Raw genomic sequence first — 53,802 nt, 5'->3', positions numbered from 1 at the left:
TGGTGGATGGCGATGACATGAATGACCCCATCGCCGATGCCGTGCGCGGGATCACCGATGGGCATATCGTGCTCGACCGCAAGATCGCCGAAAAGGGCCGCTACCCGGCGATTGACCTGCTGGCGAGCGTCTCTCGGACGTTGCCGGATTGCCACAGTGATGTGGAATATACGCTGCTCACCGCCGCCCATAAGGCGCTGGCGGCCCACGCGGATATGGAGGAATTGATTCGCATCGGGGCCTACCGCGCGGGCAGCAACCCCGAGCTTGACCGCGCCATCGCCTTTGCCGGACCTTGCGAGGCTTTCCTGAGCCAGCGCAAGGCCGAGCATACCCCGCCGCAATCCTCTTTTGCCGAGGTGGCAGGGATGCTCGACCGTGCCGGGATCAGCCCGGGCTAGGCCCGGTCACTGCAACCGGCGCAGCAACTCGACCGAAGGCTCACCCGTGGGGGGCAGGCCCACGCTGGCCTGATAGGCGCTGATCGCCTTGCGGCTGTTCGGCCCGATCACCCCATCCGCGCCATCGGTATCGAAGCCCCGCGCGGTCAGCCGTTGCTGCAACGCGATCCGGTCGTCCTTGGTCAGCCCATTGGCGTCGGGCGGGAACCTGCCGCGCAGCGGCCCGCCGCCCGCGATCCGATCCGCCAGATGGCCCACGCCAATCGCATAGCTGTCGGAGTTGTTGTAGCGTTTCAATGCGCGGAAGTTGCTGGTCACCACGAACTGGGGCCCGCCCGCCTGCGGCTGGACCACCGACCCCGCGCTGGCGGGGAGACTGCCCAACTCACCGCCCCATTTCAGCCCCCGCGTCCAGCCGTTGCGTGACAGATATGCGGCGGTGGAGGCCAGCGCATCGCTGGGGTCTTCCGACCAAATGTCGCGCCGCCCGTCGCCGGTGAAATCCACCGCGAAGGCTTGGTAAGAGGTGGGGATGAACTGCGTATGTCCCATGGCTCCGGCCCAAGACCCGGTCAGCCGGTCGGCAGTGATGTCACCATTTTGCAGGATCTTCAGCGCCGCGATCAACTGCTTTTCAAAAAACGCCCCGCGCCGCCCATCATAGGCCAATGTCGAGGTGGCCGAGACGACAGGCACATTGCCGCGCCGCTCTCCGAAATAGCTCTCCAGCCCCCAGACCGCCGCGACGATCTCTGCCGCCACACCGTAGCGGTTTTCGATCGCGCTTAGGGTGCTGCGGTGCCGTGCGAAGGCGGCGCGCCCCTTCGACACCCGCTCATCCGAGGCGGCGATTGACAGGTAATCTTCCAAGCTGCGGCTGAATTCCGTCTGATTGCGGTCGCGTTTCACCACGCCGGGCAGATAGCCCGCGCCGCGAAACCCTTGGGCCAATGTGCTGGCCGAAATCCCCTGCGCCGAGGCGCGGTTTTTGAAGGCCGCGACCCATGCGTCATAGCCCGCGTTCGGCACCGGGCGCAGGTCGTCGGGCACCCCCGCCGCCGCCGCGGGGCCCAGCGTGCCGCCCCCGGTCGAACAGGCCGAGGTCAGCCCCAATGCGGCGAGGCCGAATGCGAATGTTCTGCGTGAATGTCTCATAAAACCTGCCTGTCGCTGCGTTGTTGCCTTTTGCGCAGCATATCGCAGGCAGGTCGCCCGACAAGGCGGGATCGCCCCAATGGCAAGGCTTTGCCTAAGGGAACCTTGGCTTTCGGCTACTGACCAGGCTGGTAGAGGGGCACCGTCGACATCGATGTCTTGGCCGAGCCGTCTTGCACCCGCTGGCTGTGGCTGATGTAGATCAGCGTGTTGTTCGCTTCGTCGAAAATACGCTTCACCTTCAATGTCTTGAAGATGATCGAGCGGCGCTCGCTAAAGACGTTTTCGCCTTCGTCGCCACGGTCAATGTCACCGATCTCAATCGGGCCGGTCTGACGGCAGGAGATCGAAGAGTTCGACGGGTCTTCGAACCAATTGCCCTTTTGCAGCCGGTCGATCAGCCCGCGTTCGAAAAAGGCCAGATGGCAGGTCACGCCCTTCACCTTGGGGTCGGCCACGGCTTCGACGATGATGTCATTGCCCAGCCAATCCACATCCACCTTGCCGACCTCTTCGGCGCTGGCTGTGGTGGCCAAAATACTGGCGGAGAGGGCGGCGGCGCGGGCAAATGTCTTATTCATGGCAGGCAAACGCGCAGCGGGCGGCGCGGTTCCCGGAATTCTTCTCGGCGGCGTCACCGGGGATGTTCGGCCAGCGCACAGGCCGCCTCATGCTGGCTGAGAAAGACCTCCCCGGTCAGCTCTTCCAGAAAATGACTGCGCTTCAGCCGGTCCATCACCGGGCCTTTCACCTCGCTCAAGTGCAGGCGGATGTCGGCGTCCTTCAGCCGGGTGTTGATCGCCTCGAGCGACTCCAGCGCCGAGAGGTCAATCTCATTCACCGCCGGGAACATCAGCACCACATCCGTCAGGTCCGGCTTGTCGGCGGCATATTGGGCCAGTTGATCCTCCAAGAACCGCGCGTTGGGGAAATAGAGGCTCTCGTCCACCCGCAGGCTCAGCACATGGGGCTGGGTCTCGACCTCGTGGCGCAGCACGTTGCGGAAATGCTCGGTCCCCGGCACCCGGCCCACCACCGCCATATGCGGGCGCGAGGTCTTGTAGAGATGCACGAGGATCGAGGTCACGACGCCCGCGCTCACCCCGGCCTCGACGCCGAAGATCAGCGTCAGCAGGATCGTCACGCTGACGGCGGCGAAATCGGCGTGGCTGAAGGCCCATGCGCGTTTCAGGATGGAGAAGTCGACGAGGCTCAGCACCGCGACGATGATCGTGGCGGCCAGAGTGGCCTTGGGCAGGTAGTGGATGAGCGGTGTCAGGAACAGCGCCGCCAGCGCCAGCCCGGCAGCGGTGAAAGCCCCGGCGGCGGGGGTCTCGGCGCCCGCGTCGAAGTTCACCACCGAGCGCGAGAAGCCCCCGGTGACCGGAAAGCCGCCGGTAAAGGCCGCGCCAAGATTGGCGCTGCCGAGGCCGATTAGCTCCTGATCCGGGTCGATCCGCTGACGCTTCTTCGCGGCCAAGGTCTGCGCCACGCTGATGCTCTCGACAAAACCGATGACAGAGATCAGCAGCGCCGGGACGAAGAGTTGCGACAGCAGGTCGGGGGAGAAGGAGGGCAGGGTGAGCGGCGGCAGGCTCTGCGGCACCTCGCCCACGATCGCAACACCCCGCGCGCCCAGATCGAAGCCCCAGACCGCCAGCGTCGTCGCCACAATCGCCAGCACCGGCCCGGTTTTGGCCCCGATATCCGCCATCCGCGGCCCCAGCCCCATGCGCCGCAGCAGCGGTTTCAACCCGCCGCGCACCCAGAACAGGAAGGCCGTGGCGGCCAAGCCCAAGCCGAGGGTGATGACATTGACCTCCCCCAGATGCGCCCAGAGGCTCGACAGGATCTGCGGCAGCGTGTGCCCCTCGGCCTCGATCCCCAGAATATGCCGCAACTGGCTGGCGGCGATCAGGATGCCGGAGGCGGTGATGAACCCCGCGATCACCGGATGCGATAGGAAATTCGCCAAAAAGCCCAGCCGAAACAGCCCAAGCGCCAGCAGCATTGCGCCCGACAGAAAGGCCAGCGTCAGCGCCGCCGTGACATAGCCCGCCGTGCCGCTCTGCGCGATCTCGCCCACCGCCGCCGCCGTCATCAGCGAGACCACGGCCACCGGCCCCACCGCCAGCGCGCGGCTGGTGCCGAAGATGGCGTAGAGCACGATGGGCGCGATAGAGGCGTAGATGCCAGCCTCGGGCGGCATGCCCGCCAAGAGCGCATAGGCCAGCGATTGCGGGATCAGCATGATCGTGACGATCACCGCCGCGATCATATCCCCGGTGAACTGGCCGCGGTCATAGCGCCGCCCCCAGTCGAGGATCGGCAGATAATGCGAAAGCGAAGGGAGAGGCATGGGCGGCGATCCGTCAGATAGGGGCGGCCCCGAGGGGCCACCCGGTTGGCTCAGTCGAAACGGTTTACGGGCAGTTTCAGGTAGTGATGGCCATCATCCTCTGCCGGGGGCAGCCGCCCGCCGCGCAGGTTGATCTGCAATGCCGCGAGGATGCGGTTCGGCAGCGACAGGGTCGCGTCCCGCTTCTGACGGCGCTCGATATAATCTTCGCGCTTGGTGCCATCCTTGACGTGGATGTTATGGGCGCGGTGCTCGTCCACCGTGGCCTCCCACCGGGGCTCGTCACGGTTATCGGTGCCGTAGTCATGGCCGATGTAAAGCCGCGTATCGCCGGGCAGGGCGAGGATGTCTTGGATCGAGTCCCACAGCTCCTCAGTCGTGCCGCCGGGGAAATCCGACCGCGAGGTGCCCGCGTCGGGCTGCATCAGCGTGTCATGCACGAAGGCCGCATCGCCACAGACATAGGTGATCGACCCCAGCGTATGCCCGGGCGACAGCATCACCTTGGCGTCAAGCTCGCCAATCTTGAAGGTCTCGCCCTCCTGAAACAGGTGGTCAAAATCGCGGTCCGGGTCAAACGCATCGGGCATGTTGTAAAGATCGGCCCAAATCTTGGCGATCTCAGGCACCAGCGCGCCGATGGCATTGGGCGCGCCCGTGCGCTCTTTCAACTGGGCCGAGGCCATGACGTGATCTGCATGGGGGTGGGTATCCAACACCCATTCCACGGTAAGGCCGTTTTCCTTCACCAGATCAAGCACCTGGTCCATGCTTTCGGTGGTGAACTTGTAGTTCTTCGGGTCAAAGTTCCACACCACGTCGATCAGCGCGGCCTTCTTCGTTGCCGGATCGGCACAGATGTATTGGATCGAGCCTGTATCGGGCTCATAGATGCCCCAGACATCGGGGCTGCCTGCTCCGGTCGAAGGGGAGTGGCGCACGACGGGTGAATTGAGAGGGTCGCTCATCTGGCTGGTCCTTTCTTGGTTATAGAGGTCAAATCAGGGCTGTGCCGGGCGATCCACATGCCGCCCAGCATGAAGGGGACAAAGATCAAGGTGCCGCTGGCCGCGATGGGCAGGGCGGTCAATGCCGGGCCGGGGCAAAAGCCGCCCAAGCCCCAACCGATGCCGAAAATCGCGGCGCCGCTCAGCAGCTTCGGCTCAAGATCGTTGCGGGTGGGAAGGCGGAATTTATGATCGAAATAGGGGGTCTGACGGCTGCGGAACAGCCATGCGAACCCCGGTGCCGTCACCGCGATGGCGCCGCCCATGACAAAGGCAAGGCTGGGGTCCCATGTGCCGAAAACGTCGAGGAAGTTCAGCACTTTGGCCGGGTCGGCCATGCCGGAAACGATCAGGCCGATGCCGAACAAAAGGCCGGAGAGCAGGGCGAAGAACTGTTTCATGTCACCCTCCGATCACATGGCGCATGACAAAGACGGTGACGAATGCCGTCGCCATGAATGTCACTGTCGCCACGATCGACCGCGCCGAGCCTCGGCTGATCCCGCAGACCCCGTGGCCCGAGGTGCAGCCATTGCCATAGGTCGCGCCAAAGCCGACGAGCAGCCCGGCCACCGCCATCAGGACGGGGTTCGAAGGCACCCATTGCTGCGGCCATCCGCCCGAGACGAGCAACCAGAGCGGGGCAGCCAACAAAAGCCCCAATACGAAGAAAAACGACACGCCCCGCGCTTCGCCGTCGCTGTCGCGGGCGAAGAGCCGAAAGGTCAACCCGCTGATCCCCGCGATGCGCCCGTTCGTGGCCATCAGCAGCACCGCCGAGGCCCCGATCAGCGCGCCGCCGCCCAGTGACAGCCATGGTGTGAATTCGGTTTCCATCTCTCAACTCCTTACGGCCCGCCAAGCGGCTGGCTTGTGTCAGACTGTAAATCAGTATATATTACGTCCTCATAATATTCAATGATGCTAATATGAAAAACACGGACGACTTTCTGGATGGCGATATCGCCGGGGCTGCGGCGCTCATGACGATGCTTGCGTCAGAAGCGCGGTTGCAGATCCTGTGCCGTCTGATCGGTGGGGAACGCTCGGTCGGGGATTTGGCGCAGGCCTGCGGTCTGTCGCAATCCACCATGTCGCAGCAGTTGAAAAAGTTGAAAGACGCCGGTCTGGTCGACAGCCGCCGGGCGGGGCAGACGATCTTTTACCGCGTCAAGGGGCAGGAAGCCGTGGCCGTTCTGGAAACGCTGCATGGCCTCTACTGCGCGCAAAAATAAAACGCCCGGCAAAACCGGGCGCTTCTCTCACGCTTTGCTATCTGCGTAGGATTTAACCAACTGACCGATCTTCTCTTCGGTCAGGTCGATGCCGCGGGCCTTGCCCTCCTGCAGGGCCGTGTCACCGTCCCAACCCTTATCCGCCGCAAGCGCCATCAGGGTCATCGCCCCCGCACGTTTGCCCGAAGCGCAGTGCAGAAACACCGGCTGGGGCAGGTCGTCCAGTGACTTGCGGAATTCATCCACCGTCTCGGGGCCAAGGGTGTCTGGCGTCACCGGATGGTGCAGGTAGTTCAACCCCAGCTTCTCGGCCACCAGCCGCTCTGCATCGGGGGAAAGGCCACCTTTCTCATCCGAGGCACGGAAGTTCACCACCGTTTTCATCCCGGCTGAGGCCGCTTGCTCCAGCGCCTTGGCGTCCGGCATGAACAGGGCCACGTTATGGGTAGGGTCGATGGTCGCGATCTTTTGGCTGTCGTCGGTCATTCTGGCCTCCTTCTCTGCGCGGATGCGGTCGCCCGCGCGTGGTGGTTTCAGCGGCCCAACCCCAACCCGGCGCAACTGTTCCCCGCTTGGCAGAACGGGCCGCGCTGCGCAGATATAATCCGAGTATTAAAGTCAGGATTGTCACCGCCGCCCGGTTTTGCTAGGCAGCAGGCAGAAATTCCGCTTGGCGCGAAAGGTGCTGCGACGATTCTGCCCCGCTGTGGCAGGCGCCCCAGACCTGCGCCGTGATCAAAGACAAACCCATCGGGAGCCACCCCCATGCCGCATTTTCGTTCCGCGTTCCTCGCGGCCCTGTCCCTGACCATCGCCCAAGGCGCCGCCGCCGAGACGCCCGTTGCAACCCCGGCCAGCGCCTCGCCCGCGCTCAAGGTCGAGCTGAACGCCGCCGACACCACGGAAGCCAATTGCAAGCTGACCTTCCTCATCACCAACGAGCTTTCAGCCCCGCTCGACAAGGCGGTCTATGAAACCGTGCTGTTCGACCGTGAAGGTACCGTGAACCGGCTGACGCTTTTCGATTTCGGCGAACTGCCCGTTGGCCGCCCGCGCGTGCGTCAGTTCGTGGTGCCGCAAACCACCTGCGAAAACCTTGGCCGCATCCTCTTTAACGGGGCGCAAAGCTGTGACGGCGCGGGGATCGAGGCGGGCACCTGCGAAAGCGCGCTGGCCCCGGCGACCCGGACCGAGATTGAGGTACTGGGCTGATGGATCAACTTGACGCGTTGCTGACCCCACTGCGGGGCATTGCCGAAACCGGTGGCCCGGTGGTGGTGATCCTGATGGCCGTGGCCGTGCTGACCCTCGCGGTCGCGCTTTATAAAACATGGCAGTTCCGCGCCGCCGCCGTGGGCCGCCATCGGGCGCTGTCCGAAGCGGTCAATGCATGGGAGCGTGGCGATGCCGCCGCCGCCCGCGCGGCGCTGGGCCGGTCGAAAAGCTACCTCGCCCCGGTGATCGAATTGGCCATGTCCGCGCCTGAGGCGGGTGCTTCTCGCTTGCAGGCCGAGGCCGAGATGCGTTTTGCCAAGCTGGAGCGCGGTTTCCGCCTGCTCGATTCCGTGGCGCAGCTTGCCCCGCTCCTGGGTCTCTTCGGCACGGTTCTGGGCATGATCGAAGCCTTTCGCGCTTTGCAGGATGCCGGCTCTCAGGTGGACCCGTCGATCCTCGCCGGTGGCATCTGGGTGGCGCTTCTGACCACTGCCGTCGGGCTTGTCGTGGCCATGCCGACCGCGCTGGTGCTCAGCTGGCTTGAGCAACGCATGGAGAACGAGCGCGTCATCGCCGACAAGGCGATCCTCACCGTGCTGCATCCGGGCCAGAACGCGGCCCCCGCCGCTGCGCCCGCCGCCACCCCCTTTGCCGCCGCCGCGCCCCGGCCAGCCCATGGCTAGGCCACGCCGGCGGCGCAACCGCCTCTCCATGACCTCCCTGATCGACGTGATCTTTCTGCTGTTGTTGTTCTTCATGCTGACCTCGACCTTCTCAAAATTTGCCGAGATCGAATTGGCCGCAGCGACATCCGGGGCAGGGGCCGAGACGGGGGCGAAACCCTATTTCCTGCAACTGACGACCGAGGGGCTGCGCCTTAATGGCGATGCGCTGGCGCTTGACGCGCTGACCGCCAGCCCCTTGGCCGAGGCTCAGGAGGGCACGCCGCTTCTGGTATCGCTCGGGGCCGAGGTCGAGGCGCAGGCGCTGGCCGATCTGCTCATCGCGCTGCGCGCCCTGCCGGGGCTCAGCGTCTCGGTTCTGGAGGGCTGACCATGCGACCCATCGCCAAGGCCAAGCCGCAACGCGAACCGACCATCGCGCTGATCAACATCGTCTTTTTGATGCTGGTCTTCTTCATGGTCGCAGGCACCCTGTCGCAGCCGCTCGATTCCGATCTCAACCTCGTCGAAACCCGCGAGCTTGAGGGGCGCGCCCCGCCCAATGCGCTGGTGGTCCATGCCGATGGCCGTATGACCTACGCAGGCCAAGACCGCGCCAGCGTGGTCGATTTCATCGACGCGCTGCCCGAAGAAGAGCGCGACACCGTGCGGCTTCTCCCCGACCGCGCGCTGCCCGCCCGCCGCCTTGTCGAACTGACCCGCGAATTGCGCGGGGCAGGGGCCGCGCGCGTCATGCTTGTCACCGAAAGGGCGCTGCAATGATCCCCCGTTCCGGTCTCGTCAAAACACTTTCCATCGGCGTCGCGGCCAGCCTCGTCGTGGGCGTGTCGCAACTCGCCCAGATCGACGACCGCGCCAAGATCGCAGGCGGCGGCGCGCCCGCCGCGGCCCAGCTTGGCACCCGGTTCGAGGATATGGCAGTCGGCACATTGGATGCCGAACCGGTGAAAGAGATCACCCCAACCCCCGAACCCGAACCGGTGGAGACCGCAGAGGCCCTGCCGCCGACGCCTGCGCCCGAGCCCACGCTCACCCCCACGTCTGCGCCCGTCGCAGAGCCAGTGCAGGCCGTCGAAGCCGAACCCATGCCCGTGGCTCCGCCTGCCGCATCGCCGACAGAGACGCCGGTCTTGCCCGCCCTGACCCCGGTCGAAACCCCGCCCGAGACGACTGAGGCCACGCCAACCATCACGGCTGCCGCCCCGGTGCCGCCGGTCGAAACCCTGACCGCCGAGGCCGAGGATGACGCGCCGCGCCTGTCGCAGCGCCCGCAACGCCGCGACCCCGAGCGCGCCGCCGAAGCCGCCAAGAAGGCCAAGCCCAAGCCGCAGCCGAAACCCAAGCCCAAACAGACCACGCGGGGCAATGCAAAGCGCAACAACACCAAGGGCGCGCAGACCGCCAACCGCGCGGGCAACGCCGCGCAATCCGGCACCCGTCAGCGGGCCGCAGCGCCTGCGGGCAATGCGGCGGCCAGCAACTATCCCGGCAAGGTGATGAGCCGCATCGCCCGTGTCGGCAAGCCGCGCGTCCGCTCCCGCGGGACGGCTGTGATCGCCTTTTCCATCGGTGGGGGCGGGCAGCTGGCGGGCGTGCGTGTGGCCCGCAGTTCCGGGTCGGCGGCGCTGGATCAGGCGGCGCTTGGCATCATCCGCAAGGCCGCCCCTTTCCCGCGCCCGCCCGCCGGGGCGCGGCGCAACTTCTCGATCCAGATCAAAGGCCGGTAACGGGCAGGCGGAGGGCTCAGCCCTCCGCGATCACCCCATCGACCGCCGCGCCCAGCATCTCGACCGTCATCTCGATTTCCTCGGGCGGGGAGGTAAAGGCCGGGGCCAGCAGAACGTGATCCCCCGCCGTGCCATCGGCGCAGCCCTGCGAAGGGTAGCAGATCATCCCCGCCTCCATCGCCGCGCGCTGGATCTTGCCCGCAAGATTGCGGCTGACGTCGAAGGGCGTCTTGCTGTCGCGCTCGGCCACCAGTTCGATGGACCAAAACAGTCCGCGCCCGCGAATGTCACCGACATAGGCGTGCTCGCCGAAGCGGTCGCGCAGCGCGGTTTCCAACTGCTGCCCCCGCGTACGCACCGCGCTCAGCAAATCGCGGCTCTCGACCTCTTGCAGCACCGCCAGCGCGCCCGCCGTCGCCACCGCATGGGACATATAGGTGTGCCCGTTCCACAGGTTGCCGCTGCCCGCCATGATCGCGTCAATCACGCTTTGCCGCGCCATCACCGCCGCGATCGGCTGGTAGCCCGCGCCGAGGCCCTTGGCCATGGTGGTGATATCGGCGCAAACCCCTTCCTGTTCCAACGCGAAAAGGCTGCCCGTCCGCCCCATGCCGCACATTACCTCGTCGGCGATGAGCAGCACGCCGTGGCGGTCGCAAATTTCACGCACATGTTTGAAATACCCCTCGGGCGCTGGCTGGGAGCCGAGCGAGGCGCCGACCACCGGCTCGGCCACAAAGGCGGCGACCGTCTCTGGCCCAAGTTCAACGATCCGCGCCTCCAGCTGATCCGCCAGCCGCCGCGCGAAATCCGCCGCGCTTTCGCCGTCGCGTTGCAGTCGGTAGGCATAGGCGGCATCGATATGCTCCACCTCCATCAGCATCGGCGCGAAGGGCTTGCGGCGCCCGGCATGGCCGCCCACGGCCAAGGCCCCCAGCGTATTGCCGTGATAGCTGGGCTTGCGCGCGATGATCTTGGCGCGCGCCGTGTCGCCGCGCTCCAGATGGTACTGCCGCGCCAGCTTCAGCGCCGCCTCCATCGCCTCCGACCCGCTGCCCAGATACATGACCCGGCCTTCGCCCGTACCCTCAGGCGCGCGGGCGATCAGATGGTCGGCCAGCACCTCTGCCGGGGCGTTGGTGAAAAGGCCGGTATGGGCAAAGGCGAGCTTGTCCATCTGCGCGGCGACGGCGGCGCGCACGGCGGCATTGTCATGCCCAAGGCTTGATACAGCCGCACCGCCACAGGCGTCCAGATAGCGCTTCCCTTTGTCATCAATAAGGAAATTTCCTTCTCCGCGTACGATCACAGGTTGCGTGGCGCGCAGGTTACGGTGCAATACATGGCTCATCGTAGAATCCGATCCTTGGGGTCGACCCTATTTACCGCTTCGCCTGCTGACTGCCACATTAATCAGCACAAGGCGCCTATTCGGAAAAGCTTGGGCTGACCTAGGGTCAGGAGAAGCTTGACAGGTAAAATATTTTATCAAACGGTAAAATACCTAACCAACGGGGGATAAAAATGACACAACGCAATTTCACACGCCGCTTCCTATTGGGCACGGCGGCCATGCTGGCGGGTGCCAGCCTTTTGCCGCAGGGCGCGCTGGCCGCCGAGACGATCAAGGTCGCGGGCGTCTATACCGTGCCGGTGGAACAACAATGGGTCAGCCGCATCCACAAGGCCGCCGAGGCGGCACAGGAACGTGGCGACATCGAGTACACTTTCACCGAGAATGTCTCCAACACCGATTACGCGCGGGTGCTGCGTGAATATGCCGAAGCCGGCAACCAGTTGATCGTGGGCGAGGTTTTCGGCGCCGAGGCCGAGGCGCGCGAGGTCGCTGCCGATTACCCCGAGGTCGCCTTCCTCATGGGTTCCAGCTTCAAGCAGGACGATGCGCTGCCGAATTTCGCGGTCTTCGATAACTATATTCAGGATGCCGCGTATCTGTCGGGCATCGTCGCGGGCGCCATGACCGAGACCGGCAACATCGGCATGGTCGGCGGCTTCCCGATCCCGGAGGTGAACCGCCTGATGCACGCCTTCATGGCGGGTGCCGCGGAGATGAACCCCGACATCAAGTTCCAGGTGAGCTTCATCGGCTCCTGGTTCGATCCGCCCAAGGCCAAGGAGACCGCCTTCGCCATGGTCGAGCAGGGGGCCGACGTGCTCTATGCCGAGCGTTTCGGCGTGTCCGACGCGGCGCAGGAAAAGGGCGTGCTGGCGATCGGCAACGTGATCGACACCCAAACCGAATACCCCGAGACCGTCGTCGCCTCCGCCCTGTGGCATTTCGAGCCGACGCTCGATGCCGCCATCGCCGCCGTCAAGGCGGGCGAGTTCAAGGCCGACGACTACGGCCGCTATTCCTTCATGGCCGAGGGTGGCTCTTCGCTCGCCCCTCTGGGCACCTTCGAGGGCAAGGTCCCGCAGGAGGCGATGGACCTCATCGAGGAGCGCGAGAAGGCGATCCGCGACGGATCCTTCACCGTCGAGATCAACGACGAAGAGCCGAAGTCCAACTAAATGACCGATCAAAACCCCGAGGCGCAGGTGGTCCTGCGCCTCGATGGCATTACCAAGCGATTTGGCAAGCTCACCGCCAATGACGCGATCAGCTTTGATCTGCGGCAGGGCGAAGTCATTGCCCTGCTGGGCGAGAACGGCGCGGGCAAGACCACGCTGATGAACATCCTCTTCGGCCATTACACGCCGGACGAAGGGTTTGTCGAAGTCTTTGGCCAGCGTCTGCCCGCAGGGAACCCGCGCGCCGCGCTGGCCGCTGGCGTCGGCATGGTGCACCAGCATTTCACGCTGGCCGACAATATGACCGTGCTGGAAAACATCGTCCTCGGCACCCGTTCGATCTGGCGCCCCGGCTTTGGCCGGGCGCAGGCGCGGCAGAAGATCGTGGCGCTGATGGACGACTACGGTCTGCGCGTCGATCCCGGCGCCCAAGTCGGCAGCCTTAGCGTCGGCGAGCGGCAGCGGGTCGAGATCCTCAAGGCCCTTTACCGCGAGGCGCGCATCCTGATCCTCGACGAGCCCACCGCCGTCCTGACCCCGCAGGAGACCGAGGACCTCTTTGCCACCATGCGAAAAGCGGTCGCCCTTGGCCTCTCGGTCATTTTCATCTCGCACAAGCTGCATGAAGTCATGGCGATCTCCTCGCGCGTCGTGGTGCTGCGTCACGGCAAGCTGGTGGCCGAGGCCAAGACCGCCGAGACCGACCGCGCACGGATGGCGCAGATGATGGTGGGCTCCGAGGTCGCCGCCCCTGTGGTGCGCCGCGCCGATCCCGGCGCCGCGTTGGTCACGCTTGCAGGCGTCTCCACGCCCGACATCGGCTCTGCACCGGGGCTGAAAAACGTCGACCTCGAACTGCGCGCAGGGCAGATCACCGGGCTCGCCGGGGTGTCCGGCAACGGGCAGACGGCGCTTGCGGACCTCATTGGCGGCCTCATTCGCCCCGCCTCGGGCACGTTCCACATCAAAGGCGACGCCCCGCGCGGCTGGTCGCCCCATGCCGCCATCGGCGCCGGCATCGCCCGCATTCCCGAGGACCGGCACAAGACCGGCACCATCGCCGATTTCGACCTCACCGAAAACGCGGTGCTGGAGCTTTACGCCCGCCCCGGTTTCTCCCGCCACGGCTGGATGAACTGGCGCGCCGCGCACGACTTTGCGGCCAAGATCATCCAAGGCTACGACGTGCGCTGCCCGGGCCCCGAAACGCGCATCCGCCTTTTGTCGGGCGGCAACATGCAAAAGCTGATCCTGGGCCGGGTGCTGGAAACCGCGCCTTCGGTGGTGCTGGCCAACCAGCCGGTGCGCGGGCTGGACATCGGCGCGCTCACCTACGTGCACGAACAACTCTTGGCCGCCCGCGACCGCGGGGCGGCGGTGCTGCTGATCTCGGAAGACCTCGACGAGGTCACGGCGCTCTCGGACGTGATCCACGTGATCTCCGAAGGCCGCCTTTCGCCCCCCTTCGCCCGCGGCGCGCTCACCCCCGCCGAGCTCGGCGTCTGGATGGCGGGCGATGGATTCGAGGAGACCTCCCATGCGGCTTGAACCCGTCGCCAACCCCACATGGACCCGCTCGCTGGGCCTGCCCGCGTTGGCGCTTTTCGCCACCGTGGTCGTGGCCTCTCTGCTGGCCATGATCGCAGGCGCGCAGCCCTTCTCGGTGCTGGGCCTGATCGTCAAGGGCGCCTTCGGCTCGAAATTCGCGCTTTTGGAAACGCTCAACCGCGCAACGCCGCTCATCTTCACCGGCCTCGCCGTCGCCGTCGCCTTCCGCGCCAAACTGTGGAACATCGGCGCCGAGGCGCAGCTTTACATGGGCGCGGTGGTCACGGTCGTTCTGGGCACCGGCGCGCTGGCATGGCCCAGCTTCGCGCTGCTGCCGACGATTGCCGTCGCCGCCATGCTCGCCGGGGCCGTGGTGCTGCTGGTGCCGACCTTCCTCAAGACCCGCTTCGGCGTCGATGAGGTCGTCACCACGCTCCTGCTAAATTTCGTCGTGCTGCTCTGGGTCTCCATGCTGCTCGAAGGGCCGTTGAAGGACCCGATGGGCCTCGGTTGGCCCAAGTCCGCCCGACTGATCGGGGAGGCGCGTCTGCCACGTATCGCCGAGGGGTTGCGGCTGCACTGGGGGTTTGGCCTTGCGCTAATCTCCGCCCTCGTCGTCTGGATCATCCAGCGCCGCAGCACATTGGGCTACGAGATGCGTGCCGTGGGGCTGAACCCCGCGGCGGCACGTTTCGCGGGCATCCCGGTGAACCGCGTGCTGATCAAAACCGCGCTCTTGTCGGGCGGCCTCGCGGCCCTTGCAGGTTTTTCCGAAGTGGCCGGGCTCAAAGGCAGCCTCACCTTGGATATCTCGCCCGGCTTTGGCTACACCGGGATCATCGTCGCCATGCTGGCGCTGCTGAACCCGCTTGGCGTGGTCGTCGCGGCACTCTTCGTCGCCGGCATCTTCGTCGGCGCCGACAGCATGAGCCGCGCCGCGGGCGTGCCGACCTATCTCGCCGACATCATGCTGGCGCTGGCGCTGCTGGCGATGGTGCTGGCGATCATGCTGACGAAATTCCGGGTGAGGCGCGACTGATGGATATTTTCGACATCCTCCTTCAGGCGAGCTTCTGGACCGCCGCGATCCGCATCGCGTCGCCGCTGATCTTCGCCGCTCTGGGCGAGCTCATTTGCGAACGGGCAGGGGTGCTGAACCTCGGCATCGAGGGCATCATGGTGGTCGGCGCCTTTGCGGGCTGGCTCACCGTCTACCTCGGTGGCGGGCTGTGGTTCGGCGTGGCGGTGGCGATGCTCTCGGGCATGGCCTTCGGCCTCATCCACGGCGTGCTCACCGTGCCCTTTGGCCTTAGCCAGCACGTCGTCGGCCTCGGCATTACGCTACTGGCCACCTCGCTCACCTACTACTGCTACCGTCTGGCGCTGCCCGAGGTGACCTCGCCGCCCAAGATCGAGGCCTTCCAGCCGCTGGAAATCCCGCTCCTGTCCGAGATTCCGGTGATCGGTCCCGCGCTCTTCAACCAGACCCCGCTGACCTATCTGGCCTTTGTGCTGGTGCTGCTGGTAACGCTCATCCTCTACCGCACCCCCATGGGCCTCGCCCTGCGCGCGGCGGGCGAGAACCCGGCGGCGGTCGAGGCGCAGGGCCTCAGCGTCTCAGCGATCCGCATCGGCGCGGTCATGGTCGGCAGCGGGCTGATGGCCGTGGGCGGGGCCTTCCTGACCATGAGCGCGTTCAACTCGTTTTTTTTCGAGATGGTCAACGGTCGCGGTTGGATCTGCATCGCGCTGGTAGTCTTCGGCTCTTGGAAACCGGGCAAAACGCTGCTGGGCGCGGTGCTCTTCGCAGCGTTTGATGCCTTGCAGATCCGGGTGCAGCAGACGCCGCTTGGGGCTGACATTCCCTACCAGATCTTCCTGATGGCGCCTTATATCCTGTCGATCCTCGCGCTTGTCGTCATGTCGCGCCGGGCGCGGGTGCCGGCGGCGCTGATGGTGCCGTTTAATAAGGGTGAGCGATAAGTAGGACGCTCCCTTTCAACCCGTTCCGTCCGGCCGCAGGCCGGACAGCCCCCGACCGCCCCCCTGGGCGGGGGCTTCACCCCCACCCGCGGCCGGGGGCTGCCCTTTGTGGTTGCCCGTAGAGCCATCACAAGGACCAACCCATGTTCGACCTCATCATCAAAGACGGCACGCTCCCCGATGGCCGCAGCACCGACATCGGCATCAAAGCCGACAAGATCACCGCCATCGAAGACCTCTCCACCACCGAATCCTGCGAGACCATCGATGCCAGCGGCGACCTCGTCAGCCCGCCCTTCGTCGACCCGCATTTCCACATGGATGCCACGCTCAGCTACGGCACCCCGCGGATCAATGCCTCGGGCACGCTTCTGGAAGGTATCGGCCTCTGGGGCGAACTCAAGGAGGTAATGACCCAAGACGAGGTCAAAGCCCGTGCGCTGGAATACTGTGACTGGGCCGCCTCGCTGGGGCTTCTGGCGATCCGCAGCCATGTCGACACCTGCGACGACCGGCTTCTGGGCGTCGAAGCCCTGCTCGACGTGCGCGAAACGGTGAAGGACTACATCGACCTGCAACTCGTCGCCTTCCCGCAAGACGGGCTCTACCGCGACCCCACGGCCCATGAAAACACCATTCGCGCCCTCGACATGGGTGTCGATGTGGTGGGTGGCATCCCGCATTTCGAACGCACCATGGCCGACGGCGCCCGCTCCGTCACCGCTCTTTGCGAGTTGGCCGCCGAGCGCGGTCTCATGGTCGACCTGCATTGCGACGAGACCGACGACCCCCATTCGCGCCACATCGAAACGCTGGCCTATGAAACGCAGCGGCTCGGCTTGCAGGGCAGGGTGGCCGGCTCGCACCTCACGTCGATGCATTCGATGGACAATTACTACGTCTCGAAACTGCTGCCGCTGATGGCCGAAGCGCAGGTCGCCGCGATCCCCAATCCGCTGATCAACATCACCCTGCAGGGCCGTCACGATACCTACCCGAAACGCCGCGGCCTCACGCGGGTGAAAGAGATGCAGGCCATGGGCATCGACGTCGGCTGGGGGCAGGACTGCGTCATGGACCCGTGGTATTCCATGGGCACGGGCGACATGCTCGACGTGGCCTTTATGGGGCTGCATGTGGCGCAGATGACCTCGCCCGAGGAAATGCGCCGCTGTTTCGCGATGGTCACGGAGGTGAACGCCCGGATCCTTGGGCTTCAGGACTACGGCCTCAAGGTCGGCGCGACCGCGTCGCTGGTGGTGCTGGACGCGGGCAACCCGATCGAGGCGCTGCGCCTGCGGCCCGACCGGCTCTGCGTCGTGGCCAAGGGCCGCGTGATCTCACAACAGGCGCGCAATGACGCAAGGCTCAGCCTGCCGGGGCGGCCCGACAGCGTGCGCCGCCGCCATAGCGCGCATTCGTAAACCCGGGCTGAAAACAGGCCCAAAATCGGCGCCTTGAAACCGGGTGCCGATTTCCTACCTCTGGCCAATTGAACTCCATCACACCCAATGCTATGTTAGCGCTAACCGCGCCAATCCGCCCGAAACCGGGCCACCGGAGGACTCACCATGACCACTAAAATCGCCATCAACGGCTTTGGCCGCATCGGACGCTGCGTGCTACGCGCGCTGATCGAGAACGGCTTTGACGGGATCGAAGTCGTTGCCATCAACGACCTTACCGATGCCGAGAACCTGCTGCACCTGCTGAAATACGACTCCGTCCATGGCCGCTTGCCGGTGGATGCGGAATTGAAGGACGGCACCCTGCATGTGGCGGGCCAAAGCATCCGCATGACAGCAGAGCGCGATCCGGCGAAGCTGCCTTGGGGCGACGTGGATGTGGCCTATGAATGCACCGGTTTCTTCACCGCCCGCGAGGCGGCGGCGAAACATTTGGAGAATGGCAGTAAACGCGTGTTGATCTCGGCCCCCGGCAAGGGGGTAGACCGCACCGTGGTCTACGGCGTCAACCATGAGGAGTTGACCGGCGAAGACGTGATCGTCTCCAACGCCTCCTGCACCACCAACTGCCTTGCCCCCGTGGCCAAGGTGCTGGATGATACTTTCGGGATCGAAACCGGCTATATGACCACGATCCACGCCTATACCGGCGACCAGCCGACCCATGACAGCCCGCACCGCGACCCCTATCGTGGCCGTGCCGCCGCCCTGTCGATGGTGCCCACCTCGACCGGCGCCGCCGCCGCGATTTCCGAGGTGATCCCCCATCTGAAAGGTGTGCTCGAAGGGTCCGCCGTGCGGGTGCCGACGGCCAATGTCTCGCTCGTGGATCTGTGCATCATGCCCAAGAAACCTGCCACGGCCGAGGCGGTGAACGCCGCGATGCAAGAGGCCGCCATTGGCGCGCTGAAGGGCGTGCTGGCCTATGAGCCTGCGCCGCTGGTCTCGACCGATTTCAACCACGATCCGCATTCCTCCACCCTCGCGCCCGATCAGACGCGGGTGACCGATGGCGGGATGATCCGCGTGGTTAGCTGGTATGACAATGAATGGGGTTTCTCGAACCGCATGAACGACACTGCGCGCGCCATTGCCGCGCTGATCTAAGCTTTGGCAGGCGCGGGGGGCAGCCCTCGCGCCCGCGCTCTACAGCGAGGCCGCCGCGCGGCTCGCTTGGTCATATTGCCCCGACATCGCCCGTAGCTGCGCCGCAATCTTGCGCAATTCCTCGCCCGAGATATCGGTGCGCGGCAAGCCATCCAGAAAACACGCCTGACGGATCGCGCGATAAGCTTCGCATAGCTCGGCGCCCGCAGGCGAGGTGCGATAGAACACCTCCTTGCCGCGTTTTTCGGCGCTCAGCAATTCGGCCTTCACCAGCTTGCGCAGCGCGTAGTTCACCGTATGCGTGTCCTCGATGTTGAGCAGGAAGCAGATATCCGTCAGCCGCTTCTCCCGGCCCCGGTGGTTGGCGTTGTGCAGCACGAGGATTTCCAGCGGCGTCAGATCGCCGTTCCCCGCCGCCGCCATGCAGCGCGACATCCAGCGGGTGAAGGCGTTATAGGCGATGATCATGCCGTATTCGAGTTCGGAGGCCTCCCAGCCATCGCCCTCGGCCAAGTGACGTGAAGAGACGATGCGGCGTGACGGGGTGGGGGGTACTTCTTCCGACATGCGGTGCCTCCGGCTGTTTGACCCCTCTGACGTTACCAAGACGCTGACAATTTACAAGCGTTTCGCGGCGCTTCGCCGGAGCGGCAGGGGCAAAGATCAATTTGCAACAGGTTGCGCTGCCACATTCGCGCCATCTTTCGCGCGGCCCCCGGCTTTGCTAGGCTGCTGGCAATAATAAACGAGGCAGGCAGAGCAGTTATGAAAACGGGCTTTCGGGGCACGTTTGTCATCAGCTGGTCGCAAACAGAGATCGACGGTCTGGAGGCCGCGCCGGTGCAGTCGCTCGAACTGGGCTCGGCCTGGGCGTGGCGCGGGGATACCATCCGGGTGGATGGGCCGAATGATGTGCTGCGGCTGGATATGGCGGACGGGGCAGAGCGGCTGCGCAAACGCGCGGCCCGCAAGGTGCAGCGCCTGATCGGGGCAGCATTGGAAGAGGGGGGCATGATGCCGCCCGCGCCGCGGCGCGATCTGGGCACGGCCCCGCTGCCCGACGACAGCTTCATGGTCACCAATGGTGCGCGGACCTACACCGTCACCCTGATCGACGCAGGGGTGGGGCGGATGCCGCTGCTGATGTTCGTCGATGAGCTGCCCCCGCGCGACAGTGAGCTTTGGGTGATGCACAGCACCCTGACCCCCGCGCGCGATGACCGGCACGAGCGCGGCGGGGTGATTTGTTTCACCCCCGGCACCCGCATCCGCACCCCCAAGGGCAGCGCCCTGATTGAAGAGTTGCGCGAGGGCGATCTGATCCAGACCAAGGACAATGGGGCACAGCCGCTGGAGTGGATCGGCAGCCGCCGGATGACCGGCGCGCGGCTACATGCCATGCCGCATCTGCGCCCGATCCGCTTCCGCCCCGGTGCCTTGGGGCTCGCCCGGCCCGATGCCCCGCTGGTGGTCTCCCCCGATCACCGGATCGTGCTGCAAGGCGCTCAGGCCCGTGATCTGTTCAACTGTGACGAAGTGCTGGTCGCCGCCAAGGATCTGATCAACGGCCACAGCGTGGCCAGCGATATGTCCCTGCGCGAGGTGACCTATGTCCATGTGTTGCTGGCCGAACATCAGGTGATGTGGGCCAATGGGGTCGAGACGGAAAGCTTTCACCCCGCCTCGGCCCCGCTCACCAGCCTTGGCGCGCAGGACCGGGCGCGGCTGCTGGCGGCATATCCGCAGCTTGAGACGGATCCGCACAGCTATGGCGGTTTCGCGCGGCGCAATCTCAGCACTTCGGAGGCGGCGATCCTGCGGCATGTGGCCTGAAGGCCGGGCCCGGAGGCCCGACCTTGCGTTGGGCGCTTAGCTCTCGGCGCCTTCTTCGATCAGGGCCGCGATGATCGCCCGTGCGCTGTCGGAATCCCATTTCGCATCGCCCTGCAACCGGGCAATCTCGCGCCCTTCACGGTCTAGGAGCACGCTGATCGGCAGACCGAACACACCCATCTGGCTGGCAAGCTTCTGCTTCGGGTCTTGGTGGCGGGGCAGGCTGTCGACGCCCGCTTCCTCGAAGAACCGTTTGATCCCTTCCTCAGAGTTGCGCCCCGTGGCGATGGTCAGCACCTGAAAATCATCGCCGCCGAATTCCTTTTGCAGGGCATTCAACTGCGGCATCTCCTTGCGGCAGGGCGCGCACCATGTGGCCCAGAAGTTCACCAGCACGACCTTGCCTTCGTAATCTGCCAGCGACATCGCCTCGTCATCGTCCTCACGCTCAAAGGTCACGTCAGAGGTCGCCTGCGGCGCGTCATGGATCACGAGTTTCTTCATGTCCCCTTCGCGCAGCCCCGCGATGTCAGCCGTTCCGGCAAGGGCGGGGTTTGCACCTGCGACAAGCAGCGTATAAACGAGGCCGAGCACAAGATTTTTCATACGTCCCTCCAAGGGTATTCAACATGACCGACACGACCTCGAACAAAATGTGGGGCGGGCGTTTCGCCGCCGGACCGGATGCGATCATGGAGGCGATCAACGCCTCGATCGGGTTCGACAAACGGATGGCCGCGCAAGACATCAAAGGGTCGCGTGCCCATGCCGCCATGCTGGCAGCCACAGGCATCCTGACTGATAACGACGCTGACGCGATACGGGAAGGGCTTCTCACAATCTTGTCAGAGATCGAAGAGGGCCGGTTCGAATTCTCCGCCGCGCTCGAAGACATCCACATGAACGTGGAGGCGCGGCTGAAAGACCTGATTGGTGAGCCCGCAGGCCGCCTGCACACGGGCCGCAGCCGCAATGACCAAGTCGCGACCGATTTCAAACTCTGGGTGCGCGACCAATTGGACGCCGCCGACGAGGGGCTGCAAGCGCTGATCCGCGCGCTTTTGTCTCAGGCCGAAGCAGGGGCCGATTGGGTCATGCCGGGCTTCACCCACCTGCAAACCGCCCAGCCCGTGACATGGGGCCACCACATGATGGCCTATGTCGAGATGTTTGGCCGTGACCTGTCGCGCATCCGCGATGCGCGGGCGCGGATGAACGAATGCCCACTGGGGGCCGCCGCATTGGCCGGCACCTCCTTCCCGATCGACCGCGAGATGACGGCAGAGGCTCTTGGTTTCGACCGCCCCGCCGCGAACTCCCTCGACGCGGTGAGCGACCGCGACTTCGCGCTGGAATTCATGTCAGTCGCCAGCATCTGCGCCATGCACCTGTCGCGCTTCGCCGAAGAACTGGTGATCTGGTCCTCCGCGCAGTTCCGTTTTGTGGCGCTGTCGGATCGCTTCTCGACCGGCTCGTCGATCATGCCGCAGAAAAAGAACCCCGATGCCGCCGAGCTCATTCGCGCCAAGGTGGGGCGCATTTTTGGGGCCAACACCGCGCTGATGATAGTGATGAAGGGGCTGCCGCTGGCCTATTCCAAGGACATGCAGGAGGACAAAGAGCAGGTCTTTGACGCTGCCGACAACCTGATGCTGGCGCTGGCCGCGATGACCGGCATGGTGGGTGACATGACCGCCGAGCGCGAGAACCTCGCCGCCGCCGCGGGCTCGGGCTTCTCCACCGCGACCGATCTCGCCGACTGGCTGGTGCGCGTGCCGAACCTGCCGTTCCGCGACGCACATCACGTGACCGGCACGCTGGTCGCCATGGCCGAGGCGCAGTGCTGCGATCTGCCGGACCTGACGCTCGAGCAGATGCAATCGGTCCATGCCGAGATCACGGCGGATGTTTTTGACGTGCTTGGCGTCGAAAATTCGGTAAACTCGCGCATGTCCTACGGCGGCACCGCGCCCGCGCAGGTGCGTGCCCAGATCGAGCGTTGGAAGGAAATCCTGAAGTGAAACGCCTCCTTGCGGCCCTTTCGCTGTTGAGCCTTGCCGCCTGTGGCGCGGATGGTGAACCGGTGCGGCCCACGGCGAGCAGCAGCATCACCATGTCCTCTTCGGGCGTCTCGGTAGAAACGGCGGTGGGGCTGCGCCGGGGGCCGTTCTCCGTCTCGCTCGGGGCCGGGTCGTGAGGCCGCTTTTGCAGATCACACTGGTGGCCGGGGCGCTTGCCTTGGCCGCTTGCACCCCGCCGCAGCCCAGCCCACGGCAGGCCGCGCCGACACCGCCGACCGAGCCGGGGATCAGCCTGTCGGGCTATGCCACCGTCGGCGTGGTCAAGAGTTTCTGATGTCGCTTTTGCGGATGCTCTACCTCGCCCTCGCGGTCTGGGGGGCGGTGCATCCGATGTATTACTTCGTCACATGGTTCAATGCCGAAGGCTGGAGCCTGAGCGCCATGGTGGACGCATGGCACGCCAATGCCGCCGCCAGCGGGCTGGTCTGGGATCTGACCATCGCTGCCGTCACTTTGACCATCTGGATCATTGCCGAGGTCGCCGTGCGGCGCAATTTCCTCAGCCTGATTGCCATTCCCGCCACGTTCTGTATTGGGGTGAGCTGTGGCCTGCCGCTCTATCTTTTCCTGCGGACAGCGCCCATCAGATAAGCGGCGACGACATGGGGCCAAGCGCAGATGGATCATTTTCTCTATAAAGACGGTGTGTTGCACGCCGAAGACGTAAGCCTGGCCGAGATTGCCGCCGCCGTGGGCACGCCCGTCTATGTCTATTCCACCGCCACGCTGCTGCGCCATTTCCACCTTTTTGACGACGCGCTGTCGGGGATGGACCATCTGGTCTGCTACGCGATGAAGGCCAATTCCAACCAAGCCGTTTTGCGCACGCTGGCGCAGGCGGGCGCGGGGATGGATGTGGTCTCGGGCGGGGAATACCGTCGGGCGAAAGCAGCAGGCGTGCCGGGCGATAAGATCGTCTTCTCCGGCGTTGGTAAGACCCGGGAAGAGATTGAGCTGGCGCTGATGGGGGGCATCCGCCAGTTCAACGTCGAGAGCGAGCCAGAGATGATCCTGCTGGATGTCGTGGCGCGTGAATTGGGCAAAGTGGCCCCGATCACCATCCGCGTAAACCCGGATGTGGACGCGAAGACCCACGCCAAGATCGCCACCGGCAAGAGCGAGAATAAGTTCGGCATCCCCATCGCCCGCGCCCGCGAAGTCTATGCCATGGCGGCCAAGCTGCCGGGGCTCAAGATCGTGGGCATCGACGTGCATATCGGCAGCCAGTTGACCGATCTCGCCCCCTTTGAGCAAGCCTATGGCAAGGTCGCGGAGCTGACCGAGGTGCTGCGCGCCGATGGCCATGACATCCGGCGGCTCGACCTTGGCGGCGGCTTGGGCATCCCCTATGAGCGGTCGAATTCCGCCCCGCCGCTGCCCACAGATTACGGTGCGATGGTGCAGCGCACGCTGGGGCATCTGGGCTGCGAGGTCGAGATCGAGCCGGGCCGCCTGATTGCGGGCAACGCAGGTGTGCTGGTGAGCGAGGTGATCTATCTCAAATCCGGCGAGGGCCGCGATTTCTTGATCCTCGATGCCGCGATGAACGATCTGATCCGCCCGGCGATGTATGACGCTTGGCATGACATCGTGCCGCTGAACGAACCCGCCCCGGGGGCCGAGCCGCGCCCCGTCGATATCGTGGGTCCGGTCTGCGAATCCGGTGATACTTTCGCCAAGCAGCGGATGATGCCGGTGCTGGGCTCAGGCGATCTGGTGGCCTTCCGTTCTGCCGGGGCTTACGGCGCGGTGATGAGCAGCGAGTATAATTCGCGGCCCCTGATCCCCGAGGTGCTGGTGAACGGCGATCAATTCGCGGTTATCCGCCCACGGCCAAGCTTTGACGAAATGATAAACCGCGATACCATCCCTGAATGGCTTTGACGGCATCCCGCCGCCGGGCCGCCGGAGCGTGACGCATGGAGACATCCACTGACAGGACAGACGGGCTGCGCGCTTTGCGTTGGCCCCTGCGGCTGACCTGGGCGGGGATGCTGGCCGAGGCCATGGTGCAGGCGTTCTGGCCCATGTTGGCGCTGGTGCTGGCGGTGCTGGCGGCGCTGATGATGGGGGCGCAGGATGCTCTTGCGGGCGGCGCGCTTTGGGCCGTGCTGGCCGTCATCGGTCTTGCGGCCCTCTTTACTCTGTTCTTTGCGCTGCGCCGTTTCCGTCTGCCATCCCGCGCGGCGGCGCTGGCGCGGTTGGATGCCAGCCTTCCGGGGCGGCCCATTCGGGCGCTCTTGGACGATCAGGCGATTGGCGCGGGCGATGCCACCTCGGCGGCGGTCTGGCAAGCGCATCAGCGGCGCATGGCCGCGCGGGCGGCTGCGGCGAAGCCGGTGAAGGGCGACCTTCGGGTCGCGCAGGCCGATCCCTATGCGCTGCGCTATGTGGCTTTGCTTGGGTTCATGGTGGCGCTTGTCTTTGGCTCCGTCTGGCGGTTGGGCGAGGTGACGCATCTGGCCCCCGGCGGGGCGGGCGGCACGCTCGCCTCCGGCCCCGTTTGGGAAGGCTGGGCCGAGCCGCCGCGCCATACCGGCAAGCCGACGCTCTACCTCAACGACCTTGAGGCCGGGGTGCTGTCGCTGCCTGAGGGCACGCTGATCACCCTGCGGCTCTATGGCGAATTGGGCGCGCTGACGGTGGCTGAGAGCGTCTCGGGCCGGGAAGTGGCGGCGTCTTCGGAACCCGCGCAGGATTTCACTCTGCGCCAAAGCGGGGAGATCAGCATCGACGGGCCGGGCGCGCGGGCGTGGCAGATCACGCTTTTGCCCGATGCTGTGCCGCAGGTCGAACGGCTCGGCCCGCCTGAGGTGACCGCTTTGGGAGAGATGAGCCTGCCGTTCCTTGCGCGGGATGACTATGGCGTCGAAGCCGGGGAAGCGCGGATCAGCCTCGATCTGGCCTCCGTCGACCGACGCTATGGTCTGACCGTCGACCCTGAGCCGCGGCCTGAGATCGTCGTGCCGCTGCCCATGCCGATCAGCGGCGACCGGCGCGATTTCGAAGAGACGTTGATCGAGAATTTCTCGAAACACCCATGGGCCAATCTGCCGGTGTCGCTGCAACTTTCGGTCTTGGACGCCTCCGAACAGCAGGCCGTGACCGAGGTGAGCCAGCTGACCCTGCCGGGGCGGCGTTTTTTCGATCCGGCGGCGGCAGCGGTGATCGAGATGCGGCGCGATCTTTTGTGGTCGCGCGCCAATGCGCCGCGCATCGCGCAGGTGCTGCGCGCGGTGACCTATGCTCCCGGCGATGACCTGCGCTCGGAGGTGACAGCACTGCGGCTCAAGCAGGTGATCCGGCGGTTGGAGCTGCGGGCGCGCTACGGGCTGGGCGAAGAGGTGCAAACCGAGCTGGCCGAAGACCTCTGGGCGCTGGCGATCGAATTGGAAGAAGGCGTGTTGGCCGATGCGCTCGAACGGATGCGCCGCGCGCAGGATCGGTTGAACGAGGCGATGAAGAACGGCGCCTCTCAGGCCGAAATCGCCGAGTTGATGGACGAGTTGCGCCGCGCCACCGAAGACTATCTTGAGCAACTCCAGCGCCAGCAGGCGCAGGAAGGCGCGGGCGAAGACCAGCAGCCGCAGGGCGAGGCGATGCAGATGACCCAAGACGATCTGCAACGCATGATGGACCGCATTCAGGAGTTGATGGAGCAGGGCCGCATGGCCGAGGCCGCCGAGGCGCTGCGCCAGTTGCAGGAAATGATGGAGAACATTCGCGTCACCGAAGGCCAGCCCGGACAGGGCGGCAATTCGCCCGGTGAACAGGCGATGGAGGGGCTGTCGGACACGCTGCGCGAGCAACAGGGGCTAAGCGATCAGGCCTTCCGCGACCTGCAAGAGCAGTTCAACCCCGGCACCGGCGCGGGGGAGAGTGACGGCAACGAAGGCCGCAACGGCGGGCAAGGGCGCGGCGAGAGCCATGAAGGCCAGCGCGGGCAGGGCGGCCCCTCCGGTGAAGAAGGGGGCGAGGAAGGGCTGGCCGGTCGCCAGCAAGCACTGCGCGACGAGCTGCGCCGCCAGCAGGGGCGTTTGCCCGGGCAGGGCACGGCTGAGGGGGACGCGGCCCGCGACGCGCTGGACCGCGCGGGCGAGGCGATGGACCGCGCCGGAGAGGCGCTGCGCCGCGATGAACTGGCCGAGGCGATCGACAATCAGGCGCAGGCGATGGAAGCGCTGCGCGAGGGCATGCGCGCCCTCGGTGAAGCGATGGAGCCGGAGCAACGCGCGGGCCAGCCGGGCCAAGGCACGGCAGAGGGTGGCGATCAGCGTGGCGAGGGGCGCGATCCGCTTGGGCGGGAGCAGGGCGGCAGCGGGGCCAACAGCTCGGACGCGCCGCTGGCGCAGGGGCCAGACGATCAGGGCCGCGCGCGGCGGTTGCTGGACGAAATCCGCCGCCGCTCGGGCGAGGCGGAGCGGCCCGAGGTCGAGCGGGATTACCTTAACAGGCTGTTGGATCGGTTCTGATCGGGATTAACCCTGCGACTGGGTCGCCACGGTGTCGAGCCAGACCAACAGGTCCTGCAACTGCCCGTCGAGCCAGAGCCGCGCATCGTCCATCCATGCCACATAGGATGACAGATAGGGATCGGCCTGCGGCAGAGACTGCGCGATCTCGGGCGCGTAGACATAGACCGCCGCGAGGATGGCGGCCAAGACGATCATTATAGTGAAACCGCGCATAAACCCGCCGGATTTCTGCGGCTTTTCGGGGCGGTCGAGCGCGGCGGTGGGGGTGGGCCCAGCCTGCGCGCCCTCTTGCCCGTCATGGCGCAGGGTCGAGTTAATCTCTTCGATATCGGGCAGAAGATCGCGGCGCGAGGCGCTGCCATAGGCGTCAACTTCGCTTTCCGGCACCGGCTCTCCGCGCATCTTGGCCATGCGCAGGCGCGCCTCATGGGCGCGGCGGGCGTCTTCATCCTCGGGCACATGGTCTTCCGCCGCAATCTCAGCCCTTTGCTGCGGCTGGGGCCGGGGCGCGTCGTCTAGGCCTAGGTCCGGCTGGCTTTCCAGCGGTTCGGACTGGCGGCGGCGGCGGGCTTCTTGCTCTGCCGCGGCCTCTTGACGGAGGATCTCCGCGATGGCGGGGTCGAGGGGGCGGCGCACTGGCGCGGCGGGAGCGGGTTGGGGCGCCTCCTCCTCGGGGTCGAATTCGTCTTCGAAGTCGTCGTCTTGATCGTCTTCGAAGGGCGCGTCTTCCTCTTCATCGCCGAAGGGCTGCAAATCCGGCAGGCTGGCCGCTGCGGCGGCTTCCGTGTCCTCATCCGGGCCGCGCTGCTTCATCCGCATCACGTCGTCGGCGAAATCATCCTCTTCGGCCTCTGGCGCATTGTCGGGGTGATGCTGGAACCACGTCTGCCCGCAGTTGGAACATTGCACATCACGCCCCGCCGCCGGCATCACATCGTCGGGGACTTCGTATTGCGCGTCGCAGTTGGGGCAGATCAGCCGCATGGTCATTCCTGGGTTCGTTCGGTGCTCTGAGATCGTAACGGGCAGCATATGTCCTAGAATAACGTAGGAAAAGTGATATCTGGGCGGGGTGCTGGGGTTCTGAGTGATTGAATCCTTTCCGGTGCTGAGGCACAACAGGTCGAAGTTTTTTAAGGTGGATGCGTGATAGAGCTCGAAAATGTGGCCTACAGCTATGGCGGGGGCGAATTGCTGTCCGACATCACGCTGAAACTCGCCCCCGGATCCTTCCATTTTCTGACCGGCCCCTCGGGCGCGGGCAAGACCACCTTGATGAAGCTCTGCTACGGGGCGCTTTTGCCCACGGCGGGGCATCTGCGGATGTTCGGGCAGGACGTGCGCGGGTTGGGGCGCGATGACATCGCGCTGATGCGCCGCCGTGTCGGCGTGGTGCATCAGGACGTGAAATTCCTCGACCATCTCCCCCTGGCCGAGAATGTGGCCCTGCCGCTGAATGTCTCGGGCCGCGGGGCCGAGGCGGGGGGCACGGATCTGGAAGAATTGATGTCGTGGGTTGGCCTCACCAACCGCGCCGACGCTCTGCCGCCTGAGCTCTCGGGCGGGGAGCGGCAACGGGCCGCATTGGCGCGCGCGGTGATCATGTCGCCCGATGTAATCCTCGCCGATGAGCCGACAGGGAACATCGACTGGGAGATGTCCCAGCGGCTGCTGCGCCTGCTGATCGAGTTGAACCGCATGGGCAAGACCGTGTTGATCGCCACCCATGATCTGGGCCTGATCCGCGCCACCAAGGCGCATGTGCAGGCCCGCGTGCTGCGCATCGCGAACCGGCGCATTCAACTGGCGGGGGCAGATCTGTGAAGCGCTTCGATCTGGGCGCCCTGCGCGCGATTTTCAAAGGCGACCGGCAGGCCGACCGCGTGGTGCCGCCTTCGGGGTTCACCGCGCAACTGACGCTTTTTGCAGCGGGGGCCATGGCCTTTCTGGCGGTCTTTGCCTTGGCGCTGTCGCTGGCCTCGGGCCGTTTGGCGCAGGTCTGGGGGCAGGAGTTGGCGCAGTCGGCGACGGTGCGGATCGTGGCGCCGCTGGATCAACGCGCGGCCCAGACGGAGGCGGCTTTGAAGGTGTTGCAGACGACCAAGGGCGTGGCCTCGGCCCGTGCCCTGACGGATGCGGAGCAGGAAGAGCTGCTCGCCCCGTGGTTCGGCCCGGAACTGGCGATGGAGAACCTGCCGGTGCCGCGCCTGATCGAAGTGGTCGAGGAAGGCGAGGGGTTGGACCCGGTGGGCCTGCGCCTGCGCCTCTCCGCCGAGGTGCCGGGCGCGGTGCTGGACGATCACAGCCGCTGGCGCGCGCCGCTGGTGGCGGCAGCGAGCCGCCTGCGCCTCTTGGGCTGGATTTCGACGCTGTTGATCGGGGCTGCGGTGGCCGCGATGGTGACGCTTGCCGCGCAAGCGGCTCTTGCGGCCAATGCGCAGGTGATCGCGGTGCTGCGGCTGGTGGGGGCGACCGATGATTATATCGCGCGGGCCTTCATCCGCCGTTTCACGCTGCGCGCGCTGCTGGGCGCGGCGGCGGGCACGGCCTTGGGCATGATCGCGGTGGTGTTGCTGCCTGACGCGGGCGAGGCGGGCGGATTTCTGACCGGTCTGGGCTTCCAAGGCTGGCATTGGGCCGTGCCGCTGATGGTGCCATTCCTTGTCGGCGCGGTCGCCTTTGCCGCCACCGGGGCCGCCGCCCGGCGTACATTGAGGGAGTTGACATGAAGCTGCTGCAGTGGGTCCGCTCGATCCTCTATATCGTGCAGGTGACCGTGGCGATGCCGGTGATCGGGCTGGCCTTCGCGCCTTGGGCGATGTTCTCCAAACGCGGGGCCTATGCGGGCTGCAAAGCCTATGCTGCTTGGGCCATGTGGACGGCGCGTTGGCTGATCGGGCTGCGCTGCGAAGTGCGCGGCCAAGTCCCCGAGGGTGAGGTTCTGATCGCGGCCAAACATCAGTCTTTCCTCGATATCATCATGATCTTCCACGCCCTGCCACGGGCCAAGTTCATCATGAAACGCGAGGTGCTTTGGACGCCGGTGATCGGGCAGTACACCAAGCGGATGCAGATGATCGCCGTGAACCGGGGCAAACGCGGGCAGGCGATTACCAAGATGATGGAAGACGTGAACGCGGGCCGGGTGGAGCCGGGACAGATCGTGATCTATTCCCAAGGCACCCGCGTCGCCCCGGGGCTGAGCGCGCCTTACAAAGTCGGCACGGCGGTGCTTTACGATCAACTGGGGCAGGTCTGCGTGCCTGCGGCGACCAATGCGGGCTACTTCTGGCCACGCCGGGGCCTCTACCGCCGCCCGGGCTTGGCCGTGGTGGAGTTTCTGGAGCCGATCGAGCCGGGGCTGGATAAGCGCACCTTCATGGCGCGGTTGGAGCAGGAGGTGGAGAGCCATTCCGACGCGCTGCTGCGCGAGGCGGGATGGCGGCCTGCGGAGGCGGAATAGGCGCATAGGTGACGCCACGAAATTCGCGTTTAGATTGAATTTCCTCTGGAATGTACATGCTCATAAGTCTACGAGGAAGCGTATTTTTCGTTAAGGACTTTAAAATGAAGAAAATTGTAGCATCGCTTGCCTTGTCGGCGGTTTCTGTCAGCGCATGTGCTCAAAAGGCCGACACCATTGCTCCGTCCTACGTGTCGCCAGTGACTTACCAGTCTTACTCTTGCAAACAATTGGTGGCCGAAGCGAACCGTGTAAGCGCTAAGGTTGGCGAACTCTCTGGCGTTCAAAACAAAAAAGCCAGCGATGACGCGGTCGCCACCGGCGTAGCGCTGGTCGTGTTTTGGCCCGCCGCCTTCTTTATCAAGGGCGACAAACAGACCGCGGCGGACCTGGGGCGCCTGAAAGGTGAGCTGGAAGCCTTGGAGAAAATGAGCATCCAGAAAAATTGCGGGATCACTTTCCGGCGGGTCGCTCCGGCGAAAGCTGAGTAGACCCTGCGGCTTATACTGCCAGTCTTGAGCGGCCTGCCTAACCTAGGCGGGCCGTTTTTGTTTTTGCGGAGCAAGAGTTGGCATGTTCCGCTCGGCCGCAGGCAGGGCAGCGCCGACCCGCCCCCCTGGGGCGGCGCTGCCCTCCGCGATTTATCGGCATGGCGTAGTGCCCGCTGAAACGATGGTTTCGCGGGACGCAAACTCAAATATTCAGGAAGCCGTCGAAAGTGGCGGCGCCGCCGAGGGAGGTGGAAAAGACAGGCGTCACCCTGCATGTCTCTACGTATCGACATGACCCGCGAAGGGCCTCGTCTTCCGTGAATGTCGCGACGGGGGAGGTTGTAGGGCAGGGGTGGTTAACGCGCGATAGCCGCAGCGTGCGCCGCCTGCGCAACGAAAAGGGGCGGACCCTTGGCCCGCCCCGTCGTCTTACATGTGGATCGGCCCGTCGCCGCAGGCCAGTGCGGCTTCGCGCACGGCTTCGGAATAGGTCGGATGCGCGTGGCAGGTCATCGCCAAATCCTGCGCCGAGGCGCCGAATTCCATCGCCACGCAGACCTCATGGATCAGGTCGCCCGCGCCGGGGCCGATGATGTGGCAGCCGAGGATGCGGTCGGTCTCCTTATCCGCGATCAGCTTGACGAAACCGTCGCCGGCAAAGACCGCCTTGGCCCGCGCGTTGCCCATGAAGGAGAATTTGCCGACCTTATAGGCCCGGCCCGCTTCCTTCAGCGTTGCCTCGGTCTCGCCCACGCTGGCGACCTCGGGGTGGGTGTAGATCACGCCGGGGATCACGCCGTAGTTCACATGGCCATGCTTGCCCGCGATGACTTCGGCGGCGGCCATGCCTTCGTCCTCGGCCTTATGGGCCAGCATCGGGCCCTCGATCACGTCACCGATGGCATAGACGCCTTTGACGGAGGTCTCCCAATGGTCGTTCACGGCGATCTGCCCGCGCTCGGTCATCTTGATGCCGAGATCGTCGAGCCCCATGCCCTTGACCACCGGCTTGCGGCCTGTGGCGACGAGCACGGCATCGGCTTCGATCTCATGTTCGCTGTCGTCCTTGCGCAGCTTGTAGCTGACCGTGGCTTTGCCCTTTGCGACTTCGGTCTTCTGCACGGCGGCACCCATGACGAAGTTCAGCCCCTGCTTTTTCAGCATGCGCTGGAAGGTCTTTTGCACCTCGGGGTCCATGCCGGGGGTGATCACGTCGAGATATTCGACGACCGTAATCTCGGTGCCGAGACGGGCGTAAACGCTGCCCAGTTCCAGCCCGATCACGCCCGCGCCGATCACGACCATCTTCTTGGGGATCTTGCCCAGTTCCAGCGCGCCAGTGGAGGTCACGACGGTCTTCTCATCGACCTCGACGCCCGGCAGCCCCGCGGCCTCGGAGCCGGAGGCGATGATGATATTCTTGGCTTCATGGACCTCGTCACCGACCTTGACCTTGCCCGCCTCGGGGATCGAACCCCAACCTTTGAGCCAGTCGATCTTGTTCTTTTTGAACAGGAATTCGATGCCCTTGGTGTTGGTCTCGATGGTCTTGTCTTTGTAGATCAGCATCTGCTTCCAATCGACGGAAGGTGCTTTGCCTTTGAGGCCCATCTCGTCAAAATTATGCTCGGCCTCATGCAGCATATGCGTGGCGTGCAGCAGCGCCTTGGAGGGGATGCAGCCCACGTTGAGGCAAGTGCCGCCGAGGGTTTCGCGGCCCTCTACACAGGCGGTTTTCAGGCCCAGTTGCGCGCAACGGATGGCGGCAACATAGCCGCCGGGGCCGGAGCCGATCACGATGACATCATAGCTCGACATGGGGGGTCTCCTTAGCAGTCGGGTGGTGCAGGCAAGGTATGAGGCGCGGGTTACAGGTGCAAGCGCCGCTGCCTGCGGGTGTTTGGGGATAGGGTTAAATGAGGGCCGCCAGCAGCATTAGCATGGTCGCGGTGAAACCGATGATCCAGATGAACGAGCGATGCGGGCGCAGGCCAAGCGCATAGGCCGGAACATAAAGCAGCCGGGCGATGAGATAGGCCCAAGCGCAGGCGGCGGTGAAGGCGGTGTTCTGGGCCGACATCTGCACCACGCCCACGGCGATGCCGAAAAGGATCAGCCCTTCGAAATGGTTGTCGAGCGCCCGGCCCAGACGGGCGGTGCGGTCGCTCATCGCGCGCGACGGCTCACGGTCACGCGCCGACATGGTGTAGCCGGGGCCAAGCTCACGGTTGGCGGGCACGGCGTAGAGCATGAATTGCAGCCCCTGTAGCAGGGCCGCGAGGGTCAGGACGGTCAGCTCGGCACTCATGCGGATTTCACGAAATAGGCGGTGGAACTGGTCACGGTGCCCTTGTCATCGCTGCTGAGCGCATCGGAGCGGGCGAGCCAATCATCGGCCTTTTTGCGGTCGTTCACATCCAAGAGAACGGAGGCTTTGCTGCTGCTGTCGGCGTGTTGCCAGATTTGCAGCACCGAGAGCCCGGCATTGCGCCGCGCCTCGGCATCGGCGTCGAATGCGTCTTTCCAAGCGGCGAAATCGGTGACGTCGAGGTGGCAGATCATCTGCATGGGAATGCCTTTCAGAGCGCGTGGAAATAAAGAACGGCGGTGGCGGCATAGCCTGCGAGCCAAGCCAGCGTGCGGATCGTCGGCACGCCAAGCGCATAGACGATGACGTAGATGATCCGCGCCAGCAAAAAGACCTGCGCGGCCAGCAGCGTGGCGCTGTTGTTTCGGCCCATGATCTCGACCAGCAGCACGGCGGGGGCAAAAAGTGCCAGCGCCACCACGGAGTTATCCAGCGCGCGGCCCAGACGGGCGGTCATGCCGGTGGTGGTGCGGGTCTCGTCGCGCGAAGACATCAGATAGCCCATTGAGAGCTGCCGGGTCGCGCCGAGCACCTGCAAGAGGATCGTCAGCATGACCAGAAGGCCATAGGCGGCGAGGAGGGTGGTTTCGGTCATTTTGGTACTCCGACATTTGCGACTATCGTCACAACTCCTACCACAAAGGCCAAAAAAGCACATCCGGCGACTAGCAGTACGATGGGCACGAAATACCTATCGCCGGTTTTCGTTGGCGACGGATATGGGGATATTTGTTGTGAGGCGAAGTACGAATACGCGATTGTAACAAACGATAGAGAGATGCCCGCTAAGAATAGGTACATACCCAATCTTAGCGAGCTGAGCGGTATTTCAAATTGCGATTGTGCAGCAGAATTACCAATGAAAGTGAGCAGGACGACAAACGCCCCACTATTTAAGGTAATAAGAAACTTGAGTGCCATCGCACCAATCTCCCGCGTCGCGTCAACACCCGCGCGGTAGTACTCAAGTCTTACACTTTCATCAAATTCTGCTGACATCTATCACAGATCCATCAACAGACGGCGCGGATCTTCGAGCATCTCCTTGACCCGGACAAGGAAGGTCACGGCGCCCTTGCCGTCGATCAGGCGGTGGTCGTAGCTGAGCGAGATATACATCATCGGACGGATCACGACCTCGCCGTTGATCGCCATCGGGCGGTCCTGAATCTTGGCCATGCCGAGGATGCCGGACTGCGGCGGGTTCAGAATGGGCGCTGTCATCAGCGAGCCGTAGACGCCGCCGTTAGAGATGGTGAAGGTGCCGCCGGTCATGTCGGCCATGGTCAGCTTGCCGTCACGGGCTTTCTTGCCCATGGCGTTCACGGCCTTTTCGATCTCGGCAAAGGACATCGCGTCAGCGTCCTTGATGACCGGCACCACGAGGCCCGTGGGCGTGCCTGCGGCGACGCCCATGTGGACGTAGTTCTTGTAGATCACATCGGTGCCGTCGATCTCGGCGTTGACCTCGGGGATCTCTTTCAGCGCGTGGCAGCAGGCCTTGGTGAAGAAGGACATGAAGCCCATCCGCACGCCGTGCTTCTTCTCGAAGTCGGCCTTGTAGGCGTTGCGCAGGGCCATGACCTCGGTCATGTCGACCTCATTGAAGGTCGTCAGGATCGCGGCGGTGTTCTGCGCTTCCTTGAGGCGGCGCGCCATGGTCTGCTTGAGGCGGGTCATCTTGACCCGCTCCTCGCGGGCGGCGTCATCGGGGGCGGAGGCAGCGCGGGGTGCTGCGGGTTTCGCCTCGGCTTTCGGCGCGGAGGCGCCTGCGGCCACGGCTTTGGCCACGTCTTCCTTCATCACGCGACCGTCACGGCCCGAAGCTGTGACCTGATCGCGGCTGATGCCCGCTTCGGCCATCGCTTTCTTGGCGGAAGGCGCGTCTTCCACATCCTTGCCATCGGCGGGCTTGGTCTCAGGCGCGGCACCGGCACCGGATTTGGCGTCTTCACCCTTGGGGGCGGCAGCGCCCGCGCCGGTGGTCAGCGCGGCCAGTGTGGCGGAAGCTTCGACAGTGCTGCCTTCTTCGGCAAAGATCTCGGCCAGCACACCTGCGGCGGGGGCGGGGACTTCGATGCTAACCTTGTCGGTCTCCAACTCGCAGAGCATTTCATCGGCTTCGACCTTGTCGCCGACCTTTTTGAACCAAGTGCTCACGGTCGCTTCGGTCACCGACTCGCCCAAGGTGGGCACCTGCACGTCGATGCTTTGACCTTCGCGGGCAGCGACTTCGGTAGCGCCTGCGTCGATGGCTTTGGGCGCATCGCCGCCACGGTCGGACTGGGAGGCGGCGCCGGCATCTTCGGCGGCCTCCTTGGCCTTGGGCGCGGCCGCCGAGCCGCTGTCGCCTTCGCTGACATTGGCGAGAAGGGCGTCGACGCCCACGGTGTCGCCTTCTTGGGCCACGATCTCGCTCAGGGTGCCTGCGACGGGGGAGGGCACCTCGACAGTCACCTTGTCGGTTTCCAACTCGCAGAGCATTTCATCCACCGCGACGGTATCGCCGGGTTTCTTGAACCATGTGGCAACGGTGGCTTCTGTGACGGATTCGCCCAGCGTTGGGACGCGTACTTCGCTTGTCATGGTTTACTTTCCTTTGATGGTCAGCGCCTCGTCAACGAGGGCGGCTTGTTGTGCTTTGTGCTGGCTGGCCAGACCCGTGGCGGGCGAGGCTGAGGTGGCGCGGCCCACATAGGAGGCGCGGCCATGTTTCGCGTCGATGCGGCCCAGAACCCATTCGATATTGGGCTCGATGAAGGACCATGCACCTTGGTTCTTGGGCTCTTCCTGACACCAGATCATCTCGGCCCCTTTGAAGCGTTCCAGCTCCTTCACGGCGGATTGCGCGGGGAAGGGGTAGAACTGCTCGAAGCGCAGGAGGTAGACGTCGTCGATGCCGCGGGCATCGCGCTCTTCCAGCAGGTCGTAATAGACCTTGCCCGAACACATCACCACGCGCTTGATCTTGTCATCCGCGACCAGTTTGGTGTCGGAGTTGCCCTTTTCGGCGTCATCCCAGAGCACCCGGTGGAAGCTCGACCCGGTGGTGAATTCATCGGCCTTGCTGATCGCCAGCTTGTGGCGCAGCAGCGACTTGGGCGTCATCAACATCAGCGGCTTGCGGTAGCTGCGGTGCAGCTGGCGGCGCAGGATGTGGAAGTAGTTGGCGGGCGTGGTGCAGTTCGCCACGATCCAGTTGTCGCCGCCGCACATGGTGAGGAAACGCTCCAGACGGGCCGAGGAATGCTCGGGCCCCTGACCTTCGTAGCCATGCGGCATCAGGCAGACGAGGCCCGACATCCGCAGCCATTTGCTCTCACCGCTTGAGATGAACTGGTCGAACATGATCTGCGCGCCATTGGCGAAGTCGCCGAATTGGGCCTCCCAGAGCGTCAGCGCGTTGGGTTCGGCCAGCGAATAGCCATATTCGAAACCCAGCACCGCATATTCGCTGAGCATGGAGTCGATGACCTCATAGTCGGCTTGGCCCTCGCGGATGTGGTTCAGCGGATAGTAGCGGTCTTCGTTCTCTTGGTTGATGAAGGCCGAGTGGCGTTGGCTGAAGGTGCCGCGGGTGCTGTCCTGACCGGACAGGCGGACCTTGTAGCCTTCGGTCAGCAGGGAGCCGAAGGCGAGCGCCTCTGCCGTGGCCCAGTCAAAGCCTTCACCGCTTTCGAACATCTTCTTTTTCGCGTCGAGCAGACGACCGATGGTCTTGTGCAGCGGGAAGCTGTCGGGCGCACTTGTGATCGCCTTGCCGATATCTTGCAGCGTTTCGGGCGCGATGGCGGTTTTGCCGCGCTGGTAGGACTTGTTCTTTTTGTCCATGCCGGACCATTTGCCGTCCAGCCAATCGGCCTTGTTCGGGCGGTAGTCTTTTCCGGCCTCGAACTCATCATTGAGATGGTTCTGGAAGGCGGTCTTCATGTCTTCGATCTCCCCCTCGGGGATCAGACCGTCGGCCACCAGACGCGAGGTATAGAGGCTCAGCGTGGTTTTCTGTTTCTTGACGCTCTTGTACATCACCGGGTTGGTGAACATCGGCTCGTCGCCTTCGTTGTGACCGAAGCGGCGGTAGCAGAAAATGTCGATGACCACGTCCTTGTGGAACTTCTGGCGGAACTCGGTCGCGACGCGGGCGGCATGGACCACGGCCTCCGGGTCATCGCCGTTGACGTGGAAGATCGGCGCCTCGACGACCAGCGCGTTGTCGGTCGGATAGGGGGAGGAGCGCGAGAAATGCGGCGCGGTGGTGAAGCCGATCTGGTTGTTCACCACGATATGCATGGTGCCGCCGGTCTTGTGGCCCTTGAGGCCCGAAAGCGCGAAGCATTCCGCCACGACGCCTTGGCCCGCAAAAGCCGCGTCACCGTGCAGGAGCACGGGCATGACGGCGGTGCGGTCTTCGTCGTTCAATTGGTCCTGCTTGGCGCGGACCTTGCCCAGCACGACGGGGTTCACCGCCTCTAGGTGGGAGGGGTTTGCGGTGAGCGACAGGTGCACGGAGTTGCCGTCAAACTCACGGTCGGAGGAGGCGCCGAGGTGGTACTTCACATCGCCCGAGCCATCCACATCGTCAGGCTTGAAGCTGCCGCCTTGGAATTCGTTAAAGATCGCGCGGTAGGGCTTTTGCATGACATTGGCGAGGACCGAGAGGCGGCCCCGGTGCGGCATGCCGATGACGATGTCCTTGACGCCCAACTGGCCGCCGCGCTTGATGATCTGCTCCATCGCCGGGACAAGGCTTTCGCCGCCATCAAGGCCGAAACGCTTGGTGCCCATGTATTTGACGTGCAGGAACTTCTCGAAACCCTCGGCTTCGACCAGCTTGCTCAGGATCGCCTTACGGCCTTCCTTGGTAAAGGCGATTTCCTTGCCGTAGCCCTCGATCCGCTCTTTCAACCAACCGGCCTGCTCGGGGTCGGAGATATGCATATATTGCAGCGCGAAGGTGCCGCAGTAGGTCGAGCGGACGATGCCGACGATCTGCTTCATGGTGGCCACTTCGAGGCCCAGCACATTGTCGATGAAGATCGGGCGGTCCATGTCGGCATCGGTGAAACCGTAGGACTTGGGGTCAAGCTCGGGTTGTTCGCCCATGTCGCGCATGCCCAAAGGGTCGAGCGTCGCGGCGAGGTGGCCACGGATGCGGTAGGCGCGGATCAGCATGAGCGCGCGGATACTGTCGAGCACGGCGGCGCGGATCTGATCGTCGGAAACGGGAACGCCCTTTTCCTCGGCCTTTTTCTTGATCTTCTCGCCTGCGGCCTTTGCCTCGGTCGGTTCGGGCCAGACACCGGTCAGCGCGCCCATCACCTCGCTTTGGGGGGCGGGGGGCCAATCGGGACGCGCCCAAGAGGGGCCAGCGGCTTCGGCCTGCGCGGTTTCGGCGTCATCGCCCATCGCCGCAAAGAACGTTTGCCATGCTTCATCAACCGCGTTGGGATCATTGGCATAGCGGGCGTACATCGCCTCAAGATATTCCGCGTTGTCGCCTTCCATAAAGGAAGAGGCGTGGAATTGTTCGTTGGCGGGTTGGTCGGTCATTGGGTCACCTTTGTTCGGCGGGGCAGACGGGACAGGGTCAGAATCAGGGTCGGTCTATAGTCAGGCCCGGGGCGGGGGGCCATAGGTATCGAAGGCGGAGGTGCAGGGCCCTGCGAAGCCGCCGGATCGGGCGCTTGCCCGCGGGCCGGCGCCGGGCGAAAGCGGGCAGAGATTGACCGCGGTCTGTATGTGCATCTTGCCCTCCTTCGCTGTCGGCGGCGCCGGGTGGTTTTTATCAAGACCCCGAAAAACATAGTGCTTTGCGGAGTGGGTCAATGGGCGGGCCGTGACCCGCCCGGCAGGCATCAGCCCTTGTCGATCGCTTCTTTGACCGCTTCGCCCAGTGTGGCGGGGCTGTCGGCGACCACGATCCCGGCTTCTTTCATCGCTTCGATCTTGCTCTCCGCGTCGCCCTTGCCACCGGCGACGATCGCGCCTGCGTGGCCCATGCGGCGTCCGGGAGGGGCGGTGCGGCCTGCGATGAAACCAGCGGTGGGCTTCCAACGGCCCTTCTTCTTCTCGTCGGCAAGGAACTGTGCCGCTTCCTCTTCGGCGGAGCCGCCGATTTCGCCGATCATGATGATCGACTGTGTCTCGTCATCGGCAAGGAACATCTCCAGCACGTCGATATGCTCGGTCCCTTTGATCGGGTCACCGCCGATGCCCACGGCAGAGGATTGGCCAAGGCCCATGTCGGTGGTCTGCTTCACAGCCTCATAGGTCAGGGTGCCCGAGCGCGACACGACGCCGACGGAGCCACGGCGGTGGATGTGGCCCGGCATAATGCCGATCTTGCAGGCATCGGGCGTGATGACACCGGGGCAGTTCGGGCCGATGAGGCGCGATTTGGAGCCTTCGAGCGCGCGGGCGACGCGGGCCATGTCCAGAACCGGGATGCCTTCGGTGATGCAGACGATCAGCTCCATCTCGGCGTCGATCGCCTCAAGGATCGAGTCGGCGGCGAAGGGGGGCGGGACGTAGATCACGGAGGCATTGGCCTCGGTCGCGTGTTTGGCTTCGTGCACGGAGTTGAAGACCGGCAGGTCGAGATGCGTTTGACCGCCTTTGCCCGGGGTCACGCCGCCGACCATCTTGGTGCCATAGGCGATGGCCTGTTCGGTGTGGAACGTCCCCTGCGAGCCGGTCAGACCCTGACAGATGACTTTGGTGTTTTCGTTGACTAGTACGGCCATGATTTCTTCCTTGGTCGGTGATGTTTAATCCCGGGGGCAGGCCCCGGGGGCGTCAGACGCGGTGCGCCCGGTTGGTGGGATGGGCCGTGGCAGGCGCAGGGCCGGGCCACAGCAGGATGGCGACGAGGAACATGACCGGGATGCCAAGCTCCCCGATCTCCTCGACGACGAAGGCGGTGCGTTCGGCATCGGCGCTGACCTCGATCCCCAGAGGGGCGAGTTTGCGCGCGATGCCGTCGAGCAGTTTGTAAGCGACGGTGAAGCCGATCCCCAGCAGGACCGCCCCCGCCCAAGCGCGGCCCCGAAACAGGGCCGTGAGATAGGGCCGGGCGTGACGCCAGAGCATCAGCAGGATGGCGGTGACGATCAGCGCAAGGATCAGCCCGGCGATCAGCCTTTCGCCCAGCGGGACCCCCTCACCAGTATACTGCCGGGCTTTAAACAGGCCGCGGGTGAACAGGCTTTTGTCGAGGTCCAATTCACGCCCCGCCATGACCGCCAGCACCAGCGGCAGATACCAGACCCGCAACACCGCGCCGCGCAGGGTCCAGACCAATGCGAGAATGCAAAGGATGTAACCCACGACGGAGAGGCTTTCGTAAAAGCCGCCTTCGGCCAGTAGCGTGGTTTGGGTGGCGGCGGCCAGGCCGTTCACAACGACCATCTGCGCGGCAAAGGCCAGGATCAGGGCGAGGATCACCCACCAGCCCGCGCGGGAAGAGGCAAGCGCCTGTGTCATAGGCCCGCCTTTCGCGGGGCGCTGTCGCGCTTGGCCGCATGTTGAATAAAGGGGGCGAGCGACAGCACGGGCATCAGTAAAGCTGCTCATCTTGATCGACCAGCAGGTCCAGCACCCGCAGGGTCAGCAGGCCCGCGCCCATGATCATCAGGCTGCGGCCGATGGAGCCGGTGAGGTTCGACGGCAGGATCATCGCCAGCCCGTCACGGGATTTCCGCGCGGCGCGGCGCAACCCGAGGTCGTGGCGACGGTGGTTGACCGGTTCGGGCAGGCGCAGGGCGCCGGGTTGCCATTGCCGGATCAGAATGCCCGCCCCCAATAGCGCAATACCCGTCAAAACGGGGGAGGATTTGGGAGATTGATCCATACTGACCTCATTGCGTGATCGGGTGGGCGCGGCGCCGTGTCGTCGCATTTGCCCCTGCCGCAGCGGGGCGGCAGGAACGTTGGAAACGGCCAGTCCCGACCGGCGCGGGGGCCGGGCGGGACTGGCCGAAAAGGCTTAACCTTTGACCGCTTTCACGATCTTCTGCGCGCCATCCTTCAGGTCGTCGGCGGCGATGACGTCGAGACCGGAGTTGTTGATGATCGCCTTGCCTTCTTCGACGTTGGTGCCTTCGAGACGGACAACCAGCGGCACTTGCAGGCCGACCTCTTTCACCGCAGCGACAACGCCTTCGGCGATGACGTCACAGCGCATGATGCCGCCGAAGATGTTCACGAGGATGCCTTTGACGTTCTCATCGGAGGTGATGATCTTGAAGGCCTCGGTCACCTTCTCCTTGGTCGCGCCACCGCCCACGTCGAGGAAGTTGGCAGGCTCCGCACCGTAGAGCTTGATGATGTCCATGGTCGCCATCGCAAGGCCCGCGCCGTTCACCATGCAGCCGATCTCACCGTCGAGCGCGATGTAGTTCAGGTCATATTTGGAGGCTTCGAGTTCCTTGGCGTCTTCTTCGGTCTCGTCGCGCAGGTTGGCGATGTCGGGCTGGCGGTACATGGCGTTGCCATCGAAACCGACCTTGGCGTCGAGCACCTTGAGTTCGTTGCCGGGCATGACGATCAGCGGGTTGATCTCCAGCATCTCCATGTCCTTCTCGATGAAGGCTTTGTAGAGCTGACCCATCAGCTTGACGCATTGCTTGACGGCGGCGCCCTCAAGACCCAGCGAGAAGGCAACGCGGCGGCCATGGTAGGGCTGGTAGCCGGTGGCCGGGTCGACGGAGAAGCTGAGGATTTTCTCAGGTGTCGCTTCGGCGACTTCTTCAATGTCCATGCCGCCTTCGGTGGAGCAGACAAAGGAGATGCGGCTGGTCTGACGGTCGACCAGCAGCGCGAGGTACAGCTCACGCTCAATGTCGGAGCCGTCTTCGATGTAGATGCGGTTGACCTGTTTGCCTGCCGGGCCGGTCTGGTGCGTGACCAGTGTCTTGCCCAGCATCTTCTTGGCTTCCTCGGCCGCCTCTTCTACGGATTTGGCAAGGCGCACGCCGCCCTTTTCGCCAGCGGCGGCTTCTTTGAAGCTGCCCTTGCCGCGACCGCCTGCGTGAATCTGCGCTTTGACAACCCAGAGGGGCCCGTCCATTTCGCCGGCTGCGTTCTTGGCGTCTTCTGCCTTCAGCACAACGCGGCCGTCGGAGACAGGGGCGCCATAGCTGCGCAGGAGGGCTTTTGCCTGATATTCGTGGATGTTCATGAAAACGGTCCCGTTTCTGTTCCAGTTGCCCCGTAGTATGGGGATGACTTTCGTTCCTGTAAGGGTTTTTTCGGAGAAAGCCGGGTTTGACCAGCTAAAAATGAGTTTTGTGATCACACGATAAATACGTGTGATCACATTTCCACCCAGCGGCTCCGAATCGGCTGATTTTTGCTTGAATAAGGGGGGATAGGCCGCCCCACCGAAGGGGCGGACCGGCTGTTTAGCGCGGCATGAGCGCCCAGTAATCGAGGTCAAGCAAAACCTCCGCGCGGTATTTTCCGGCCTCATCGCGCAGCTCGAAGGGGGCGCCGCCTTTGGTCGCCACAAGGCGCAGACGCAGCGCACCGACACCGGGGGCCGACGTCTCGGCCTTGTCGAGCACTACGGTCCAGGCACGCACGGTATCGCCCGCAAGGCAGGGGTTGGCATGGGCGCCGCCGTTCAGCCCCACGACCATTTGCGCGTTGGCCAGCCCGTTGAAGGACAGCGCGCGGGCCATGGAGATCACATGACCGCCATAGATCAGCCGCGAGCCGTCGGGTCGGGCGGAGGTGTCGAAATGCACCTTGGCCGTGTTCTGCCACAGGCGCGTGGCCATCATGTGCTCGGCTTCCTCGATCGTGACACCGTCGACATGGTCGATCTTTTCGCCGACCTCGTAATCGCCCCAGCGATGCGGCTCCCCGGCGCGGGCGAAGTCGTAATTGGTAAAGTCGAGGCCCTGCGGGATGTGCAATTGATCCACGCTCAGCGCATCGGGCAGGTTCGGCAGGGTGGTCTCGGGCGCGGGGGCGTCGAGATCGCCTTTGCGCACCATGACCCAGCGGACATAGTCGAGCACCTTTTCGTCATTCTGGTTCAGCCCTGTGGTGCGGACCCAGACGACGCCGGTCTTGCCGTTGGAGTTCTGTTTGAGGCCGATCACTTCGCTTTCGGCGCGCAGCGTGTCACCGGGCCAGACGGGGCGCAGCCAGCGGCCTTGGGCATAGCCCAGATTGGCCACGGCATTGAGCGAGACATCCGGCACGGTTTTGCCAAAGACGATGTGAAAGGCGATCATATCGTCGAGCGGGCTGGCCTTCAGCCCGCAGGACTGGGCGAAACTGTCGGCGGAATAGAGCGCGTGCCGCGCGGGGTAGAGCGCGTGATAGAGCGCACGTTCGCCCGCGCCGACTGTGCGGGGCACCGCGTGATGCAGCACCTCGCCCAGTGTGTAATCCTCAAAGAAGCGGCCCCGGTTGGTCTTGCTCATCACTGCTCGCCCAATTTGGTGTCGGGCGAATAGGTGCCGGGGGCGTCTTTCACCACGGCTTGGCCGCAGCGCGTGACCCCGGCCTTGTGGTCCCATGTTTGGGTGGGGGAGCCGTATAGCTCCCAACCTTTGTTCAGCGCGTCGGTGACCTTGTGGCAAAAGGCGGATGTGTCTTCTTCGGAGAGGAAGCGGTAAACTTTCATGGAAGGCTCCGGGGTCAATGGGGGAAGGGGATGACGCCGAGCCATGAGTGAATGCCGGCGACGAGAACGAAGAGGATCGTGGAGATCACGATGAGGCGGATATAGGTGGCGCGGCCTGCGTGGGGCGGGGGTGTCCAGCCCGGCTCGGCGCGGTTGATCAGGATCACCTCGCTCACCGCCCAGCCGAGCATGGTGCCAAAGAGCAGGATAGAGGCGAGATCGCCGTTGACCAGAAGATGCGCCGTGGCCCAGATTTTCACCGCCAGCAGCTGCGGATGGCGGGTTTTATAGGCGGGCCATGCCTTGGCGCCCTTGGCGGCGCTGGAGCCGAAGACCCAGAAGGCCAGTACCATCAACAGGTTGTTAAGGTGGGTTAGGAAGCTCGGCGGGGTCCAGACCGAAATGAATTCCGCCGCGCGATAACCCCAGATGATGAGGGCGAGTGCCACGACCAATGCGGCGGCCACCGCGCCTCGGCCTGCGGTGCCCATCTGCGCCCGTTGGGCAGGCATCAGGCGTTTGAAGAGATGGGCCCCGATCCAAAGGATCAGGCCGAGGATGAGAATTGTCATGGCGAAGGCTCCGGGCTCATGGCTGCAATTGCCGCCAGTTTTGCCAGTGTTTCGCGGGCGGTGGCAACATGGAGATTTTCCACGATTTTACCATCGACGACCGCCACGCCCTGACCTGCGGCCTGTGCCTCTTCATAGGCGTCGATCTGGCGGCGGGCGAGGGCGGCTTCTTCCTCTGACGGGGTGAAGGCGGCATTCGCGATGTCGAGCTGTGCGGGGTGGATCAGCGTCTTGCCGTCGAACCCCATGTCGCGGCCCTGTTCGCATTCTGCGCGCAGCCCGTCTTCGTCTTTGAACGCGTTATACACCCCGTCGATGATCGCCACGCCATGCGCTTTGGCGGCCAGCAGGCAAAGCCCGAGGCCGGTGATCAGCGGCAGCCGGTCGGGGCGGAAGCGGGTTTGCAGGTCTTTCGCCAGATCGTTGGTGCCCATTACCATGGCCTGCAACTGGCGGTGCCCGGCGATGGCGGCGGCGTTCAGCATGGCGCCCGGGGTCTCCATCATCGCCCAAAGGGGGATGTCGCCCACGATCTCGGTCAGTGCTTCGAGATCGGCGGGGGATCCGACCTTGGGCAAGAGAATCGCGTCGGGCTTCATCGCGGCGGCGGCACGGGCGTCATTGACGCCCCATTCGGTGTCCAGCCCATTGATCCGCACCACCCGCATCCGCGCGCCGTAGCCGCCTGTGGAAAGCGCCTCGGCCAATGTTTCACGGGCGGCGATTTTCTCATCGGGGGAGACGGCATCTTCGAGGTCGAAGATCACCGCGTCGCAGGCCAATCCGCGGGCTTTGTCCAAGGCGCGGGACCTGGAGCCGGGAATGTAGAGAACGGAACGCAGGGGGCGGGTTGTGGCGGTCATGGAAGGCTCCTCAGGCAGGGCGGCACGCTGGCCGCCTAACATTGTTGCGCACAGAGGGGCATTTTTGTGCGAAAACTTCAAGGCAAAACATGCCGCGACGCAGCAAAGCTGTTGCGGTGATCTCTGCGCGGCGGATTAACCAGTCTTTCAGCCTTGGGGCGCACTGTCAGTTGCATCGCATCTGCCGCAGTTTCCAGCGCAGCGGATGCAGTCATTTCAACCAAGGCTGCTTTGGGGGCCGGTGCGAAAGACGGCGCATTGCCATCCCCCAAGGATCACGCCTTTCGATGCGAAGGCAAATGCTATGACAGGTTTCGTTAAATTTCTTCACCTCGCGGCGCTCACCGCCGCTTCGGCAATTGTGCTGGCCACCACGACCGAGGCGCAGACGCCGCGCAATTGCGCACCGCGCGATCATGTGGTGCTGCGGCTGGCCGATGGCTATGGCGAGACGCGCCAGTCCATGGGGCTGGGCGGCGATAATGCGGTGGTTGAGGTTTTCGCCTCTGACCAGACGGGCAGTTGGACGATCACGGTCACCGGGGTCAACGGCATCACCTGTCTTGTCGCCTCGGGCCAAGGGTTCGAGGCGCTGGCGGAGGAGTTGCCCGCCAAGGGCGAAGACGCCTGAGGGCGGAATATATCGGGGAAGCGCGGGCGGCCTGGGGCCGCCTTTTCCATGTTTGGGGCTTGCCGCTGCTTGGGCGAAGTCCCGCCATTTATTTGTGCGGCCGTGGAACTGGAGAGGGCCATCCGGGTTGTGGTTCCAGAAGAGCAAGCAACGCTCATTTTTGGAAGGAGACCTACAATGAAACGTTTTCTGAGCACCACGGCCATCGTATTGACCATGACCGGCACAGCCTTTGCTGACGCGCATTCCGAAGGCTTTGGCAACGTTGCCGTAGAGCAGACAGATTTCCTTGCATCCGACCTGATCGGCATGCGCATCTACAACTCCGAAGCCGAAGTTGACGCGGCCACCCCCGTTGCCGATGGCGCCGAGCAGGAGTGGGATGATATTGGCGAGATTAACGACATCATCGTGTCGCAGGACGGCGAAGTAACTGCCGTGATCCTCGGCATCGGCGGCTTCCTTGGCATGGGCGAACGTGACGTTTCGATCTCCATGGACAAGATTCGCATCCTGAACGACGAAGGCGGCGAGCGCTTCCTCGTTGTGAACACCTCGAAAGAGATGCTGGAGCAGGCGCCTGAGTTCGAACGTCCCATGATGGATGGCGAGCAGATGGAAGGCGACGCCATGAACGAGACTGACGCGAACGTCACCGTCATCAACGGCGAGACCGAAGCCGAAGAGATGGCGAACGATGTCGAAGCCGAGACCGAGGAAATGGCCAATGACGTAGAGGCCGAGACCGAGGAACTGGCGCAAGACACCGAGAACGCGGCCGAAAACCTTGAAGCCGAGACCGAAGAGATGGCCAATGACGTAGAGGCCGAATCCGAGGAAATGGCCCAAGAAGCCGAAACCATGATGGAGAACGCTGAAGCCGAGACAGAAGAAGCTGTCAACGAAGCGGAAGCCAACACCACCGTGATCACAGGTGACGAAACCGTTGAGCGTGAACTGCTGCCGCGCCCCGAAGTTGAGCGTGAAGGCTATGCCAATGCCGAAGCCGAGATGATCGAGCAGATGAGCGCCGAAGACCTTGAAGGCTCCTATGTCTATGGTGCCAACGATGAAACAGTGGGTGAGATCGACACCCTGCTGATCGGCGACAACGGCCAGATTGACCGTGTGGTCATCAACGTGGGCGGTTTCCTTGGTCTGGGTGAAAAGCCGGTGGCCGTGACATTTGACGAACTTCAGGTTCTGCAAAACGTGGAAGGCGACGACGTGCGCATCTACATCGACAGCACCGAAGAGCGTCTGGAATCGCAGCCTGAGTACCAAGGCGACTAATTATTCGCCTTAAGGTTCAGCGATCGGCCGCCCTTCGGGGCGGCTTTTTTCGTGGTGAGGGCAGGGGTTAGCCGCCCGCCAATGCTGCAACTTGCACGGGACCGTGCATTTCGGTATCTCCGGCGCAAATGAAACCTCTGTCGGAGACATGACCATGGCCAGACCCAAAATCGCGCTTATCGGCGCGGGGCAAATCGGCGGCACTCTCGCCCATCTCGCAGCGTTGAAAGAATTGGGCGATGTCGTCCTGTTCGACATTGCCGAGGGCACCCCTGAGGGCAAAGCTCTCGATATCGCGTCGTCGGGCCCCTCGGGCAAGTTCGACGCCACCATGTCGGGCACGCAAGACTACGCCGACATCGCCGGGGCGGATGTCTGCATCGTCACCGCCGGTGTGGCGCGCAAGCCGGGCATGAGCCGCGACGACCTGCTGGGCATCAACCTCAAGGTTATGAAATCCGTGGGCGAGGGCATCGCCAAACACGCCCCCGACGCCTTCGTGATCTGCATCACCAACCCGCTCGACGCGATGGTCTGGGCGCTGCGCGAATTCTCGGGCCTGCCGCACAATAAGGTCTGCGGCATGGCTGGCGTGCTCGACTCCGCGCGTTTCCGCCACTTCCTCGCGACCGAGTTCAACGTCTCGATGAAAGACGTCACCGCCTTCGTTCTGGGCGGCCACGGCGACACGATGGTGCCGCTGGTGCGTTACTCCACCGTCGCAGGCATCCCGCTGCCCGATCTGGTCAAAATGGGCTGGACCACGCAAGACAAGCTCGACGCCATCGTGCAGCGCACCCGTGACGGCGGTGCCGAGATCGTGGGCCTGTTGAAGACCGGTTCGGCCTTCTACGCGCCCGCCACCTCGGCAATCGAGATGGCCGAAGCCTATCTCAAGGACCAAAAGCGCGTGCTGCCTGCGGCGGCGCATGTCGATGGGGCCTACGGCCTGAACGGCTTCTACGTGGGCGTGCCCACCGTGATCGGCGCAGGCGGTGTTGAGCGTGTCGTCGAGATTTCGATGAACAAAGACGAGCAGGCCATGTTCGACAACTCCGTCAACGCGGTCAAAGGTCTGGTCGAAGCCTGCAAAGGCATCGATGAGAGCCTCGCCTAAGCTTCACGGCATATGCGTTCGAAAGCGCGTCCCAATCGGGGCGCGCTTTTTCGTTCGGGGGTGGGGTAGGTTTGTGATCACACGATAATCTGCTGTGATCACAAAAACGGGCAGGACCACATCACTAAGTCATTTTTCCACCGAAACACCGGCCAAACCCCGCAGATTCCCCGCAGTTCCCCGTGACAGTCCTGTAAAAACCGCTATCAAGATGCAAAGCACAGGACAAAGCACAGGACAAAGGACCGCGCCATGGCCGATGTGAACCGGGGTAACCGCCCGCTTTCCCCGCATTTGACGATCTACCGCCCACAATTGACCTCTATGACGTCGATTCTCACCCGGATCACCGGCAACGCGATGCTGATCACCGCGCTGCTGATCGTGTGGTGGTTCCTCGCCGCGGCCACGTCGCTTGAGTATTTCGACACGGTGAACGGGATCATGACCAGCTGGTTCGGTGATCTGGTCTTTACCCTGTCGCTCTTGGGCCTGTGGTATCACACGCTGGCTGGCGTGCGGCATCTGATCTGGGACACGGGCCGCATGCTTGATATCCCCACCGCGGAAAAGCTGGGCTGGACCGTGCTGATCGGATCGGTCGTGCTGACCATCCTGACCATCATCATCGTTTGAGGAGCGACACCATGGCATACATGACAGATCGCAAACGCGCCCGCGGCCTTGGCTCGGCGAAAACCGGCACCGCACATTTCTGGGCGATGAAAGTCTCCTCGCTGGCGCTGCTGGTCCTGATCCCACTGTTCGTCTTTACCTTTGGCAGCGCGCTTGGCGGCAGCTATGAAGAGATCCTTGCCTATTACGCGCGTCCTTTCCCGGCCATCGTGGCGGCGCTGACGCTGATCGTGGGCTTTAAACATTTCAATGACGGCGTGCAGGTGCTGATCGAGGACTATGTCCATGGGCTGGCCAACAAAGTCGCCCTTATCGTGATGACCATCATCAGCTACGGCGCAGCAGCGGTTGGCGTTTTCGCCATCGCCAAGCTCGCCCTGTAACAATACGCCCAAACGGGAGACCGATTAAATGGCAGCATATGAATACGAAACCCACGAATATGACGTTGTCGTGGTGGGGGCAGGCGGTGCTGGTCTGCGCGCGACTTTGGGCATGGCGGAGCAGGGGCTGCGCACGGCCTGTATCTCTAAGGTATTCCCAACCCGCAGCCACACCGTGGCGGCGCAGGGTGGCATCGCCGCGTCCTTGAGCAACATGGGCCCCGACAACTGGCAGTGGCATATGTATGACACGGTCAAGGGCTCGGACTGGCTGGGCGATACCGACGCGATGGAATACCTCGCCCGCGAAGCGCCCAAGGCGGTTTACGAGCTTGAGCATTACGGCGTACCCTTCTCGCGCACCGAAGAGGGCAAGATCTATCAGCGTCCCTTCGGCGGCCACACCACGGAATTTGGCGAAGGCCCGCCCGTGCAGCGCACCTGCGCCGCCGCTGACCGGACTGGTCACGCGATCCTGCACACGCTTTACGGCCAGTCGCTGAAGCAAAGCGCGGAATTCTTCATCGAATATTTCGCCATCGACTTGATCATGTCGGACGACGGTGTCTGCCAAGGTGTGCTCTGCTGGAAACTCGACGACGGCACCATGCATCTGTTCAGCGCCAAGATGGTCGTGCTGGCCACCGGCGGCTATGGCCGTGCGTACTTCTCGGCCACCTCCGCACATACCTGCACCGGCGACGGCGGCGGCATGGCGGCCCGTGCGGGTCTGCCGCTGCAAGATATGGAATTCGTTCAGTTCCACCCCACCGGCATCTACGGCGCGGGCTGCCTCATCACCGAAGGTGCGCGCGGCGAGGGTGGGTACCTCACCAACTCCGAGGGCGAGCGCTTCATGGAGCGCTATGCGCCGACCTACAAAGACCTCGCCTCGCGCGACGTGGTCTCGCGCTGCATGACGATGGAAATCCGCGAAGGCCGCGGCGTGGGTGAGAACAAGGATCACATCCACCTGCACCTCAACCACCTGCCGCCGGAGACGCTGGACCTGCGCCTGCCGGGCATTTCGGAATCCGCACGCATCTTTGCCGGTGTGGACCTCACGAAAGAGCCGATCCCGGTGCTGCCGACGGTGCACTACAACATGGGCGGCATCCCCACGAACTACTGGGGCGAGGTGCTGAACCCGACCGCCGACAACCCCGATGCTGTAGCACCCGGCCTGATGGCCGTGGGCGAGGCGGGCTGTGCTTCTGTACACGGTGCGAACCGCCTTGGCTCCAACTCGCTCATCGACCTCGTAGTCTTTGGCCGCGCCGCTGCGATCCGCGCGGCCAAGATCGTCGACGCCGACAGCCCGGTGCCCGCGCCGAACCTCAAATCGGTCGAGAAGGCTTTCGATCGCTTCGACGGTCTGCGCAATGCCAAGGGCGGCACGCCGACTGCCGAACTGCGCCTTGAGATGCAAAAGACCATGCAGGCCGATGCCGCCGTCTTCCGCACCGACAAGACGTTGGAGGAAGGTCGCAAGAAGATGATCGACGTGGCCGACAAGCTGAACGATCTGCATGTCACCGACCGCAGCCTCGTGTGGAACTCGGACCTGATGGAGACGTTGGAGCTGACCAACCTGATGCCCAACGCCACCGCCACGATCACCGCCGCCGCCGCGCGGAAAGAGAGCCGCGGCGCGCATGCGCATGAGGATTACCCGGATCGGAACGACGACGAATGGCGCAAACATTCGCTGGCCTGGTTCGACGGCAACGATGCCAAGCTGACCTACCGCGCCGTGCACCTTGATCCGCTGACGAAAGAGGATGAAGGCGGCATCGACATGAAAAAGATCGCCCCCAAGGCACGGGTGTATTGATGGTCCGCACAGCACTCATCGCGGCCACGTTGCTCGGCCTGTCGGCCTGTGTGGAGGTTCAGCAGGCGGTGGATGACACTGCCCGCCAGACCTCCAAAGGCGTGGTGACCGAGGTTCTGGCCACCCGTTTCCCGCAGGTGCCGAAAGAGCTGATCACCCCCTTCACCGATTGCATCATCGACAATGCCGACGCGCTGGAGCTGCGCGAATTGGCCCGCGCCACCGTGGTTGGCGTGGATGACACAACAACGGGCACCGTGCGCACCATCCTGTCGCGCCCCGAGACCCGTACCTGCCTGCTGGCCGCCGCGCCCGCAGCCGGTCTGACGCTTTAGGAGACGCATAATGGTTCAACTGACGCTTCCGAAAAACTCCCGCATGACCAGCGGGAAGACATGGCCCAAGCCCGAAGGGGCGACCAACCTGCGCGAGTTCCACATCTACCGCTGGAACCCCGACGACGGGAAGAACCCGGCGCTCGACACCTATTTCGTCGATATGGACGATTGCGGGCCGATGATTCTCGACGCGCTGATCAAGATCAAGAACGAGATCGACCCGACGCTGACCTTCCGCCGCTCCTGCCGCGAGGGCATCTGCGGCTCTTGTGCGATGAACATCGACGGGATCAACACGCTGGCCTGCACCTACGGCATGGAAGAGATCAACGGCGTGGTGAAGATCTACCCGCTGCCGCATATGCCGGTGGTCAAGGACCTCATTCCCGACCTCACGCATTTCTACGCCCAGCACGCCAGCATCCAGCCGTGGCTGGAGACCGACACGCCCGAGCCGCGCAAGGAGTGGAAACAGTCGATCGATGACCGCGCCAAGCTCGACGGTCTGTATGAGTGCATCATGTGTGCCTGCTGCTCGACTTCTTGCCCCAGCTACTGGTGGAACGGCGACCGCTACCTCGGGCCAGCGGCGCTGCTGCATGCCTACCGCTGGATCATCGACAGCCGCGACGAGGCGACGGGCGAGCGTCTGGATGACCTCGAAGACCCCTTCAAGCTCTACCGCTGCCACACGATCATGAACTGCGCCAAGACCTGCCCCAAGGGGCTGAACCCGGCGGCGGCGATCGCCAATATCAAGAAACTTATGGTCGAGCGCACCGTCTAATCCACCCAATCCGACAGGAAGGCCCGGCCAAGCGCCGGGCCTTTGGTTTTTCCCATGATCCTGCCCTTTGTCATCGTGATCGTCTTTGTGATCGTGCTGATCTTTGCCCGTCGCAACGCGCCCACGCGCGACTGCCGCTGGCGCGAAGACCGGGCGGGGGACAAGGGCGCGCTACGCAAATACCACTGCGTCGCCTGCGGGGCCGAAGCCTACCGCAGCGAAGGCCCGCCCGACCGCTGCCTCAAAGGGCTCGACACCCCGCGTCTGTGACTTGCTTTTGCCCCCAGCCCGCCGCAAGCTTGCCGGAACAGGGGAGGCAGCAATGGGTGAGCGTTTCAAAGCAGATGTGATCGTCGTGGGGGCGGGTCTGGCCGGCATGGTTGCCGCCCATGAGGCCGTGCTGCGCGGTCGCCGTGTGCTGCTCATGGACCAAGAAGGCCCGCAAAGCCTCGGCGGGCAGGCCTATTGGTCGCTCGGCGGTCTCTTCATGGTCGACACACCCGAACAGCGCCGCATGGGCATCCGCGACAGCGCGGAACTCGCCTATCGCGACTGGATGGGCTCGGCGCAGTTCGACCGGGCAGAAGACGCCAACCCCCGCAAGCTCGCCGAAGGGTTCATCGACTGGGCGGCAGGCGACATGCGCGCTTGGCTGCACCAGATCGGCCTGCGCTGGTTCCCGGTCGTCGGCTGGGCCGAGCGCGGCGGGGCAGGGGCCCATGGCCACGGCAACTCTGTTCCGCGCTTTCACATCACCTGGGGCACAGGCACCGGCGTCGTCGCCCCTTTCGCGCGGCTGATGCAGGAATACGCGGCAGCGGGCAAACTGCGCCTTGCCTTCCGCCACCGCGCCACCCGGCTGATCACATCGGATGGCGCGGTCACCGGCGTGGCGGGCGAGGTGCTGGAATACAGCGACGCCCCGCGCGGCCAAAGCACATCGCGAGATGTCACCGGCGACTTCGAACATACCGCCGAGGCCGTCGTCCTCACCACCGGCGGCATCGGCGCTAACCACGATCTGGTGCGGCAACACTGGCCCAAAGACCGCCTCGGCCCCGCGCCGCGCCAGATGGTCAGCGGCGTGCCCGACTACGTCGACGGCAAGATGCACGCCATCGCCGCAAAGGCCGGGGCGGGGCTCATTAACGAAGACCGCATGTGGCACTACTGCGAAGGCGTGCAAAATTGGAACCCGATCTGGCCCAACCACGGCATCCGCATCCTGCCCGGCCCCTCGTCCATGTGGTTCGACGCGCGCGGCGACCGGATGGAGGCCCCCTGCCTGCCCGGTTTCGACACGTTCTCGACCCTCAAACGCATCCTGCAAGCAGGCGAACACAGCTGGTTCATCCTCACGCAAAAGATCATCGAAAAGGAATTCGCCCTCTCGGGCTCCGAACAGAACCCCGATCTCACCTCCGGCAAATGGGGCGAAGTCCTGAAAGCACGGCTCGGGAAGGGGGCAACTGCCGCAGTCGAGGCCTTCAAAGAAAAGGGCGCGGATTTCATCGTCGTCGAGGATCTGGAAACCCTCGTTACCCGCATGAACGCCCTCACACCAGACGCCCCCGTCGCCCTAG

At 64.1% G+C, this 53,802-nt stretch carries 60 protein-coding genes (2 of these 60 running past the window's edge); 34 read left to right on the top strand and 26 right to left on the bottom strand.

Translation table 11 applies throughout. From position 1 onward, the window contains the following. Positions 1 to 401, top strand: partial view of a FliI/YscN family ATPase gene (locus tag J7392_RS10485; protein ID WP_209217492.1) — the 3' portion only. The gene continues 940 nt to the left of window position 1, outside the view; only the last 401 of its 1,341 coding nucleotides appear in the window; the start codon falls outside the window, past its left edge; it ends in the stop codon at positions 399 to 401. A gap of 6 nt (positions 402 to 407) precedes the next feature. On the opposite strand, the gene J7392_RS10480 is transcribed toward J7392_RS10485, so the two are convergent. The 6 genes from J7392_RS10480 to J7392_RS10455 form a co-directional block, all read right to left on the bottom strand. Beyond that, a complete protein-coding gene (locus J7392_RS10480; protein ID WP_209217491.1) occupies positions 408 to 1,556 on the bottom strand; it encodes a lytic murein transglycosylase in 1,149 nt (382 codons plus the stop codon). 116 nt (positions 1,557 to 1,672) lie between these two features. Next, on the bottom strand, positions 1,673 to 2,137 hold the full coding sequence (locus J7392_RS10475; protein WP_209217490.1) for a CreA family protein: 465 nt from the start codon (positions 2,135 to 2,137) through the stop codon (positions 1,673 to 1,675). A gap of 53 nt (positions 2,138 to 2,190) precedes the next feature. Continuing rightward, positions 2,191 to 3,915 (bottom strand): sulfate permease, encoded by a 1,725-nt coding sequence (gene sulP, locus J7392_RS10470; RefSeq protein ID WP_209217489.1) that lies wholly within the window; start codon positions 3,913 to 3,915, stop codon positions 2,191 to 2,193. 50 nt (positions 3,916 to 3,965) lie between these two features. After that, the gene (locus tag J7392_RS10465; RefSeq protein ID WP_209217488.1) at positions 3,966 to 4,883 is read right to left on the bottom strand and encodes an MBL fold metallo-hydrolase; all 918 of its coding nucleotides are present in this window, start codon (positions 4,881 to 4,883) and stop codon (positions 3,966 to 3,968) included. Then, on the bottom strand, positions 4,880 to 5,323 hold the full coding sequence (locus J7392_RS10460; RefSeq protein ID WP_209217487.1) for a YeeE/YedE family protein: 444 nt from the start codon (positions 5,321 to 5,323) through the stop codon (positions 4,880 to 4,882). Before J7392_RS10460 ends, J7392_RS10465 begins: the two co-directional genes overlap by 4 nt. Before the next feature lies 1 nt (position 5,324). After that, positions 5,325 to 5,759: a YeeE/YedE family protein gene (locus tag J7392_RS10455; protein WP_209217486.1), complete on the bottom strand. Its 435-nt coding sequence runs from the start codon at positions 5,757 to 5,759 to the stop codon at positions 5,325 to 5,327. A 92-nt stretch (positions 5,760 to 5,851) separates the two neighbouring features. On the opposite strand from J7392_RS10455, the gene J7392_RS10450 reads away from it, so the two are divergent. Then, positions 5,852 to 6,157, top strand: coding sequence for a metalloregulator ArsR/SmtB family transcription factor (locus J7392_RS10450; protein ID WP_067261016.1), 306 nt, complete (start codon positions 5,852 to 5,854; stop codon positions 6,155 to 6,157). 27 nt (positions 6,158 to 6,184) lie between these two features. On the opposite strand, the gene J7392_RS10445 is transcribed toward J7392_RS10450, so the two are convergent. Further along, complete coding sequence (locus tag J7392_RS10445) at positions 6,185 to 6,643, bottom strand: sulfur transferase domain-containing protein (protein ID WP_209217485.1); 459 nt, start codon at positions 6,641 to 6,643, stop codon at positions 6,185 to 6,187. 279 nt (positions 6,644 to 6,922) lie between these two features. Between J7392_RS10445 and J7392_RS10440 the strand changes: the two genes are divergently transcribed. The 5 genes from J7392_RS10440 to J7392_RS10420 are packed head-to-tail and all read left to right on the top strand — an operon-like array spanning position 6,923 to position 9,782. Further along, positions 6,923 to 7,369, top strand: coding sequence for a hypothetical protein (locus J7392_RS10440; protein WP_209217484.1), 447 nt, complete (start codon positions 6,923 to 6,925; stop codon positions 7,367 to 7,369). Then, positions 7,369 to 8,055, top strand: a complete 687-nt coding sequence (locus tag J7392_RS10435; RefSeq protein ID WP_067264877.1) for a MotA/TolQ/ExbB proton channel family protein — start codon at positions 7,369 to 7,371, stop codon at positions 8,053 to 8,055. Before J7392_RS10440 ends, J7392_RS10435 begins: the two co-directional genes overlap by 1 nt. Then, positions 8,048 to 8,425 (top strand): biopolymer transporter ExbD, encoded by a 378-nt coding sequence (locus J7392_RS10430; protein WP_209217483.1) that lies wholly within the window; start codon positions 8,048 to 8,050, stop codon positions 8,423 to 8,425. The genes J7392_RS10435 and J7392_RS10430 overlap by 8 nt, the downstream gene beginning before the upstream one ends. A gap of 2 nt (positions 8,426 to 8,427) precedes the next feature. Then, positions 8,428 to 8,817, top strand: a complete 390-nt coding sequence (locus J7392_RS10425) for a biopolymer transporter ExbD (protein ID WP_209217482.1) — start codon at positions 8,428 to 8,430, stop codon at positions 8,815 to 8,817. Further along, the gene (locus tag J7392_RS10420) at positions 8,814 to 9,782 is read left to right on the top strand and encodes an energy transducer TonB (protein WP_209217481.1); all 969 of its coding nucleotides are present in this window, start codon (positions 8,814 to 8,816) and stop codon (positions 9,780 to 9,782) included. The genes J7392_RS10425 and J7392_RS10420 overlap by 4 nt, the downstream gene beginning before the upstream one ends. 16 nt (positions 9,783 to 9,798) lie before the next feature. On the opposite strand, the gene J7392_RS10415 is transcribed toward J7392_RS10420, so the two are convergent. Then, the gene (locus J7392_RS10415) at positions 9,799 to 11,133 is read right to left on the bottom strand and encodes an aspartate aminotransferase family protein (RefSeq protein ID WP_209217480.1); all 1,335 of its coding nucleotides are present in this window, start codon (positions 11,131 to 11,133) and stop codon (positions 9,799 to 9,801) included. Positions 11,134 to 11,306: 173 nt separating this feature from the next. On the opposite strand from J7392_RS10415, the gene J7392_RS10410 reads away from it, so the two are divergent. The 6 genes from J7392_RS10410 to gap all read left to right on the top strand — a co-directional run bounded on the left by J7392_RS10410 (position 11,307) and on the right by gap (position 18,418). Next, positions 11,307 to 12,314 carry a BMP family protein gene (locus J7392_RS10410; protein WP_209217479.1) on the top strand — a complete coding sequence of 336 codons (1,008 nt, stop codon included), beginning with the start codon at positions 11,307 to 11,309 and terminating at the stop codon, positions 12,312 to 12,314. Further along, positions 12,315 to 13,862, top strand: a complete 1,548-nt coding sequence (locus tag J7392_RS10405; protein WP_209217478.1) for an ABC transporter ATP-binding protein — start codon at positions 12,315 to 12,317, stop codon at positions 13,860 to 13,862. After that, positions 13,852 to 14,901: an ABC transporter permease gene (locus tag J7392_RS10400; RefSeq protein WP_209217477.1), complete on the top strand. Its 1,050-nt coding sequence runs from the start codon at positions 13,852 to 13,854 to the stop codon at positions 14,899 to 14,901. The genes J7392_RS10405 and J7392_RS10400 overlap by 11 nt, the downstream gene beginning before the upstream one ends. Then, positions 14,901 to 15,845 carry an ABC transporter permease gene (locus J7392_RS10395; protein ID WP_209217476.1) on the top strand — a complete coding sequence of 315 codons (945 nt, stop codon included), beginning with the start codon at positions 14,901 to 14,903 and terminating at the stop codon, positions 15,843 to 15,845. The genes J7392_RS10400 and J7392_RS10395 overlap by 1 nt, the downstream gene beginning before the upstream one ends. Before the next feature lie 143 nt (positions 15,846 to 15,988). Continuing rightward, positions 15,989 to 17,269: an amidohydrolase family protein gene (locus tag J7392_RS10390; protein WP_209217475.1), complete on the top strand. Its 1,281-nt coding sequence runs from the start codon at positions 15,989 to 15,991 to the stop codon at positions 17,267 to 17,269. A 147-nt stretch (positions 17,270 to 17,416) separates the two neighbouring features. Continuing rightward, on the top strand, positions 17,417 to 18,418 hold the full coding sequence (gap, locus tag J7392_RS10385) for a type I glyceraldehyde-3-phosphate dehydrogenase (RefSeq protein ID WP_209217474.1): 1,002 nt from the start codon (positions 17,417 to 17,419) through the stop codon (positions 18,416 to 18,418). A 39-nt stretch (positions 18,419 to 18,457) separates the two neighbouring features. Here gap and J7392_RS10380 read toward each other — a convergent pair whose 3' ends face one another. Then, the gene (locus J7392_RS10380) at positions 18,458 to 18,985 is read right to left on the bottom strand and encodes a winged helix DNA-binding protein (RefSeq protein WP_067262160.1); all 528 of its coding nucleotides are present in this window, start codon (positions 18,983 to 18,985) and stop codon (positions 18,458 to 18,460) included. Positions 18,986 to 19,183: 198 nt separating this feature from the next. On the opposite strand from J7392_RS10380, the gene J7392_RS10375 reads away from it, so the two are divergent. Then, on the top strand, positions 19,184 to 20,251 hold the full coding sequence (locus J7392_RS10375) for a Hint domain-containing protein (protein ID WP_209217473.1): 1,068 nt from the start codon (positions 19,184 to 19,186) through the stop codon (positions 20,249 to 20,251). A 36-nt stretch (positions 20,252 to 20,287) separates the two neighbouring features. Here J7392_RS10375 and J7392_RS10370 read toward each other — a convergent pair whose 3' ends face one another. Further along, entirely contained in the window at positions 20,288 to 20,857 is a 570-nt protein-coding gene (locus J7392_RS10370) for a TlpA family protein disulfide reductase (protein ID WP_209217472.1), read from the bottom strand. A gap of 23 nt (positions 20,858 to 20,880) precedes the next feature. Between J7392_RS10370 and argH the strand changes: the two genes are divergently transcribed. Genes argH through J7392_RS10340 form a run of 6 tightly spaced genes read left to right on the top strand, consistent with a single transcriptional unit; the run spans position 20,881 to position 26,804 of the window. Next, the gene (gene argH, locus J7392_RS10365) at positions 20,881 to 22,272 is read left to right on the top strand and encodes an argininosuccinate lyase (RefSeq protein ID WP_209217471.1); all 1,392 of its coding nucleotides are present in this window, start codon (positions 20,881 to 20,883) and stop codon (positions 22,270 to 22,272) included. Then, positions 22,269 to 22,448 carry a hypothetical protein gene (locus J7392_RS10360; RefSeq protein WP_209217470.1) on the top strand — a complete coding sequence of 60 codons (180 nt, stop codon included), beginning with the start codon at positions 22,269 to 22,271 and terminating at the stop codon, positions 22,446 to 22,448. Before argH ends, J7392_RS10360 begins: the two co-directional genes overlap by 4 nt. Beyond that, on the top strand, positions 22,445 to 22,606 hold the full coding sequence (locus tag J7392_RS10355) for a hypothetical protein (RefSeq protein WP_209217469.1): 162 nt from the start codon (positions 22,445 to 22,447) through the stop codon (positions 22,604 to 22,606). Before J7392_RS10360 ends, J7392_RS10355 begins: the two co-directional genes overlap by 4 nt. After that, a complete protein-coding gene (locus tag J7392_RS10350; protein WP_067262174.1) occupies positions 22,606 to 22,923 on the top strand; it encodes a DUF2834 domain-containing protein in 318 nt (105 codons plus the stop codon). Before J7392_RS10355 ends, J7392_RS10350 begins: the two co-directional genes overlap by 1 nt. A gap of 27 nt (positions 22,924 to 22,950) precedes the next feature. Continuing rightward, on the top strand, positions 22,951 to 24,216 hold the full coding sequence (gene lysA, locus J7392_RS10345; protein WP_209217468.1) for a diaminopimelate decarboxylase: 1,266 nt from the start codon (positions 22,951 to 22,953) through the stop codon (positions 24,214 to 24,216). Between the two features lie 35 nt (positions 24,217 to 24,251). Beyond that, positions 24,252 to 26,804 (top strand): DUF4175 domain-containing protein, encoded by a 2,553-nt coding sequence (locus tag J7392_RS10340; RefSeq protein WP_209217467.1) that lies wholly within the window; start codon positions 24,252 to 24,254, stop codon positions 26,802 to 26,804. Positions 26,805 to 26,810: 6 nt separating this feature from the next. Here the strand turns inward: J7392_RS10340 and J7392_RS10335 are convergent, their stop codons facing one another. After that, a complete protein-coding gene (locus J7392_RS10335; RefSeq protein ID WP_209217466.1) occupies positions 26,811 to 27,791 on the bottom strand; it encodes a zinc-ribbon domain-containing protein in 981 nt (326 codons plus the stop codon). 162 nt (positions 27,792 to 27,953) lie between these two features. On the opposite strand from J7392_RS10335, the gene J7392_RS10330 reads away from it, so the two are divergent. The 4 genes from J7392_RS10330 to J7392_RS10315 all read left to right on the top strand — a co-directional run bounded on the left by J7392_RS10330 (position 27,954) and on the right by J7392_RS10315 (position 30,761). After that, positions 27,954 to 28,631 (top strand): ATP-binding cassette domain-containing protein, encoded by a 678-nt coding sequence (locus J7392_RS10330; RefSeq protein WP_209217465.1) that lies wholly within the window; start codon positions 27,954 to 27,956, stop codon positions 28,629 to 28,631. Next, positions 28,628 to 29,536 (top strand): FtsX-like permease family protein, encoded by a 909-nt coding sequence (locus J7392_RS10325; RefSeq protein ID WP_348540698.1) that lies wholly within the window; start codon positions 28,628 to 28,630, stop codon positions 29,534 to 29,536. Before J7392_RS10330 ends, J7392_RS10325 begins: the two co-directional genes overlap by 4 nt. Further along, positions 29,533 to 30,270 (top strand): lysophospholipid acyltransferase family protein, encoded by a 738-nt coding sequence (locus J7392_RS10320; protein ID WP_209217464.1) that lies wholly within the window; start codon positions 29,533 to 29,535, stop codon positions 30,268 to 30,270. Before J7392_RS10325 ends, J7392_RS10320 begins: the two co-directional genes overlap by 4 nt. A gap of 104 nt (positions 30,271 to 30,374) precedes the next feature. Continuing rightward, the gene (locus J7392_RS10315) at positions 30,375 to 30,761 is read left to right on the top strand and encodes a hypothetical protein (RefSeq protein WP_209217463.1); all 387 of its coding nucleotides are present in this window, start codon (positions 30,375 to 30,377) and stop codon (positions 30,759 to 30,761) included. A 429-nt stretch (positions 30,762 to 31,190) separates the two neighbouring features. Here the strand turns inward: J7392_RS10315 and lpdA are convergent, their stop codons facing one another. From lpdA to J7392_RS10240, 15 genes are all read right to left on the bottom strand, one after another. Then, positions 31,191 to 32,579 (bottom strand): dihydrolipoyl dehydrogenase, encoded by a 1,389-nt coding sequence (gene lpdA / locus J7392_RS10310; RefSeq protein WP_209217462.1) that lies wholly within the window; start codon positions 32,577 to 32,579, stop codon positions 31,191 to 31,193. A gap of 94 nt (positions 32,580 to 32,673) precedes the next feature. Next, positions 32,674 to 33,069 carry an MAPEG family protein gene (locus tag J7392_RS10305; RefSeq protein ID WP_209217461.1) on the bottom strand — a complete coding sequence of 132 codons (396 nt, stop codon included), beginning with the start codon at positions 33,067 to 33,069 and terminating at the stop codon, positions 32,674 to 32,676. Continuing rightward, on the bottom strand, positions 33,066 to 33,329 hold the full coding sequence (locus tag J7392_RS10300; protein ID WP_209217460.1) for a hypothetical protein: 264 nt from the start codon (positions 33,327 to 33,329) through the stop codon (positions 33,066 to 33,068). The genes J7392_RS10305 and J7392_RS10300 overlap by 4 nt, the downstream gene beginning before the upstream one ends. 11 nt (positions 33,330 to 33,340) lie before the next feature. Continuing rightward, positions 33,341 to 33,724 carry an MAPEG family protein gene (locus tag J7392_RS10295; RefSeq protein ID WP_209217459.1) on the bottom strand — a complete coding sequence of 128 codons (384 nt, stop codon included), beginning with the start codon at positions 33,722 to 33,724 and terminating at the stop codon, positions 33,341 to 33,343. Then, complete coding sequence (locus J7392_RS10290; protein WP_209217458.1) at positions 33,721 to 34,128, bottom strand: hypothetical protein; 408 nt, start codon at positions 34,126 to 34,128, stop codon at positions 33,721 to 33,723. Before J7392_RS10290 ends, J7392_RS10295 begins: the two co-directional genes overlap by 4 nt. Positions 34,129 to 34,131: 3 nt before the next feature. After that, positions 34,132 to 35,715 (bottom strand): 2-oxoglutarate dehydrogenase complex dihydrolipoyllysine-residue succinyltransferase, encoded by a 1,584-nt coding sequence (gene odhB, locus J7392_RS10285; protein ID WP_209217457.1) that lies wholly within the window; start codon positions 35,713 to 35,715, stop codon positions 34,132 to 34,134. A gap of 3 nt (positions 35,716 to 35,718) precedes the next feature. Continuing rightward, positions 35,719 to 38,679 (bottom strand): 2-oxoglutarate dehydrogenase E1 component, encoded by a 2,961-nt coding sequence (locus J7392_RS10280; RefSeq protein ID WP_209217456.1) that lies wholly within the window; start codon positions 38,677 to 38,679, stop codon positions 35,719 to 35,721. Positions 38,680 to 38,984: 305 nt separating this feature from the next. Continuing rightward, positions 38,985 to 39,872, bottom strand: coding sequence for a succinate--CoA ligase subunit alpha (gene sucD / locus J7392_RS10275; protein WP_067261915.1), 888 nt, complete (start codon positions 39,870 to 39,872; stop codon positions 38,985 to 38,987). A gap of 52 nt (positions 39,873 to 39,924) precedes the next feature. After that, positions 39,925 to 40,611 carry a hypothetical protein gene (locus J7392_RS10270; RefSeq protein ID WP_209217455.1) on the bottom strand — a complete coding sequence of 229 codons (687 nt, stop codon included), beginning with the start codon at positions 40,609 to 40,611 and terminating at the stop codon, positions 39,925 to 39,927. 73 nt (positions 40,612 to 40,684) lie between these two features. Next, complete coding sequence (locus J7392_RS10265; RefSeq protein WP_209217454.1) at positions 40,685 to 40,978, bottom strand: hypothetical protein; 294 nt, start codon at positions 40,976 to 40,978, stop codon at positions 40,685 to 40,687. Between the two features lie 135 nt (positions 40,979 to 41,113). Next, positions 41,114 to 42,307, bottom strand: coding sequence for an ADP-forming succinate--CoA ligase subunit beta (sucC, locus tag J7392_RS10260; protein WP_067261910.1), 1,194 nt, complete (start codon positions 42,305 to 42,307; stop codon positions 41,114 to 41,116). 223 nt (positions 42,308 to 42,530) lie between these two features. Further along, positions 42,531 to 43,562 (bottom strand): MaoC family dehydratase, encoded by a 1,032-nt coding sequence (locus J7392_RS10255; RefSeq protein ID WP_209217453.1) that lies wholly within the window; start codon positions 43,560 to 43,562, stop codon positions 42,531 to 42,533. After that, positions 43,562 to 43,765, bottom strand: coding sequence for a DUF1737 domain-containing protein (locus tag J7392_RS10250; RefSeq protein WP_209217452.1), 204 nt, complete (start codon positions 43,763 to 43,765; stop codon positions 43,562 to 43,564). The genes J7392_RS10255 and J7392_RS10250 overlap by 1 nt, the downstream gene beginning before the upstream one ends. 14 nt (positions 43,766 to 43,779) lie before the next feature. Further along, complete coding sequence (locus J7392_RS10245) at positions 43,780 to 44,337, bottom strand: NnrU family protein (protein ID WP_209217451.1); 558 nt, start codon at positions 44,335 to 44,337, stop codon at positions 43,780 to 43,782. After that, positions 44,334 to 45,200: a CoA ester lyase gene (locus J7392_RS10240; RefSeq protein ID WP_209217450.1), complete on the bottom strand. Its 867-nt coding sequence runs from the start codon at positions 45,198 to 45,200 to the stop codon at positions 44,334 to 44,336. The genes J7392_RS10245 and J7392_RS10240 overlap by 4 nt, the downstream gene beginning before the upstream one ends. 304 nt (positions 45,201 to 45,504) lie before the next feature. Here J7392_RS10240 and J7392_RS10235 point away from each other — a divergent pair, with 304 nt between their 5' ends. The 10 genes from J7392_RS10235 to J7392_RS10190 form a co-directional block, all read left to right on the top strand. Next, complete coding sequence (locus J7392_RS10235; RefSeq protein ID WP_067261901.1) at positions 45,505 to 45,831, top strand: hypothetical protein; 327 nt, start codon at positions 45,505 to 45,507, stop codon at positions 45,829 to 45,831. Between the two features lie 177 nt (positions 45,832 to 46,008). After that, positions 46,009 to 47,124, top strand: coding sequence for a PRC-barrel domain-containing protein (locus J7392_RS10230; protein WP_209217449.1), 1,116 nt, complete (start codon positions 46,009 to 46,011; stop codon positions 47,122 to 47,124). 154 nt (positions 47,125 to 47,278) lie between these two features. Continuing rightward, positions 47,279 to 48,241 (top strand): malate dehydrogenase, encoded by a 963-nt coding sequence (gene mdh, locus J7392_RS10225; RefSeq protein WP_067261933.1) that lies wholly within the window; start codon positions 47,279 to 47,281, stop codon positions 48,239 to 48,241. 252 nt (positions 48,242 to 48,493) lie between these two features. Further along, on the top strand, positions 48,494 to 48,877 hold the full coding sequence (gene sdhC / locus J7392_RS10220; protein ID WP_067261898.1) for a succinate dehydrogenase, cytochrome b556 subunit: 384 nt from the start codon (positions 48,494 to 48,496) through the stop codon (positions 48,875 to 48,877). Between the two features lie 11 nt (positions 48,878 to 48,888). Continuing rightward, on the top strand, positions 48,889 to 49,260 hold the full coding sequence (gene sdhD, locus J7392_RS10215; protein WP_067261896.1) for a succinate dehydrogenase, hydrophobic membrane anchor protein: 372 nt from the start codon (positions 48,889 to 48,891) through the stop codon (positions 49,258 to 49,260). Positions 49,261 to 49,288: 28 nt separating this feature from the next. Then, positions 49,289 to 51,094, top strand: a complete 1,806-nt coding sequence (gene sdhA / locus J7392_RS10210) for a succinate dehydrogenase flavoprotein subunit (RefSeq protein ID WP_209217448.1) — start codon at positions 49,289 to 49,291, stop codon at positions 51,092 to 51,094. Continuing rightward, positions 51,094 to 51,429 (top strand): hypothetical protein, encoded by a 336-nt coding sequence (locus tag J7392_RS10205; RefSeq protein WP_209217447.1) that lies wholly within the window; start codon positions 51,094 to 51,096, stop codon positions 51,427 to 51,429. The genes sdhA and J7392_RS10205 overlap by 1 nt, the downstream gene beginning before the upstream one ends. Positions 51,430 to 51,439: 10 nt before the next feature. Beyond that, positions 51,440 to 52,219 carry a succinate dehydrogenase iron-sulfur subunit gene (locus J7392_RS10200; RefSeq protein WP_067261891.1) on the top strand — a complete coding sequence of 260 codons (780 nt, stop codon included), beginning with the start codon at positions 51,440 to 51,442 and terminating at the stop codon, positions 52,217 to 52,219. Positions 52,220 to 52,273: 54 nt separating this feature from the next. Then, positions 52,274 to 52,489 (top strand): hypothetical protein, encoded by a 216-nt coding sequence (locus J7392_RS10195; RefSeq protein WP_067261889.1) that lies wholly within the window; start codon positions 52,274 to 52,276, stop codon positions 52,487 to 52,489. Between the two features lie 52 nt (positions 52,490 to 52,541). Then, a protein-coding gene (locus J7392_RS10190; RefSeq protein WP_209217446.1) for an FAD-binding dehydrogenase crosses the window boundary here: on the top strand, positions 52,542 to 53,802 show its 5' portion. Its footprint extends 389 nt past the window's final position; the window shows 1,261 of its 1,650 coding nt (coding positions 1-1,261); it begins with the start codon at positions 52,542 to 52,544; its stop codon lies beyond the right edge, outside the window.

Origin of the sequence: Sulfitobacter sp. R18_1 (genome assembly GCF_017743915.1) — a bacterium.
Taxonomy (GTDB): Bacteria; Pseudomonadota; Alphaproteobacteria; order Rhodobacterales; family Rhodobacteraceae; genus Sulfitobacter; species Sulfitobacter faviae.
This window is presented reverse-complemented; position numbering and strand designations above follow the sequence as displayed.

What these genes read in the sequence shown, in the direction of transcription:
- J7392_RS10200 (WP_067261891.1), top strand. Translation starts at nt 51,440, where the DNA reads ATGGTTCAACTGACGCTTCCGAAAAACTCCCGCATGACCAGCGGGAAG.
- J7392_RS10400 (WP_209217477.1), top strand. Translation starts at nt 13,852, where the DNA reads ATGCGGCTTGAACCCGTCGCCAACCCCACATGGACCCGCTCGCTGGGC.
- J7392_RS10265 (WP_209217454.1), bottom strand. Translation starts at nt 40,978, where the DNA reads ATGGATCAATCTCCCAAATCCTCCCCCGTTTTGACGGGTATTGCGCTA.
- J7392_RS10340 (WP_209217467.1), top strand. Translation starts at nt 24,252, where the DNA reads ATGGAGACATCCACTGACAGGACAGACGGGCTGCGCGCTTTGCGTTGG.
- J7392_RS10250 (WP_209217452.1), bottom strand. Translation starts at nt 43,765, where the DNA reads ATGAAAGTTTACCGCTTCCTCTCCGAAGAAGACACATCCGCCTTTTGC.
- J7392_RS10295 (WP_209217459.1), bottom strand. Translation starts at nt 33,724, where the DNA reads ATGACCGAAACCACCCTCCTCGCCGCCTATGGCCTTCTGGTCATGCTG.
- J7392_RS10480 (WP_209217491.1), bottom strand. Translation starts at nt 1,556, where the DNA reads ATGAGACATTCACGCAGAACATTCGCATTCGGCCTCGCCGCATTGGGG.
- J7392_RS10455 (WP_209217486.1), bottom strand. Translation starts at nt 5,759, where the DNA reads ATGGAAACCGAATTCACACCATGGCTGTCACTGGGCGGCGGCGCGCTG.
- sulP (WP_209217489.1), bottom strand. Translation starts at nt 3,915, where the DNA reads ATGCCTCTCCCTTCGCTTTCGCATTATCTGCCGATCCTCGACTGGGGG.
- J7392_RS10465 (WP_209217488.1), bottom strand. Translation starts at nt 4,883, where the DNA reads ATGAGCGACCCTCTCAATTCACCCGTCGTGCGCCACTCCCCTTCGACC.
- J7392_RS10350 (WP_067262174.1), top strand. Translation starts at nt 22,606, where the DNA reads ATGTCGCTTTTGCGGATGCTCTACCTCGCCCTCGCGGTCTGGGGGGCG.
- J7392_RS10290 (WP_209217458.1), bottom strand. Translation starts at nt 34,128, where the DNA reads ATGTCAGCAGAATTTGATGAAAGTGTAAGACTTGAGTACTACCGCGCG.
- J7392_RS10405 (WP_209217478.1), top strand. Translation starts at nt 12,315, where the DNA reads ATGACCGATCAAAACCCCGAGGCGCAGGTGGTCCTGCGCCTCGATGGC.
- J7392_RS10305 (WP_209217461.1), bottom strand. Translation starts at nt 33,069, where the DNA reads ATGAGTGCCGAGCTGACCGTCCTGACCCTCGCGGCCCTGCTACAGGGG.
- J7392_RS10450 (WP_067261016.1), top strand. Translation starts at nt 5,852, where the DNA reads ATGAAAAACACGGACGACTTTCTGGATGGCGATATCGCCGGGGCTGCG.
- J7392_RS10420 (WP_209217481.1), top strand. Translation starts at nt 8,814, where the DNA reads ATGATCCCCCGTTCCGGTCTCGTCAAAACACTTTCCATCGGCGTCGCG.
- J7392_RS10245 (WP_209217451.1), bottom strand. Translation starts at nt 44,337, where the DNA reads ATGACAATTCTCATCCTCGGCCTGATCCTTTGGATCGGGGCCCATCTC.
- lysA (WP_209217468.1), top strand. Translation starts at nt 22,951, where the DNA reads ATGGATCATTTTCTCTATAAAGACGGTGTGTTGCACGCCGAAGACGTA.
- sdhA (WP_209217448.1), top strand. Translation starts at nt 49,289, where the DNA reads ATGGCAGCATATGAATACGAAACCCACGAATATGACGTTGTCGTGGTG.
- J7392_RS10410 (WP_209217479.1), top strand. Translation starts at nt 11,307, where the DNA reads ATGACACAACGCAATTTCACACGCCGCTTCCTATTGGGCACGGCGGCC.
- J7392_RS10320 (WP_209217464.1), top strand. Translation starts at nt 29,533, where the DNA reads ATGAAGCTGCTGCAGTGGGTCCGCTCGATCCTCTATATCGTGCAGGTG.
- J7392_RS10280 (WP_209217456.1), bottom strand. Translation starts at nt 38,679, where the DNA reads ATGACCGACCAACCCGCCAACGAACAATTCCACGCCTCTTCCTTTATG.
- J7392_RS10315 (WP_209217463.1), top strand. Translation starts at nt 30,375, where the DNA reads ATGAAGAAAATTGTAGCATCGCTTGCCTTGTCGGCGGTTTCTGTCAGC.
- J7392_RS10475 (WP_209217490.1), bottom strand. Translation starts at nt 2,137, where the DNA reads ATGAATAAGACATTTGCCCGCGCCGCCGCCCTCTCCGCCAGTATTTTG.
- J7392_RS10460 (WP_209217487.1), bottom strand. Translation starts at nt 5,323, where the DNA reads ATGAAACAGTTCTTCGCCCTGCTCTCCGGCCTTTTGTTCGGCATCGGC.
- lpdA (WP_209217462.1), bottom strand. Translation starts at nt 32,579, where the DNA reads ATGTCGAGCTATGATGTCATCGTGATCGGCTCCGGCCCCGGCGGCTAT.
- J7392_RS10375 (WP_209217473.1), top strand. Translation starts at nt 19,184, where the DNA reads ATGAAAACGGGCTTTCGGGGCACGTTTGTCATCAGCTGGTCGCAAACA.
- J7392_RS10205 (WP_209217447.1), top strand. Translation starts at nt 51,094, where the DNA reads ATGGTCCGCACAGCACTCATCGCGGCCACGTTGCTCGGCCTGTCGGCC.
- sdhC (WP_067261898.1), top strand. Translation starts at nt 48,494, where the DNA reads ATGGCCGATGTGAACCGGGGTAACCGCCCGCTTTCCCCGCATTTGACG.
- J7392_RS10435 (WP_067264877.1), top strand. Translation starts at nt 7,369, where the DNA reads ATGGATCAACTTGACGCGTTGCTGACCCCACTGCGGGGCATTGCCGAA.
- J7392_RS10300 (WP_209217460.1), bottom strand. Translation starts at nt 33,329, where the DNA reads ATGCAGATGATCTGCCACCTCGACGTCACCGATTTCGCCGCTTGGAAA.
- J7392_RS10430 (WP_209217483.1), top strand. Translation starts at nt 8,048, where the DNA reads ATGGCTAGGCCACGCCGGCGGCGCAACCGCCTCTCCATGACCTCCCTG.
- J7392_RS10425 (WP_209217482.1), top strand. Translation starts at nt 8,428, where the DNA reads ATGCGACCCATCGCCAAGGCCAAGCCGCAACGCGAACCGACCATCGCG.
- J7392_RS10255 (WP_209217453.1), bottom strand. Translation starts at nt 43,562, where the DNA reads ATGAGCAAGACCAACCGGGGCCGCTTCTTTGAGGATTACACACTGGGC.
- J7392_RS10335 (WP_209217466.1), bottom strand. Translation starts at nt 27,791, where the DNA reads ATGCGGCTGATCTGCCCCAACTGCGACGCGCAATACGAAGTCCCCGAC.
- J7392_RS10395 (WP_209217476.1), top strand. Translation starts at nt 14,901, where the DNA reads ATGGATATTTTCGACATCCTCCTTCAGGCGAGCTTCTGGACCGCCGCG.
- sucC (WP_067261910.1), bottom strand. Translation starts at nt 42,307, where the DNA reads ATGAACATCCACGAATATCAGGCAAAAGCCCTCCTGCGCAGCTATGGC.
- J7392_RS10240 (WP_209217450.1), bottom strand. Translation starts at nt 45,200, where the DNA reads ATGACCGCCACAACCCGCCCCCTGCGTTCCGTTCTCTACATTCCCGGC.
- mdh (WP_067261933.1), top strand. Translation starts at nt 47,279, where the DNA reads ATGGCCAGACCCAAAATCGCGCTTATCGGCGCGGGGCAAATCGGCGGC.
- sdhD (WP_067261896.1), top strand. Translation starts at nt 48,889, where the DNA reads ATGGCATACATGACAGATCGCAAACGCGCCCGCGGCCTTGGCTCGGCG.
- gap (WP_209217474.1), top strand. Translation starts at nt 17,417, where the DNA reads ATGACCACTAAAATCGCCATCAACGGCTTTGGCCGCATCGGACGCTGC.
- J7392_RS10195 (WP_067261889.1), top strand. Translation starts at nt 52,274, where the DNA reads ATGATCCTGCCCTTTGTCATCGTGATCGTCTTTGTGATCGTGCTGATC.
- J7392_RS10440 (WP_209217484.1), top strand. Translation starts at nt 6,923, where the DNA reads ATGCCGCATTTTCGTTCCGCGTTCCTCGCGGCCCTGTCCCTGACCATC.
- J7392_RS10270 (WP_209217455.1), bottom strand. Translation starts at nt 40,611, where the DNA reads ATGACACAGGCGCTTGCCTCTTCCCGCGCGGGCTGGTGGGTGATCCTC.
- argH (WP_209217471.1), top strand. Translation starts at nt 20,881, where the DNA reads ATGACCGACACGACCTCGAACAAAATGTGGGGCGGGCGTTTCGCCGCC.
- J7392_RS10415 (WP_209217480.1), bottom strand. Translation starts at nt 11,133, where the DNA reads ATGAGCCATGTATTGCACCGTAACCTGCGCGCCACGCAACCTGTGATC.
- J7392_RS10445 (WP_209217485.1), bottom strand. Translation starts at nt 6,643, where the DNA reads ATGACCGACGACAGCCAAAAGATCGCGACCATCGACCCTACCCATAAC.
- sucD (WP_067261915.1), bottom strand. Translation starts at nt 39,872, where the DNA reads ATGGCCGTACTAGTCAACGAAAACACCAAAGTCATCTGTCAGGGTCTG.
- odhB (WP_209217457.1), bottom strand. Translation starts at nt 35,715, where the DNA reads ATGACAAGCGAAGTACGCGTCCCAACGCTGGGCGAATCCGTCACAGAA.
- J7392_RS10390 (WP_209217475.1), top strand. Translation starts at nt 15,989, where the DNA reads ATGTTCGACCTCATCATCAAAGACGGCACGCTCCCCGATGGCCGCAGC.
- J7392_RS10380 (WP_067262160.1), bottom strand. Translation starts at nt 18,985, where the DNA reads ATGTCGGAAGAAGTACCCCCCACCCCGTCACGCCGCATCGTCTCTTCA.
- J7392_RS10230 (WP_209217449.1), top strand. Translation starts at nt 46,009, where the DNA reads ATGAAACGTTTTCTGAGCACCACGGCCATCGTATTGACCATGACCGGC.
- J7392_RS10235 (WP_067261901.1), top strand. Translation starts at nt 45,505, where the DNA reads ATGACAGGTTTCGTTAAATTTCTTCACCTCGCGGCGCTCACCGCCGCT.
- J7392_RS10370 (WP_209217472.1), bottom strand. Translation starts at nt 20,857, where the DNA reads ATGAAAAATCTTGTGCTCGGCCTCGTTTATACGCTGCTTGTCGCAGGT.